Origin of the sequence: Stenotrophomonas sp. pho (genome assembly GCF_006228405.1) — a bacterium.
Taxonomy (GTDB): Bacteria; Pseudomonadota; Gammaproteobacteria; order Xanthomonadales; family Xanthomonadaceae; genus Stenotrophomonas; species Stenotrophomonas sepilia.
The window spans coordinates 4193613-4248639 of the sequence record NZ_CP029759.1 but is presented as its reverse complement, the minus strand read 5'-3'; the positions used below and the strand labels follow the sequence as shown (position 1 = coordinate 4248639).

Here is a 55027-nt window from a genome sequence, read left to right as displayed (position 1 = left end):
ACACCGGGCAGCCGGCGTCGCGGTGGGCGGCCAGCGGCGGTGCGGCGTCCCCGGCCAGCAACCAGTAGGGATCGTCTTCGATCACGGTCAGATCGTGGCGCTTGGCGACCGCCAACAGGGCCTGCCGGCGTTGTGCCGACATCGTTGCCGTGGTCGGGTTCTGGATGGTCGGTACCAGGTACAGCAGGCGCGGGCGGCGCAGCTGGCAGGCTTCTTCCAGCGCATCGGGCAGCATGCCTTCGGCGTCCATCGCCACCGGCACCACACCCCGCTGCAGCACGCGCGCGGCGGCCAGCAGGCCCGGGTAGGTCAGCTGCTCGGCGGCAATCAGCTCGCCCGGCTGGGTGCAAGCCAGGATCAGTGCACACAGCGCGGTCTGCGCACCGGGACAGATCACCACCTGGTCGGCGCCCACCGTGCCCAGCATCGGCGCCAGCCACTGCACCGCGGCGGCGCGGTCCTCGCGGGTACCGGCGCCGACGTGGTAGCTCATCAGTTCGCCCTGGCCCAGCTGCTGGCCCACGTGCTGGAAACCGGCCTCCATGCCCTGCGCGAACGGCGCACTGCCCAGCAGCGGCGGGATGTTCATGCTCAGGTCCACCGAGGTGCTGCGGTTGCCGGCCGACAGCGCGATGAAGGTGCCGCCGGCGCCCTGCGCGTCGAGCAGGCCGGCCTGGCGCAGCTCGGCGAAGGCGCGGGTGACCGTGGTCAGGTCCACGCCCACCTGCTGGGCCAGGTCGCGCTGCGGCGGCAGGCGGTCGCCCGGGCGCAGCACGCCGTCATCCACCGCCTCGCGCACCTGCTGGGCAATCTGCAGGTACAGCGGGCCGGCGCCCTCGCGGAAGGGGCGAACCCAGGTGCGATTGGGGTGTTTCAGGCGGCGGCCGGCTGCAGGTGGCGTCATCGGTCAGTTCTTTCCATACGTGCAGATGCACAAGTCCATACAATGATGTATCTTGTATGGGCTTGATTGGAGTGGTTCGCCTGCTTGTAGGCGACCTCGTACCCACAGTGTAGCCGCTCCACGCCCGGGCGCTGCGCGCAGGCGAGCCGGTCAAGCGCGCTTCTTCAACAGGGTTGACCTCCAATGAATATCTGCTGGAACCGCATCCGCCTGGCGCTGGTCGCCCTGGCCTGCGTCGGCCTGTCGGGCTGTGACTGGGTGCTGCTGGATTCGAAGGGCTTGGTCGGGCTCGCCCAGCGCGACCTGATCCTGATCTGCATCGGCCTGATGCTGATCGTGGTGATACCGGCCATCGTGCTGACCTTCGTATTCGCGTGGCGCTTCCGCGCCGGCAACACCAAAGCGAAATACACGCCGGACTGGTCGCACTCCACCAAGGTGGAGATCGTGGTCTGGGGCGTGCCGCTGATCATCATCGCGGTGCTGGCGGTGATCGTGTGGAAGTCGACCCACGAGCTGGACCCGTACAAGCCGCTGGACGTGGCCGGTGAACCGCTGCACGTGGACGTGATCGCCACCGACTGGAAATGGGTGTTCGTATACCCGGACCTGGGCATCGCCACGGTCAACCAGCTCAACTTCCCGGCCAACCGCCCGCTGGCGTTCAACATCACCTCCAACTCGACGATGAATACCTTCTTCATCCCGCAGCTGGGCGGGCAGATCTACGCGATGGCGGGCATGCGCACGCAGCTGCACCTGATCGCCAACGAGCCCGGCCAGTTCCGTGGCATGTCCGGCAACTACAGCGGGCATGGCTTCTCGAACATGAAGTTCATCGCCACCGCCAGCAGCAACGAAGAATTCGATCGCTGGGTAGCTGAGGTGCGCAGCGCGCCGGACGCGCTCAGCTTCGCACAGTTCAAGGCGCTGGCCGCGCCGTCGAAGAACGCACCGGTGCAGCACTTCTCCAGTGTTGAACCGTTGCTGTTCAAGAAGGTCATCGACCAGTTCATCGGCGTCGGTGAGAACACCGCTGCGGCTACCCCGGCGGGCGCTGCCGGCGGTGCCCAGGTTTCCCAGGAGTAACGAACATGTTGGGTAAATTGACGTGGGAGGCCGTGCCGCTGCACGAGCCGATCGTCGTGGTCACCTTGGTGGCCATGGTGCTGGGTGGCCTCGCGCTGCTTGGCGCAGTGACGTACTTCAAGCTGTGGGGCCCGCTGTGGCGTGACTGGTTCACCACCGTGGACCACAAGAAGATCGGCATCATGTACGTGGTGGTGGCGCTGGTCATGCTGGTGCGTGGCTTCGCCGACGCGCTGATGATGCGCGCGCAGCTGGCCGCGGCCGGGCCGGGCAGTGACGGCTTCCTGCCACCGGAGCACTACGACCAGATCTTCACCGCACACGGCGTGATCATGATCTTCTTCGTGGCCACCCCGTTCGTGGTCGGCCTGATGAACATCATCGTGCCGCTGCAGATCGGCGCACGCGACATGGCGTTCCCGTTCCTCAACGCCTTCAGCTTCTGGATCTTCGTGGTCGGCGCCGCGCTGATGATGATCTCGCTGGGCGTTGGCGAATTCGCCATGACCGGCTGGGTGGCTTATCCGCCGCTGTCGGGCATCGAGTTCAGTCCGGGCGTGGGCGTGGACTACTACATCTGGGCATTGCAGGCCTCGGGCATCGGCACCTTGCTGACCGGCGTCAACCTGTTCATCACCATCCTGCGCATGCGTGCGCCGGGCATGACTCTGATGAAGATGCCGGTGTTCACCTGGACCGTGCTGGTCACCAGCGTGATCATCATCGCCGCCTTCCCGATCCTGACCGTGGCGCTGGGCGCGCTCACCCTGGACCGCTACCTGGACTTCAACTTCTACACCAACACGCTGGGTGGCAACCCGATGATGTACGTGAACCTGGTGTGGGCCTGGGGCCATCCGGAGGTGTACATCCTGGTGCTGCCGGCGTTCGGCATCTTCTCTGAAGTCACCGCCACGTTCGCGCGCAAGAAGCTGTTCGGCTACAAGTCGATGGTCGGTGCAACGCTGGCGATCGGCATCCTGTCGTTCATCGTCTGGTTGCACCACTTCTTCACCATGGGTTCCGGTGCCAGCGTCAACGCCTTCTTCGGCATCATGACGATGATCATCGCCATTCCCACCGGCGTGAAGATCTTTACCTGGCTGTTCACCATGTACGGTGGCCGCGTTGAGTTCAGTGTGCCGATGCTGTGGACCATTGCCTTCCTGGTCACCTTCACCATCGGTGGCATGACCGGCGTGCTGCTGGCCATTCCGGGAGCGGACTTCCTGCTGCACAACAGCCTGTTTCTGGTTGCGCACTTCCACAACACCATCATCGGTGGCGCGTTGTTCGGCTACCTGGCCGGCTTCGCGTACTGGTTCCCGAAGGTGTTCGGCTTCACCCTCAACGAGCGCCTGGGCAAGTGGTCGTTCGCGTGCTGGGTGATCGGCTTCTACCTGGCCTTCATGCCGCTGTATATGCTGGGCTTCATGGGCATGACCCGCCGCATGAACCAGTACGACAACCCGGCGTGGACGCCGTACCTGATCGCCGCCTTCATCGGCGCGCTGTTCGTGTTCGCGGGCATCATCCTGATGCTGGTGCAGATCTACGTGAGCGTGCGCGACCGCAAGCGCAACCTGGACCTGACCGGCGACCCGTGGAACGCACGCACGCTGGAATGGGCCACGCCGTCGCCGCCGCCGTTCTACAACTTCGCCGTGGTGCCCAAGGCCGACGAGCTGGACGCCTTCCATGAAGCGAAGAAGCGCGGCCTGCCGCCGCCGCCGAAGAAGTACGCGCCGATCCACATGCCGAAGAACACCGGCGTGCCACTGATCCTCAACATCTGGATCCTGGTGCTGTGCTTCGCCCTGGTCTGGCACATCTGGTGGATGGCCGCGGTCAGCTTCATCGCGATGATCGTCACCCTGATCGTGCGGTCCTACGACGAGGACGTGGACTACTACGTCAGTTCCGAAGAGGTGGCGCGCACCGAAGCAGCCAACCTTGCCAAGCTGAAGGAGGTACGCGCATGAACCTGTTGACCCGCCCCGAGCTGGCCACCGACACGCAGGCACACGAGGACCATCACGAACACGACCACAGCCACGAGCAGGGCGGCATGAAGGTGTTCGGCATGTGGGTCTACCTCATGTCCGACCTGGTGCTGTTCGGTTCGCTGTTCGCCTCGTATGCGGTGCTCAGCACCGCCTATGCCGGCGGCCCCACCGGCAAGGAGCTGTTCTCGTTGCCGTTCGTGATGGCCGAGACCTTCCTGCTGCTGGTGTCCAGCATCACCTACGGCCAGGCCGTGCTGGCGATGCATCGCCACGATGCGTCGGCGGTGCTGCGCTGGCTGGGCGTGACCTTCGTGCTCGGTGCCTCGTTCATCGGCATGGAAATCTACGAGTTCTCGCACCTGATCCACGAAGGCGCAGGCCCGAGCACCAGTGCCTACCTGTCGGCGTTCTTTGCGCTGGTCGCCACCCACGGCCTGCACGTCGCCAGCGGCCTGATCTGGATGGCGGTGGTCATGCACCAGGTCTACCGCCGTGGCCTGACCCCGACCAACATCACCCGCGTTTCGTGCCTGAGCCTGTTCTGGCACTTCCTGGACCTGGTGTGGATCTGCGTCTTCACCTTCGTCTACCTGATCGGAGCCTTCTGACATGGCCCACGTCGAAACCTCGCGCGCCGGCAATGCGCACGGCTCCACCAAGTCCTACCTGATCGGTTTCGTGCTGTGCGCGCTGCTGACCGTGGTGCCGTTCGCGCTGGTGATGAACCCGGTGCTGTCGCGGCCGCTCACGCTGTTCCTGCTGGTCGGCTTCGCGGTGGCACAGATCCTGGTGCAGCTGGTCTATTTCCTGCACATGGACCGCAAGTCCGAAGGCGGGTGGAACCTGGCCAGCTTCGTGTTCACCATGGTGATCCTGTTCATCGTCGTCGCGCTGTCGGTCTGGATCATCTGGAGCATGCACTACCACATGATGATCAACTGAGCCTGCGAACCGTGAACGGCATTGCGTTCCCCCATCGTGGCCTGCGGCTGGCCGCAGGCCTGCTGCTCGGCCTGCTGGCCGGCTGTAGTGCGCAGTCGCGCATGGACTTCTATTCCAAGGACATTGCCTGCGAAGAACTTGGCCAACAGTGGTCGATGCCCGACAGCCACGGCACCGTGCGTGGCCCGAAGGACCTGCAGGGCCAGGTGACCTATCTGTTCTTCGGCTTCACCAGCTGCCCGGACGTGTGCCCGACCACCATGGTCGAGCTGAGCCAGGTCAAGCACCTGATGGGCAGGGATGCCGACCAGCTGCAGGTGGTGTTCGTCAGCGTCGACCCGGCGCGCGATACGCCGGAGGTTGCGCGCACCTATGTGGAAGCCTTCGATCCCAAGGCAATCGCGCTGGTCGGCAACGAAGCACAGCTGGCGGCGATGGCCAGCGACTTCAAGGCGTTCTACGAAAAGGAGCCCGGCCAGGTACCGGATACCTACACCATGAGCCACATCGCCGGTGGCTACGTGTTCGACCGCCAGGGCCGCCTGCGCCTGTTCGCGCCATACGGCATGCCGGTGGACAAGCTGTTCTCGGACGTGCAGCGCCTGCTGCTCGAACCCGGCCACCCGGCCGCCGGCAACGACGCACTGGCCAGCTGCCACCTCAAGCACAGCGGCACACTCGCCGCCCGCTGACGCCACCTCTACCGCGGTGGGTGCCGACCGTTGGTCGGCACACCCTGACATCAATCCCCCGGCCGGCCAGGAGAGCCAACCGGCCAGGGGCACCACTCAACGCCTTACTTGGTCTCTTCCCACTGCACCACGTCCGGCTCGGTCGCGCGGATACCGGCGGTGGACAGCAGCCTGGTGGTCGCATCCAGCGCCGCGTTCACCGACGGGTACTCCACGATGGCCTGGCCTGAAGCCCTGGAGACCTTCACCACGGTACCGCCAGTGGCGGCGGCTGCGCGCTGGGCCGAGGCTGCATCGGTGAAGAACACCTTGACCCGCGACGTCGCCACCACCGGCGCGCCGTCACGGGAGACCGCCGCCGCGAACTTGCCGGCACCGGCATCAGCAGGTGCCGCCGCTGCGCCATCCAGCGAACGCCTGGTACGCGAGCTGGTGGTCGCCGCCGCCTGCGGGGTGATCGTGAACTGGCCGCCGCTGGCCTGCTTCACCGTGGCCGAGGGGGACAGCTGGAAACGCGTGCCGCCTACATCGAACGCGCGGCCGGTAGCGGACGCCTTCAGTTCCTGCACATCCACGGTCGACAGGGTCCTGGCCGGAGGAGTCTGCCCCGAGCTCTGTGCCCAGGCAGGGGAGGTCATCGCCGCGAGGGCGAGCGTGCTCAACAGAATGGTGGTCTTCATCATCAGTGCCCCAGAACGCGGATCTTGAAGAATTCGAGGTTGCCGCGCGAAGCTGCGGTCGCGGCCTGCCCCATGTCGGTCACTTCCAGCGTCCAGGTGCCGCTGGCATTCTCATCCAAGAAGGCATTGCTGGACAGCAGGTCCCAGCTGGTGAAATTGCTCTGCGCGCCACCCGTGCCCGAGCCGATCGCGGTGAACGCCGGTTGCACCACGCTGCGGGTGCCGCTGGGCGACACCAGCACGAACTGCAGCTGGCGCGTGTTGCGGTGGTTGACCCGGAATCCCAGCTGCACGCTTTCGATGTTGCGCGCGCCGTTGGCCAACTGGAAGGTCAGGCGTGCGGCGGCGGCCGAGGTATTGCCGATGGCCACGGTACGCGTGGTGGTGCGCCAGCCGCTGTCGACCAGCGCACCGAGCGACTGGAAGTTCTCGGCCACCTGCACTGCACGTGCAGCGTTGACCACGCCGAAGCCATACCAGTTGCTGTAGGCACGGCCGGCGGCATTCACCGTCCAGCCCGGCACCAGCGTGCGCCCGTCGGCCAGCGTCACCGCCGGCTGGTTCGGGTGGTTGCGCGTGGCGGTGGTGGCCAGGATGTACTTCACATCGCGATAGGACAGGTTCGGATTGGCTTCCAGCACCAGTGCCGCCACGCCCGATACCATCGGCGCCGACGCCGAAGTGCCGTTCATCTTGGCGGTGTAGTTGCAGGTGCTGTCGATGGCCGACAGGTTGCTGTCCAGGGTGTTCTGGCGGTTGGTGTTCTTGTTGCTGCCCTGCGCGCACCCGGTCACGTCGGTGGTGACGATGGCCGGGTCGTACGCGCGCGCCACCAGGCCGGGCGCAAACTGTGCCTGCAGGCCGTACTCACCGCCAAAGGCCGACACCCACAGGGCCGAGCCGGTGGAGGAGTAAGACGAGCGCACGCCATCGGCGCGCACCGCGCCCACGGTGATCACGTTGAACAGGTTGTTGCGCGGATCACGGCCGGCCGGCACGCAGCCGGTGTTGCGGTTCTTGGTGTCGGTGGTGCAGACATCCTGGGTCTGGCTGATGGAGGCATTGTTGAAGTTGTTGCCGGCCGACTTCACGTAGATGCCGCCGCGGCCACCGCGCGTGCCCGACAGTGCCTGCTCGTACGAACGAATCGTGTTTTCGCTGTACGCCAGCGGCAGGTTTGGATTGCCCGGGCCGGCGCCCCAGCTGTTGTTGAACACCTGCACGTCGACCGATTCCGCGCCGTCCCACCAGGCGTATTCAATGTTGCTCTGCTGGTTGCCCAGGGCCGAGCGCGAAATCGGGTTGAAGCCCTTCAACGTCGCCGCCGGGGCCACACCGCGCACGCCCAGGTTGTTGGCGCCCACCGCGCCGGCGATGCCACCGACCATGGTGCCGTGGTTGTCGACATCCGGGTTGGTCGGGGTGGGGTTGTTCGAGCCATTGGTGAAGTTCTTGCCGGCCACCGCGGCCACGTTGGCCGCCAGGTCCGGATGCGCGATCTGCAGGCCGTCATCGACGATGGCGATGGTGACGCCCTGGCCGCGGATGCCGTTGCGGAACAGGCCATCCACGTTCAGATCGTTGCCGGCCACCGGCAGCGTGTCAGCCGGGACCGTCTGCCCGGTGTTGAGCAGGTGCCACTGTATTGCCGCCAGTGGATCGGCCTGTTGGGCCTGGGCAGTGACGGCCAGGCTGCCCAGTACCAAGGCAGTGGCGAGGGCCAGGCGCGCGGAGCGCGGTGGCGCGGTGCGTTGCGTGTGTCGCTTCATACACGAATCCTTCTGTTGTGAATCGGCATGGCAGGACGGCGGGGCGGAACTGCCCCATCGCAACGAGCCAAACGCGACATAACGAAGAACCCCCTACCTCTTCACTCCCGCAATGTGCGAATGTGCCAATTGCGTCACAAACACTTAGTACGCCAAGTTATGACGGGGCACTCGAATGCCTTCACGCCATCATCGCTCGCTTGCTTCGAGGTACGGGAAACGTGGGTAATCGCATGCAGGTGAAGTCACACATGAAGAACGCACGCCAGCGTGCCCGTGCGCGCGTGGACCAGACCCCGCTCTCGGTTGCCGCCATCCGCAAGGTGGTGCTGTCCGTGCATACGCGCAGCCACGACTATGGCGACGATGCCGATATCAGCGAGTTGCTGCCCGAGCTGGCAGCCTTCGGCATCACCACGGTGAAACCGCTGCGCCTGTTGATGAAGAAGCATCGTCGCGCGCTGCTGCAGGAGGAACGGATCGTCATGCGACGCGCAGAGACGCTGCATCTGCGCACCGAGTGGCGGCCTGGTGGCATAGACGTGCACGCCAACACCAGCCGCTACGCCATCGGCGGCCTGGTCCGCACCAGCATGGAACACGAATTCGGCTTCGAGACGATGCTGCCCTTCCACGAGGTGCGCGAGGACGAATCCACTTAGCGCGGTGCCTGCGCGGAGGGTGTGGCAGCCCCGCCGGGGCATCATCGCGCGTCCTCACATCGCGCTGTGCTACTACAGCCCGTGCACCCTTCCGCACGGAGCACGATGATGGTCAATCCGCTCGCCCAGGCCCATCGCGGCCTCGGCACCACGCTGTTCAGCCTGTTGAACCCGATACCTTTCGGCTTCTTCGTCGGCGCACTGATCTTCGACGCGATCTATCTCAACAGCGCCGAGGTGATGTGGGGCAAGGCCGCTGCCTGGCTGATCACCTTCGGCCTGCTGATCGCCATCGTGCCGCGCCTGATCAACCTCTTCGCGGTCTGGCGCCGCAACGGTACCGCCACCCGCATCGACCGCATCGACTTCTTCCTCAACCTGGTCGCGGTGGTGCTGGCCATCTGGAACGCCTTCGTGCACAGCCGCGACGCGTACGCCGTTGCGGTGCCGGGCACGATCCTGTCGGCGTTGACCGTGGCCCTGATCGCCCTGGGCCTGATACTGCTGTCACTGCAGCCGCCGGTGCTGCAGGGAGGTCGTCATGGCTAAGCACATCCTGCCCACCGTGGGCGCCCTGGCGCTGGCCGTGATGCTGTCGGCCTGCGCCGGCAAGGCTGAATACCATCCCGCCGATCAGTCGGGCCCGCAGCCGCCGCTGCCCAAGCCGGCCAACTTCCTGATGCCGCCGATGCAGGTGCCCAAGGGCGTCGGCTGGACTGATGGGCAGACCCCCACGGTGGCCGAGGGCCTGAAGATCGAGCGCATCGCCGCCAACCTGCAGCATCCGCGGCGCCTGCTGACCCTGCCCAATGGCGATGTACTGGTGGTGGAAGGCAACGGCCCCGGTGAAGAACCGGTCACCACGCCCAAGCAGTGGATTGCCGGCAAGGTCAAAGCGCGCTCGGGCAAGGCCGGCAAGGGCGGGAACCGGGTCACCCTGCTGCGCCGCACGCCGGGAACGAACACGTGGACCCAGCATGTCTACATCGAGGGCCTGCATTCGCCGTTCGGCATCCAGCTGATCGGCGACACGCTGTACGTGGCCAACACCGGCAACATCATGCAGTACCACTACGTGCCCGGCGAAACCCGCATGTCGGACAAGGGCCGCGAGTTCACCGACCTGCCCAGCACCATCAACCACCACTGGACCAAGGAACTGCTGGCCAGCCGTGATGGCCGCAAGCTGTATGTGGGCGTGGGCTCCAACAGCAACATCACCGAGAACGGCCTGGCCGTCGAATACCGCCGTGCGGTGGTGCTGGAAGTGGACGTGGCCACCCGCGGCAGCCGCATCTACGCCTCGGGCATCCGCAACCCGACCGGGCTGGACTGGGAGCCGAGTACCGGGAAGCTGTGGGCGGTAGCAAACGAACGCGACGAGATCGGTGCCGACCTGGTGCCTGACTACCTCACCTCGGTGAAGGAAGATGGCTTCTACGGCTGGCCTTACAGCTACTACGGGCAGCACGTGGACGAACGCGTGCAGCCGCAGCGGCCGGACCTGGTGGCCAAGGCAATCGTGCCGGACTACGCCATCGGCTCGCACGTGGCACCCCTGGGCCTGTTGTTCTACACCGGACAGGCACTGCCGGCGCAGTACCACGGCGGTGCCTTCATCGGCGAGCACGGCAGCTGGGACCGTTCACCGCTGAGCGGCTACGAAGTGGTGTATGTACCGTTCAAGGACGGCAAGCCGACCGGGCGCCCGCAGACCGTGGTGAGCGGCTTCGCCTCAAAGGACGAGAAGACCCTGATGGGCGCACCGGTGGGCATGGCCATGGACGCCGAGGGCGCGCTGCTGGTGGCCGACGACGTGGGCGACGTGGTGTGGCGGGTGTCGGCCAGGTAGTTCTGTAGAGCCGAGCCATGCTCGGCTTACGCGCGCAGCGCGGGGTTTCGCGTACAGGTCGAAGAGCAGCCGAGCATGGGCTCGGCTCTACAGTTCCGCAGTACTGCTGCGGAACCCGCTGAACACCGATTCCGCAGCAAACCCCACGCCGCCCAGCAGCACGCCGAAATACACCACTGTGGCCACCACGAAGCCATAACCGGCCGCCACCGCCGCGCCATCGCGCTGGATGAAACCGATGGCGAAGGACATCAGCGCCAGCGCCGGCAGCGTGTTGCTGAAGGGTATCGGCCCGGCCGGCGCCATCAACAGCAGGGTCGCGAACACCAGCATCAGGTTGTTCAGGCGCATCATCTTCTTCGAGCGCACCATCACCGCCAGCCGCATCGGCCGCGACAGCCGCTCCATGCGGTGCACCCATTTCAGCGCACGGCCGAGGTTGGCCTTCAGCTTGTCGGTGGCGATCTCGCGGCGGGCCAGCTTCTGTGGCACCCACAGCGGGCGGTTGCGCACCCGGCTCAGGCCGATCAGCAGGATCGAGGCGCCAAACACCGTACTCAGCCCGGGAATCGACACCGGAATGATGAAGATGGCCGAGAGCAGGATCACGATCAGCAGCAGGCCCTCATCGCCCAGCGCGCTGAGCAGGGTGCCGACGCTCACCTGGTCGCCGGGCAGCTCGTCGATCATCTGCTCGATCTGCTGGGCCAGGGGCGCGCTGTCATTGGTTTCAGGGGCACGGTAGGTCATGCGTCGCAAGGTTCTCCAGGGAAGGGCGGTCAACGGGCCGTCCTGCGGTGGGGGACGCACAGGCTCCCGCAGTATCCCGGCCAACGTGGGCAAAGAGGTGAACCGGGCATGAGGGGGTAAACTGGCGTGCCCCGCACGAGTTGAACGCAATGGACATGGGCCGCCGGCAATCGACCATCGAACTGGTCGCCATCGACATGGATGGCACGCTGCTGGACCCGTCGCACCAGCTCACCTCCCGCGCCAGGAAGGCCATCGCGCAGGCGCGCGCGCTGGGCGTGCACATCGTGCTGACCAGTGGCCGCCCGGTTCCGGGCCTGGCGCCGTACCTGCACGAGCTGGGCATCACCGGCAACGACGACTACTGCATCGCCTGCAATGGCGGCCTGGTGCAGCGCATCGGCACGCGCGAAACCGTGGTCGAGTATCCGCTCAGCTTCGACGACTTCCTGTTCTGCGAGCAGGTGGCCCGCGAACTCGGCGTGCACTTCCAGGCGCTGGACAGCCAGCGCATGTACACGCCCAACCAGGACATCAGCTACTACACCGTAGCCGACTCGCATCTTTCGCGGATGCCGCTGTCGTACCGCCGCGTGGAGGACATGGATCCGTCGATGTCCTTCATCAAGCTGATGATGATCGACGCGCCGGATGTGCTGGATGCCGCCATCGCGCGCCTGCCCAGCGAGCTGACCGAACGTTTCGCGGTACTGAAGAGCGCGCCGTTCTTCCTGGAAGTGTTCGACCACCGTGCAGGCAAGGGGCCGAGCCTGCAGAAGCTGGCCGAGCACCTGGGCATCGACCGCGCCAACGTGATGGCCATCGGTGACCAGGAGAACGACCTGACCATGCTGCAGTACGCCGGCACCAGCGTGGCGATGGGTAACGCCATCGACGCGGTGAAGGCGGTGGCGCGGTTCGAGACCAGCAGCAATGCTGATGACGGCGTGGCGCGCGCCATTGAGACCTACGTATTGCGTTGAGGCGCCAAGCGGCGCTCAGCGCCTCAGGCCCAGCACGCAGTGCGGAGCATCGCGCTGGCTGCGGACGATGATCTCCTGCGCTCCTACGGTGAGCGAATGGTGCTGCTCGTGGTTCCGCGCGATCAATGGCGCACCATGGCTGGGTGGATAGATGAATGGCTGCAGGGTGTAACGCTTAGCCAACCGCTCCAGTGGGAAGCATGGCGTATCCACGAACGTGACGAACAGGAGGCGGATGTCATCGTCCTTGCCGCGTATCACGCGATACTCCACATTGTCGATGGCATAGCCATCGGCGGTCAGCATCGGCTGTGACCGGTAGATGCGCGGTCCTGCATCCTTCTCAAAGGAAAACGGCGCGATGATGCCCAGCTCATGCAACTGGGCCGGGCTGATCGGCGACGGCGTGGTGACCAGCGCGTCGATCAGGGCATCCAGACGCTGTGGGGAACGCACTTCAACTCTGTCGTGCGATTGCGCAGTTTCCATGCACGAAAGCAGCGTCACGCAAACGATGGCTATTACTTTCCAGGTGGTCCAGCGGATCATCAAGGCTCCTGCCAATCCGGAATCGGGTATCTGAAGATACCGGACAGGACGATACCTGCGTATAGCCGCGCTGTACCACGGCGCAATGGCGGATGCGCCAGTGCGATGCAAGAATTTCGCACGTCGAAATCACGCCATCGAATCCTGCGGCAGATGATCGTCTTCGTCTGCTGACCGGCGCGCACCGCGCCGTCACCCTCTCAACGCAATCGCACTGCCAGCCAGGGCGCCGACACCGGCGCTGCAACGCGCTGGGCGTGCGCCTGCGCCGCTCTCTCCCTGCACCCTGGATCTGCTGCCATGAACACCCCACCCACGACACGCCTTGCCTTGGCGATCATCGCGGCCATCACCGCCCCTGCGTACGCCGCAGAAACGCACGATGCCGCGCACGACACGCCCACCACGCTCAATGCCCTGCAGGTCATCGCCGCGCCGCGTGGCGCGGCCGTGGCACCGACCCAGGTGGTTGGTCCCAACCGCTACATCATCAAGGCCGAAGACCTCGACGCGATGGTCACCGGCAACAACGGCTTGGCCATGCTCAAGCAGGTGCCGGGCGCCAGCTACACCGCCACCGACGGGCTGGGCCTGGATATCTCGGCCACCAGCCTGTTCGTGCGCGGCTTCCGCATGAATGAAATGGGCATCACCTTCGAGGGCGTGCCGCTGAACGACAACGGCTTCCTCTCGCTTACCGGCACCAGCGTGGTGAACGTGGGCGTGCCCGATGGCATCGGCGCGATCACGGTCAGCCCCGGTGGCGCACCGGTCAGCGTGTTCTCCAGCAGCGTCAACGGCGGCAGCCTGGAATACCGCCTGCGCGACCTGCAGGACACGCCCAGCCTGCGCGTGAAGCAGGGCGTGGGCAGCAACAGCACGTTGGTCACCACCGTATCCGGGCAGAGCGGCCAGCTCGGCGAGCAGGGCCCGAAAGTACTGGTCGACCTGCAGCGCGTGTCTGCCGACAAGTACCAGGGCGAGGGCACGCAGAACTTCCTGCGCGGCGACCTGAAGCTGCAGCAGGACGTCGCCTGGGGCGATGTCACCGTGTTCCTGTCCGACAGCAAGGCCAAGGTCTGGGGCTACAACAACATCTCCTTCGACATGATCCGCAAACTGGGCTGGAAGGCCGACATCTTCTATCCCGATTATGCGTGGGCGTGGTACGTGGCCTCGCCGGAGAATGCAGACAAGTCCTGCGGCGCCTACACCTGCGGCGAGCTTTCCGAACTGATTCCGTACGACACCGGCCAGATCACCCGCGACCGCGTGTCATCGATCAACCATCGCTTCCAGATCACCCCGGCGCTGAGTGGCAACGTGCAGCTGTACAACGCCAACAGCCACACCCAGGCCACGCTGACCGACCCGACCGTGCCATCGCCCAACGGTGCGCCGTTCTCCGAACAGGTGCAGACACCGCGCCTCAACCGGCTGGGTGGCATGGTCAACCTGCAGTTCGAGACCGGCGCGCACACCTTCACCGCCGGCTTCTGGCAGGAGAAGAGCAAGGCCGCCGCCAAGACCGAGTGGTACCCGCAGCCACTGCTGGGCGAGGGCCCGCCGCTGAAGGCCACCGGCCCGTTCGATGTGTATGGTCCCGCGTTCAAGACCGACAACGCATCGAGCTGGGTGACCCGCTCGCGCCAGTTCTACCTGCAGGACGACATCGTGTTGAACGACACGCTGAAGCTGGGCGTTGGTTTCAAGGCCGTGGACTTCCGCACCCGCGGCGGCGGCCTCGGCGATGCCAAGGACCGGCCGGTGAACGGCACGCTGCGCGCGAAGAGCAACTTCCTGCCGCATGTCTCGCTGTTCTGGAGCCCGACCGAATCCACCGATGCCTTCATCGACCTGGCCAATACCATGAACGGCTATCGCGTCGCTCAGCGCGGCAACATCGGTTACACCGCCTCGGCGTGGACCATCACCGACCAGGAAGAGTTCGACCGCGTAGCGGGTACCCTGCGTCCGGAAAAGAACTGGAACCTCACCGTGGGTGCATCGCATCGCTTCGACCGGCTGACGATCACCGGCGACGTGTTCTACAACGACATCCGCAACCGCCTGCTGTCGGCTGCCATCGGCACCCAGTTCGCACAGATCAACACCGTGCGGTTGATGCCGAAGATGCACGTGATCGGTGCCGACCTCGGCATCACCGCCGACCTGACCGACCACCTGCAGTTCTACCAGGGCGTGGCCGTGGCCCGTTCGTACTATGACAGCGATTTCGTGGTGGATGACACGGTGTACCCGATCAAGGGCAACGCCCAGCCGGGCTACCCGCAGATCTCGCTGGTCAGCGACCTGTCCGCCCACTTCGGTGACTGGCGCTTTGGTGCAACCAGCACCTCGTACCTGCGCCAGCCCTTCACCTACGAGAACGACATCCGCGTGCCCACGTTCTGGCAGGTCAACACCTACGCCGCTTACCGCTTCGGTGCGGACAGCGCCGTGCCCGGCCTGGAGCTGCGGCTGGACGTGAGCAACCTGTTCAACCGCCACAACATCGGCACCGCCACCATCGCCGGCTCGTCGTTCTCGGGGGATTACCAGACCCTGCAGCGCAGCGCGCCACGGCAGCTGATGTTCAGTACCTCGATGGCGTTCTGAGGCGACGAGGGCGGGGTCAGAGCCCTTTGCTGCGCAAAGGGATCCGACCCCGCAGCCATCCCGTGATCGGGGGTCAGATCCCTTTGCACGGCAAAGGGCTCTGACCCCGAAGCCCGCCCTGAAGCCCGCCTTGCGCAATCAACAGGGATATTCTGGCGGCGACGCAAGGTTCCCACAATGTTGCTGGGTCATCCTGTGCGCATGGCACAGCAGACCCCGCCAACCCGGTTGTTCGGCATCCGAGGCCCAGGACGGCCCCGGCAGGCGCCGTCCGTGGCACCTGTGATCGACCTGCAGGCCGAGTACCACTTCTGGCACGTCTACGAACGCGTGGTCCGCCCGCTACCCGGCGGTGGGCTGCCGCAGGCCTGGCTGGTGTGCCAGAAGGTATATCGCGACCGCTGGCAGCACCCGGAGGACAGCGACGCGGCGGGGCTGTCGCGGGTGCTGTTCGGCGACAACATGACGGCTGGCCGGGCGTCGGAGCTGGCGGAGCTGCACGCGCTGGTCAGCCGTCGGGTGGCGCTGCTGGCGAAGCGGGGACGGTTGCATTCGGCAGCCTGATGCCTGCCCTTGGTGGGGTCGACTGTTAGTCGACCGCTCTTCGCATCTACCTCTCAGAAGGCCGCGCTTCGCGCGAGAGTCGACCAACGGTCGACTCTACCAATAGCCAACCCGACCGTCATTTCTAAGGCTTTCCCCGATCCAACTGCCGATAGCCAATCGCCTCAGCCAGATGCGCCGTGTGGATCGTTTCACAACCCGCCAGATCCGCAATCGTGCGCGCCACGCGCAGAATCCGGTGCATCGCACGTGCGGAAAGCTGCAGACGCTCGATGGCCTGCTCCAGCATGTCCTGATCTGCCTCGCTGAGTCGGGTACAGGCTCGCAGCGCCGCTGGCGGCAGATGCGCATTGAGCCCGCCACGCGCCTGCTGCCGGGCATGGGCGGCTTCCACCCGTGCACGTACCGCAGCACTGGGCTCACCCAGTGGCGTGCTCTCCCGCAGCTCCACGGCATCCATGCGCGTCACACTGATATGCAGGTCGATGCGGTCCAGCAGCGGGCCAGAAACCCGCGCACGGTAGCGGTTGATGCGCTCATCACTGCACAGGCAGCGGTTACTGCGGTCGCCGGCCCAGCCACAGGGGCAGGGATTCATCGCCGCCACCAGCTGGAATCGCGCCGGATACTGCACGCTGCGTGCCGCGCGGGCGATGCGGATGTGGCCGGATTCCAGCGGCTCTCGCAGGGTTTCCAACGCACTGCGGTTCCACTCTGGTAGCTCATCCAGGAACAGCACGCCGTGATGGGCCAGCGAGATCTCGCCGGGGCAGGCGGATTGCCCCCACCCACCAGCGCCGCCGCACTCGCGCTGTGGTGCGGCGCCCGGAACGGACGCTGTCGCCAGCGCCGCGGATCCAGCCCCTCACCGCTCACTGAGGCAATCGCGGCCAGCTGCAACGCCTCGGCTTCCTCGGTGTCCGGCAACAGGCTGGGCAGGCGTGAGGCCAACAGTGTCTTGCCGCAGCCAGGGCTACCGATCAGCAATAGATGGTGCCCACCGGCGGCCGCCACTTCCAACGCGCGCCGCGCATGCGCTTGCCCGCGCACGTCGGCCAGATCGGGCAGTGGCAACGGTGTCGTGTCCACGCGCTCCACGGACGGCAACAGGCGCGGATTGCCCAACCCGGCGCAGCACTCCAGCAGCGTGCGCGCCACACGTACATCGGCGTGCTCGGCCAACGCGGCCTCTGCGGCATTGCCCGGCGGCACCACCAGGATGCGCCCAGCGTCAGCCGCTGCAATCGCAGCGGGCAGCGCGCCCGCCACCGGCCGCAGCTCGCCGGTCAGGCCAAGCTCACCAGGAACTCGTATTGCAGCAGCGACTGCGGATCGATCTGGCCACTGGCTGCCAGAATGCCCAACGCGATGGCCAGGTCGTAACGCCCGCCTTCCTTGGGCAGGTCAGCGGGCGCGAGGTTGAGCGTGATGCGCCGCTGCGGAAAGTCGAAGCGGGCGCAAAGAAGGGCCGCACGTACGCGCTCACGGGATTCACGCACGCTGGTCTCGGCCAGTCCGACAATCTGGGTGGCAGGCAGGCCGCCAGAGAGGTGCACTTCCACCCGCACCAGTGGGGCATCGACCCCGGCGCGGGCACGGCTGTGGACCAGCGCCAGGCTCATGTGTGGATTCCTGCAGAGGGACGCTCGATGGTGCTGCAGGTAATCTGCGTGGGACTATCGGGAATTGCTGGTGCAGATACTAGGGGGATTCCGGCCGATGGTTGGAGCGTGTCTTCTTCCTCTGCGGACACGGGTCTCTGCCATCAAGTGAAGGATCGACGCTAACGCTGTGCTACTCCAATGAGGGGCGTCGGTTTCACATGCCGCGCACTTCCTAGCGCCACGCCAATTTCACTTGGGGAATCCAGGTGCCCTACCTGCGGATGCTTCTGAAAGATCAGCGTGGCAACAACCAGCGCTTGATTCACGTCAACACGCACGGGTCTCAGTGTGGCTTCCCCAGCTATCAGGGGCTGTGATATGAAGACGGGATCTTGCTGTAGGCCCTTTCAATGGGATTGGAAGGATGGAAAAGTTCGAGGAGATCGATCACCGTGTTTTCCTCTTTCCTTGGGGCTTGGCGAAGCGCTTTCCTAAACGGGCCCCCATGGGGACCTGGCTCAGTTGCATACCACTGATGAGCTTGGCGTTGGCGCCATCGGCAAGCGCCGAGACGGTCACCTACATTCATACTGATGCGCTTGGTTCGGTGGTTGCCGAGACCGACGCCAATGGCAACGTGGTCAAGCGCTATGACTACGAACCCTATGGGGCCGTTGTTGGTGGGCAGGTTGCGGATGGACCTGGATATACGGGACACGTGAGCGACGCTGCCACTGGGCTGAGCTACATGCAGCAGCGCTACTATGATCCCCACTTGGGACTCTTCCTCTCGGTGGATCCGATCTCCACGCATTCAAGTCCGAAACACTTCAATCGCTACAGCTACGCTTACGGCAATCCCTACTCCTTCACCGATCCGGAAGGAAGGGTCCCGGTAATGCCATTCATCTACGGTGCCGTCTTGGGCGGCCTCGCAGACATCGCGGTCCAGAAAGCCATGAATCCGGATAAGCCTATCGACAAAGTGGAGGCTGGCATTGCGGCTGCGGTTGGCTCTGTCTCCGGAGGCGCCGGTGGAGTAGCCGTTGCGGCAGTCGGATCTGGCACGATTTCGGTAGGGCGTGCAGTTGCTATACAGACCGTGGTCAATGCGGTGGCAGGCGGTGCCGGCTCCGCCGCAGAGAGCGCAATCAAAGGGCAGCCCATCACGGCGGAGGGCGTCGCTTCAAACGCGATTGGCAGTGCAGCGGGTGGATTGGCAGCCTCCGGGGTTGGCGTTGCCATGGGTGATTTCGCAGGGCCAGCTGCACGGGGATCACTCCAACGGCTGAGTCAATCCCGCGGCCCAGGTGGACCGAACATGGCAACTGCCACTGCGTCAACCGGAACTGCCATTCCCAGGCAATCGGCGCTCCAGGGTGCGGCGTCCCAAGCGGGCCAGGGCCTGGCGGGAGCAGGGGCGACTATCGTACAGAAGGACTTGGAGAAGAAGAAATGAGTCCCTTGTTGAAAGGCTTCATAGGCACTCAGCTTCTCGCTGCGGTCTTTGGCGTTTCGTACTTCGCAGTTCTCACGTACCGCAATTACCCGGACGCTATGCACACGGGATTGCGTATTTGGGGCTACTTCGCGGTGATCTTTCTATTCCTTCAACTGTTTCTTGCGCTGAAGCAGTGGTGGGAAAATTCGCGTCGAAGGCGATAGGCGTGCACCGTTCCGGGATTTCGTTTGCACCAAAGAACAAGTCGGCCAATGGGCGGCTTGTGCTCTTTGCGGGGAGGTTTACCGGCGTGCAAGTGAAAGCATGCCAATCTCCACATCGGCTGCTGGAAAAACTGTGTTCACTTGAAGTCCCTCGCGGCTTGCGAGTACTGATGGCCCTCTCGCTCGCCATGGGCCTGCCGGGGTGCCGGGATGAGGTGGAGAGTTCAACGTATCCCATTGGCCAGACGGGAGAGACGTGCACCGCCTACAAGGGCTTCGACCGCCAGCCTCCTGAAGTAGTTGTGGCCGAGCTTGCCAAGCGAGGGTTGGATAGTCGCCGATTGGTGCACAGGACAGTCTGCGGCTCGATCACCAGTTGGGACATTCTCCCGCAGGGGCGTCGATCGATCGGATACCTCCGCCAGACGCATATGTAAACGTCCACCTGCTGGATGACGGCTCGGTTTCCATCAGTACAGACCGCCCCTGACGTTGGCGCCGTCCTTGATGATCGAGCATCGGGCGGCCCCTTGCGGTGCAGGCGCAGCGCAACTGTGAGCGTCTGCCTACGAAGGCACTTCAGCGCTGAAGTCGTTGGTGGGATCGGGCTGGCGGATGCCGGGCGCCCCAAGCAGACACCGCTGCCCATCCAGCACCAACCCATTGAAGCGCCCAAACCGCGCCTCAACCCACGAAGGCCCCGCACTTTCCACCAGCAACCGCCCCTGGCTCTGATGCAGATCCAGCCAGCGCTCGAAGCTGGTGCGCAGACGCTCGATGTCCGGCGCCCGCCACCGTGCATCGGCGGGCATGCGGATCAGCACGCGCGAGGGCGCATTCTCCACCTCCATCAGCAGCACGCCCTTGCATCGGATCTCGAAGGAGGTCGCCCCGGCATGGCGCGTGTGCAGTTCAAAGCCCTCGAGTGCCTTCGCGGTCACGAAGCCGAGTGCATCACTGTGCAGCAGGCGGTAATCGGCCGGCTGCAGCTTCTGGTAGGCCCACACCTGATCGCTCGCAGGCTCAGGCCACTCCACCCACATCGCGCCGATCACCGCGATGCACACCGCCGCAGCGGCAAGGCCGTGCTTCTTCATTCGTCACCCGCACACAGGCAGAAAGGTCAGCGCCATAAGCGCGCTCAGTCCTTGGGGCGCATCCGCTCGTGGATGAAGGCGGTCAGCGCCAGATCGGCCATCACCAGTCCCTCCATCACCCGGTCGCCGACGTACTGCTCCGGCTCGCCGTTCTGGCGCGTGCGCTCGGCCGCCAGCAGGATCTCCTGCACGATGCGTTGGCCGGTGAGTGCGCAGTCGGCGTCGGACAACTGCATCTGCCGGCTGCGTAGATGGTGCCGCTCGGGCCAGGGCTGGCCGTCGGCCGCAGCGCCCGCGCCGATGGCGTGCAGGATGGCGATGAGGCTGTTGGGATCCAGGGCTGGCTCGGCCGGGGGCACTTGCTGGATGTGGCGCGGGGGTGGGGAGTGCGGCGTGGTCATGGCGGGCTCCGTGCATGCAGGCGGACGCCGCCACCGATAAAGGTGGCGGGCAGAGCGTGGCTCGAAAACCGGATGTTGGGAACCGGCGGGTACAGGACCCCCACGCCCCGCCCGCCATAGCCGGCAGACGGATTGCCAGCCGGCACCACGCGCGGTGGTGCCGGCTGGCAAGCGCAAACTACTTCCCAACAAAACGGGCTTTCGAGTCCCGACCACCGATGCACGGTGGCGCAGTAACGATTACCTGCTGTTGTTCGGAATGCCAACGGGTAGGGGTCAATGCCGCCAAAACCCGAGACGTTTTTGGCATTGTCGCATAGCGAGGAAAGCGGCGAGAGCCTTGGCGTGCTTGGCGCAGCGGCACTTCTGCGACGGAGTCGTCAGAACCTTCCGCCAGAGACGCAGGGAGCGGCAAATGCGACAGCACTTGGTAGGCGAAAGCGTATTGCTGCTATTACCAACGGCGGCGCCTGGCTAGCCAGTCGAATCTGCCCGCTCGCGGAACCAAGCCCCGAGCTGGCCGTGGTGCACGAAGTGGCGCAGTTCGAACTGACGAGATTCGTGAATGACGTGCCGCCATCGGGCACAGCCGTACTTCTTGGGGGTTTGTTCCGGGTGGTGCTCTGCTACCCAGCGAACGGCTGTGTCCAGACTCACCCAGCCGTCGATCGCCCCTTCTCGGAAGGCCTGTCTCAGCGCACTGACAATACCTGTGAGCGGCCAATGGATCTGTCCATCAGGCGCGATGCCGTTGACCATAAACTCATGGAACTGGGGAGACTGAACCAGCTCCGCAAAGGCTTTCGCTCCCCGCGCAACATCTGCCGCAAGTGCACGCAGCCGTTGAAATTGGCGGTCGATCTGAGCGTAGGAACGGCTGAGTGCAGCCTGTGCCTTCAGGCATCCTTCGACAGTCTGGATATCGTATTGCTCGATGAAGTGGTGAACGAGCACGTTCCTGAGGTTCACCAGTTCGCGCAGGTCGGCTTGCAGCGTTACATGGGATTGCTCTGGAAACTCTAGCCCCATGTGCAGAGCGACGAAGCTTGAATTGCTGTCGTAACCCGATGGGCCGCCAGGGGCTTCGCTGCCCTCTTTGATCACGCATTCGGCAGTCAGGTGACCTACCAGCACCCCCATTGTCTTGCCGCTGATCTCTGCTTTGCGCTTGTCCAAAGCCATTGGGAGTGCTTCCGGCGTACCGGACAACTTCTGAAAGGCGAGCATGGACTTCATCAGTTGCTCGCACTGCTGAAGTCGCAGAATGCAACGGCCAAGAAGCCGTTGCACTTCGTGCTGTGCACCGACAATGTCATTCTGGTCGACGGCGGACATGGCAAACCTGAGCATGGGACACGTCAACTTTACAGCCAGAGATGGTGGAAGCTCAGGCTGGACCAGAATGATGAGGTTGTTGTCTGCATCGCTTGCGGGCATGAGTGACTTTCTGCCTATTGACCCCCTAGGGCGTCGTGCAGAAGATGACTACCTCTGTAGTCAGCCGGAGCCATCCTGCCCCGATCAGGAAGGTTCTGCGGTGTTTGAACGGATTCCACCCACTGGCGCAGGCCATTATAAGGATCACGTTACGTGTTGCGCCGCAACCGACTTCTTCTGTGTGCGGGTCTGGTCCCGCTTCCGTGGTTCCTGTTCTGGACCAGCGTTGCCGCCGTGGCCGCGCCGGGCTACAACACGTTTGCACAGCACGCCAGCGAGCTCCTGCAGGCGCCAGCGCTTGCAAGCTTCTGCGGCAGGATCGCGGCTATCGGCTCCGGCGTGGGCTTCGTGGCGTTCTCCATCGGGGTATGGCGGGAGTCCGGTCGCCGGATTGCAGTAGGTGCAATCTGCTGGTTGGTCTTTGGCATTTCCATGCTGACCAACGGGCTCTGGCCCATGGGCCATCCGATGCACGGCTTCTACACCATCGGCATCGCAAACATCATTGCACCGGCGATGTCGCACATCGAATTGAGCGCGTGGTCTGCCAACCGAAGGGCGTACGCCGTGACTGCTATGGTGAGTGTCGCGGGCATCGCTTATCTCTGGTTGAACGTGGTGGGAGCGGACCCGGAGGGGTTCAGGGGGCTGACACAGCGGCTGTTCTCGTCGGTCAACTCGTTGTGGCCGTTTCTGGTTGCGTTGTATCTGCTGCGCGGGGGTTCAAGCGCGCTGAAGATGCAGCTTCCGCATTGATGGGAGCGCGCGACAGGAGCACGGAAGGCCGATCAAGGACTTCTCGATTCTCCGGCCCCAGCTCAAGGTGATCTTCTCGGGATTCATGCCAGGGTGCCCACTGTTCAAGCCGTGGGCGCTCTTCAACTATCTGTTCCTTGATGCTGGCACCCCGGGTGGCAAGAGGGGAAAGGTCGTACGCGCCTTCTGCTATAAGTAGCGCAACCGCGCCCAGAGGGCCCTTTGGAAGATTGTGGACTCATGGAGTTGTACTGGCGCTTGTTCACCAATTGCACATCGCAGCAGGCAGCTCTCAAGGTGGCGGCGCGGATGTTTGAGCAAGCAGGTCTTGAAGTCAGCAATCTCCACGCCGAGCCATATCACAAGGGCGGCTTCATGGTGAGTGCCTGCTCCTATCATGCCGCGCAATCGTGGCCTGAATTTGTGGTTCTTGCCCTGGCTTCGGCTCAGTGCACTGGCCGCGGATGGCACCTGAGTGGTTCAATTGCGAAAGAGCTGGATGCTTGGTCCAGCCATTCCTTGGTTTCCGGTGTTTCGTCTATCCATATCCAGGCGGAAGGGCGGGAGTGACGAATCGCTGGAGTAGACCAAAGCCAATAGCCTGCAATCATCTTGCAGCAGCTTGGCAAGGGCCGAGCATGAAAACCGCGCGTCGCGCATCTAGCCGGCCTGATGCAGCTCAAACTCTCGCGCCGGAGTTCCGCGATAAGGAAGGCTCTTGCGATTGATGTCCGCCCTTGGTTGAAAGGAAACGTGCCTGCGCCAGACAACGCGATCAGGAATGCTAGAGGCCGCTCTCGATCCGAAGCGGACGTTCGTCCCCTTCAGCCCTGCGCGACACCTGCCGGTCCAGTGATTCGTCTACCTGAGGTTCTTGGTTCTCAATGATCGATCTGCCTTGTCCATCATGTGGCTTCCTGACCCTGGAAGACTTCTACGGGTCCTATGCCATATGTCCGATCTGCAACTGGGAGGATGACGGGGTACAACTTGCCAATCCCACATCCAACGGCGGAGCCAACGGCGAGTCTCTGGCGCAAGCGCAGCAGAATGCTCTCTCCAGTTTCCCCCTTGGCGTCCAGGTCGCAGGCGGCTTTCGCCGCGGATCTGGCTGGCGCCCTTTGTCCCGCACAGAAATTGGGCACTACGAAGCTTTAAGGGGCGGCAAACACTGGCACAGCAAGGGGGTCTCGCACGAGAGGGAGGCCTACTGGTCGAGCTTGGGCGCTCTATCGATCTGAAGCCACTTTGCGGCTCAACTCATGACGTTCACGAATTTCTACCCCTGGCCGAGAGCGGACATTGGCTCGCGCAGGGCACTTCCTGTGGATCACTGACCAGCCAGCGACCCGTAGCGGACATGGCCCAGGTGTCCTGAACGTGGAATTGGCGAGGCGTCTGATTCTATGCCTGGGTCCGGCCATGCGCTGGCTTGATGGCCGACCCCCAGCCGCACTAGGATCGCGCTGTATAAGGGGAAAGTACGCCACATGTTGCTTTGTGGGTAGGTCGTATGACCGGATCCAAGGGTCCATACATCAGGGAGTCAGGTGCCATGGGAAACATGACAGCGCTCCTACTCGTGCTTGCGCTTGCCAGTCCAGCTGCAGTTGCGGCGGATCGCCCTTCGGCACAGGCCGTGCTCAATCGCATTGCCAACGAAGGGGGGCGCAAGGTGCTTTGGGACCTGTGGCAGCACGAGCGGGAGTTTGGGCAGGTCACCTCTGGCATCGAGTCAGGTGATCCAGCATGGCTTGAGGTTGCGGCTGCGCTAAAGCCGTTTTCAGATGCGGGCGCTTCGCTATCCATCAATTACGCGGTAGCCCATGCATTGCCCAAAGCGCCTGAGCGGGTCTTGGCATTGATCGCACGGGGATTCAAGGTCGAAGATATCTGCACATCGCCTTTCATAGAGCCAGATCCGGGCGTCGCGGAGGCGTATGAACGACGTACGCTTGCGGCACTTTCACGGATGAAGGGCGCAGCGCTTGGGTCCGTTGCGGCAGAATGCGCGGCGCAGGTCCGGCTTCCGGATGGGGCTTGATGATTTGCACGGCTGGGCTTTTGGGGGACGATGCGGGGAATGAGGATATTTCGCCGGCAATTGTTCTACGTTCAAGTGCACCAGGATCACTTCATCGCCCGCTTGGTCGGTGGTGACAGAACCATTCGCCGCCAGTGCCACGCCCTTGGCAATCGCGCGGGGCCGGTCAGGGACTTCTCCACCATCCGGCCTAAGCTGAAGGAACTCTTCTCGGAACTCACGTTCGGGTTCTCACTCCTCAAGCCGTGGGCGCTCCTGCACTTTGATCCGGTCGAGTATCCGATCACGAAGGAAGAGCTCGCGGCGTTCCAGCGGGTTGCCATGCGCAGTGGGGTCAGCTTTTGCTTTCTCTCCACGTGGGAGCAGCGGCATGAAGACAAGGACCTGTTGGATATGTTCAAGTAGGGTCCGGCCAGCTCTCCGTTTGAGCGCATGCCGATTCCCGCGCGTCGGCCTATTCTGAAGCTGCTGTCATCCGGTTCCGGCCGTAATCTGACATCAACGATGCCTACGCACTGGATTCCAATGGCCGCATTCGATCATTCCCTGGTAACCCTCAGATTCTTCGGGGACGACCTCCTGCCCGAAGAAGTCAGTGCCTTGCTCGGATCCACTCCAACCGCATCGCATCACAAGGGGCAGGAACTCAGAGGCAACCCATCAGGCACCGTGCGTATCGCCAGGACTGGAAGCTGGCAACTTGATGCGGAGCGTCGTGAGCCTGAAGATCTGGAGGCTCAGATCTTCGAGATCCTCGATCAGCTCACCGGCGATCTCGCCGTATGGCAGTCATTGGCACGGTTCCGGCCTGACCTTTTCTGCGGTCTTTTCATGTGCAGCAGCAATGACGGTGTCTCGCTTTCGCCCCGCGTGCTGCTCGCTTTGGGAGAGCGCGGCATTGAGCTCGGGCTGGACATCTATGAAGCCGATGAAGAGGTGCGCAACGCCCAACGCCAGTAGGTCATCAATTGATGATCTCCCCACTCCCCGAAGCAACAAACGCCTTCAACTGCCGAACGAACTCCGCGTCGTAGAGCTCCCACTCCACAATCTCCCCCACAACCCGCAACGGCTGCGCACTCCGATACGACCGCGTCGGGTTCCCGGGAAACTTCTTGTTGGTCACATTCGGATCGTCTTCAAACGGCCCGGTCGGCTCCACCACATACACACGCGGCCGCCCCTCACCCTTGGCCATCTCCGCAGCCAGCCCGGCGCCCTTGGCAATCGTGGTGAAGTAGATGTGGTTCATCACCACACTGTCGCGATAGTTGGAGCGGAAGCCCGCACTCAGCAACTCGCCCACCGCCAGATCAGCGCGGGTGCCGTGATAGAACGGCCCGGCGACCTGGTCGCAGGTGTCATGCGAAACGGGTGTCCATTCGGTGTCCTGCGCCATCGCTGCTGCCCCTGCTTGTCCTGCCGGATCGACAGGCCGGCGAGTCTAGGGCGCCCGGTGGGCCTTGCTGCAAGGCCCCATCCGGGAAATAATCTGTAAACGGGAGGCGCGGTGCGCCTCCTTTTTTTTCATTCTGCGGCGCCGCGCCCTTCCAGCTCGCGCACGGCGGTTTCCAGCGCGTCCAGCTTCTGGCGCGTCTTCAGCAGCACGGCGCGCTGCACTTCGAACTCCTCGCGGGTGACCAGGTCGAGCTTGGCCAGGCCGGCCTGCAGCGCGCTCTTGAAGGTGGCCTGCAGTTCCTCGCGCGATTCGCGCAGACCCGGCGGCACCAGGTCGCTGAGGCGACGGGCGAGGTCATCGATTTGATTCAGGTCGATCATGGGGTGCTCCGTGGGGGTGGGCCCGTGCATCCGGCGCGGGCAGGCCATTCGGGCACAAGGATACTGCTGGCACCCACTGCCCGGACAGGCCGCAGCGGCTTCGCACGGGCAGCGTTCAGGCGCTATCCTCCACGCCGGAAGACAGGAGATAGACGATGAAGATGGTCATGGCGGTGATCAAGCCGTTCAAGCTCGACGACGTGCGCGAAGCGCTGGCCGAGCGTGGGGTTACCGGGATCACGGTGACGGAAGTGAAGGGCTTTGGTCGCCAGAAGGGCCATACCGAGCTGTACCGCGGCGCGGAGTATGTGGTCGATTTCCTGCCGAAGGTGAAGCTGGAAGTGGCGGTGACCGATGACCAGGTGGAGGCGGTGGTTGAGGCGATCGTGAAGGCCGCCGGCACCGGCAAGATCGGTGACGGCAAGGTGTTCGTGTACGACCTGGGCAGCGTGGTGCGTATTCGCACCGGTGAGCTGGACGCGGACGCGTTGTAAGCCGTTTGGCGGATGTTGTAGAGCCGAGCCGATGGTCGGCTCTACAGAAGAGCGGTCGAGCAAGCTCGACCCCTACCAAAGCAAAGCATTTACCGGCGCTTCGCCACTTGTAGAACCGCTTCCAGCCCTGGCGCACGGCGGCGACCCAGCCCGGGTCGGCCACCAGCGCGGCCTGCGCGGCACTCGGGGCCTGGCCGGTCACGCGCTGGCGGATCTTCAGCAGGTTCTTCATGTCGCTGCGGCGCATCTGCCGGCTCAGTGGATTGCGGCGCAGCCAGCGCGGGGCGCGCCAGGCGGAGGTGAAGTCCAGCAGCACCGGCACGCCGCCGCTGACCACCACGTTGGTGCCATGCAGGTCGTTGTGGGTGATGCCGGCGGCGTGCAGGCGGGTGAGCGCGTGCTGCAGCTGCTCGAACACTTCATTGCCCACGGCCTGCGCGGTGCTCAGGGTCTGGCCCGGGATGAACTCCATGCCCAGTGCCAGGCCACCGAGGGTGCCGAGCAGCGCGGGGGCATGCTTCCAGCCGCCGAGGCGCTGCAGCATGCGGGCTTCCCGACGCACCATCAGTCGCGCGATCAGCGAAACGGGAGTGCCGCGGTAGCGGGAGTAGTCCTTGATGACCGCCTCGCGCCCGTCCAGGCAGGTGCGGTAGACGTCGGGGGCCAGGAAACGTTCGCCGCGCTTGAGCAGCAGCGGGGAGGCGGCGTCATCGCCGCAGGAGGAGGGGGGCAGGGCAGGAAGATACATGTCGGGGTCTCGGACGACCCGGTGGGTGGCGCAATGCGTCAAGCGAACCGGTGTTACAGGGAGTTACTAAGTTTTCGTTAATTTTAGTACTCGTCAGTTCGCTATTCCACGGTTTGTCGGAGAAATGTCGGGGTCGTGGCTGGAACAGTTCGTCGCGCAGAATCGGACAATTCTGTCTCACTTATTCCGGTTGGCCTTTAGTATCAACCGCTTGCGCGCTCCGCCCTGCGCCTCGTTCACAACCGGCTGAACGCGGCGCACGGGCAACTTGACCCCGGCGCACGCCCTGCCGACCATAAGCTGTTAACCCGCGACATCGGCGGCCGCCCCCCTCCGGCACGTCCCCGTCCCCTGCCGCGTTCCGAACCGGTGCTGGCCGCCTGGCCGTGCATCGCCCGTTTCCCGTTCCGGCCGCGGCTGGAGGAAAGTGCTTTGATCATCAAAATCGTCATTGCAGCGCTGTTCGTCGCCTGCGTGCTGTACATCCACTTCCGTGGCAAGGTCCGCGCGCGCTGGTCGCGCCAGCTGCTGGACCACTCCAGTTTCATGGCCCCGATCAACGTGGTCATGTACATGTTCTCGAAGGTGCCGACCACGCCGTTCCTGGACCCGGGCAAGGAGTTCCCGCAGCTGGAGCCGCTGCGCCAGAACTGGCAGATGATCCGCGACGAGGCGCTGGCGCTGCGCGACGCGCAGAAGATCGCCGCCTCCAGCACGTTCAACGATGCCGGCTTCAATTCGTTCTTCCGTCGTGGCTGGAAGCGCTTCTACCTGAAGTGGTACGGCCCGTCGCACCCGTCGGCGAAGACGCTGTGCCCGAAGACCACGGCGCTGATCGAGTCGATCCCGGATGTGCGTGCGGCGATGTTCGCGCAGCTGCCGCCGGGCAGTGAGCTGCGCCCGCACCGCGACCCGTTCGCCGGCTCGCTGCGCCTGCACCTGGGCCTGAGCACGCCCAACGACGATGCCTGCTACATCGAAGTGGACGGCATCAAGAAGAGCTGGCGCGACGGCGAGTGGATGATGTTCGACGAGACCTACATCCACCATGCACACAACGAGACGCAGCAGGACCGCGTGATCCTGTTCTGCGACATCGCCCGCCCGCTGCGCTTCGGCCTGCCGGGGCTGTTCAACCGCGCGGTGGCGGCCACGCTGCTGGCCGGCGGCGCCTCGCCGAACCTGCCGGGTGACCCGACCGGTGGCGTCAACAAGGCATTCGGCAGCGTCTACAAGGTGCGCCTGAAGGCCAAGGCACTGCGCGAGCGCAGCGTGGTGGCCTACCAGCTGATCAAGTGGGGCCTGGTGGTGGCGGTGATCGCCGGTATCTGGGCGCTTTGATCGTTACATGAGGTTGCCGGCCAGCGGCCGGCACTACCGGAACATGAAAAAACCCGCGCTGTCGCCAGCGCGGGTTTTTCTTTTGCCTTGGTGGGTGCCGACCGTCGGTCGGCACGCCTTACTTCAATGCAGCCTGCACGAACGGCGGGGTCACCAGCACGCCGGTGTGCAGCGCGGCGGTGTAGTACAGGGTGTTGAAGGTCTTGGCGGCCGAGTCGGCCTGGCGGAAGTCGAAGCTGCTGTCGCCCTTGCGCGCCATGGTCACGCTCCACCAGCCGGTGGGGTAGCACGGCTGCGGGAACGGCAGGGTCTTGAACGAACCGAAGCCGGCCTTGCCCATCTCGGTGCGCATTTCGTTGATCAGCTCCAGCTGCATCAGCGGCGACTCGGACTGCTGCACCAGGATGCCGTCGTCCTTCAGGGCCTTGAAGCAGCTCTCGTAGAAGGCCTTGTTGAACAGGCCTTCACCCGGGCCGACCGGGTCGGTCGAGTCCACGATCACCACGTCCACGCTGCCGGCCGGGCAGTTGGCCATGTAGGCCACGCCGTCGTCGAACAGCAGCTCGGCGCGGGCGTCGTCGTTGGAGTCGCACAGTTCCGGGAAGTGCTTGCGCGCCATCACGGTGACCTGCTCGTCGATATCGCACTGGGTCACGCTCTCCACGCCCTTGTGCTTGAGCACTTCGCGCAGGGTGCCGCAGTCGCCGCCACCGATGATCACCACGCGCTTGGGCGCGGCGTGGGTGAACAGCACCGGGTGGCTGATCATCTCGTGGTAGAAGAAGTTGTCCTTGCTGGTCAGCATGATGGCCCCGTCGATGGTCATCAGGTTGCCCCAGTCGGTGGTCTGGAAGATCTCGATCTTCTGGAACGGCGACTGCACCTCGTCCAGCTTGCCGGTGATGCGGTAGCCGATGGCCGAGCCGGTGCGCTCGAAGTGTTCGATGTACCAGTTGTTGCTGTCAGTCATGGGAAAACAGTCCTGTTCGGAGGGGTGGAGCCGGGCTGGCGGGCGGGGCCGCGTGGCACAGATGCCACATCCGGACGGATCGGCCCGTTCAGGTTGGAACCTGTCACGGGCGCGGGCGCGCATGATAACGAACCTGTGGGCACATAGGCGTTATCATGCCCCCCTTTTATTGCCAACAAGGCCGACTGAAATGACCGATTGGTCCCTCGACCAAGCCCGCAAGACCTACTCGATCCCGCATTGGGCGGACGGTTACTTCGACGTGGATCAGGCCGGGCACATGGTGGTGAGACCGACCGGGGCGGACGGCCCGGTGGTGTCGCTGCCCAAGGTGGTCGATGCGGCGCGCGCGGCCGGCGCCAAGCTGCCGCTGCTGGTGCGCTTCCCGGACATCCTCGGCCAGCGCCTGGGCAAGCTGCAGGCGGCCTTCGCCCAGGCCCAGCAGGACTGGGAGTACAGCGGCGGCTACACCGCCGTGTACCCGATCAAGGTCAACCAGACCCGCGGCGTGGCCGGCACCCTGGCCAGCCACCACGGCGAGGGCTTCGGCCTGGAAGCGGGCAGCAAGCCCGAGCTGATGGCCGTGCTGGCGCTGTCGCGCCCGGGCGGGCTGATCGTCTGCAACGGCTACAAGGACCGCGAGTACATCCGCCTGGCCCTGATCGGCCGCAAGCTGGGCCTGCAGACCTTCATCGTCATCGAGAAGCCGTCCGAGCTGAAGCTGGTGCTGGAAGAGTCCAAGGCGCTGGACGTGAAGCCGGGCCTGGGCGTGCGCATGCGCCTGGCCTCGCTGGGCGCCGGCAAGTGGCAGAACAGCGGTGGCGACAAGGCCAAGTTCGGCCTGTCGCCGCGCCAGCTGCTGGACCTGTGGAAGTCGCTGCGTGACACCGAGTACGCCGACTGCCTGAACCTGCTGCACTTCCACATGGGCTCGCAGATCTCCAACGTGCGCGACATCGCCAACGGCATGCGCGAAGCCACCCGCTACTTCGTGGAGCTGTCGCGCCTGGGCGCGAAGATCACCCACGTCGATGTGGGCGGTGGCCTGGGCGTGGACTATGAAGGCACCCGTTCGCGCAGCTTCTGCTCGATCAACTACGGCCTGCATTCCTACGCCAGCAACATCGTGCAGCCGCTGGCCAATGCCTGCGAAGAGTTCGGCCTGACCCCACCGCGCATCGTCACCGAGTGCGGCCGCGCGATGACCGCGCACCACGCGGTGCTGATCGCCAACGTCTCGGAAGTGGAAGAGGCGCAGGAAGGCCGCGTGCCGGACCAGCACGACGACGAGCCGGCGGCGATTCGCCACCTGCGCGAGATCCATGACGAGCTGGACGTGCGCCCGGCGGTGGAACTGTTCCAGGAAGCCCAGCATTTCCATGCCGAAGGCCTGGCCAGCTACGCGCTGGGCCAGATCGACCTGCCGCAGCGTGCGCGCATCGACGATCTGTTCTACGCCATCGCCCACGGCGTGCGTGCGCGCCTGAGCTATGACGAGAAGAGCCATCGCCCGGTGCTGGACGAACTGAACGAGCGCCTGGTCGACAAGTATTTCGTCAACTTCAGCGTGTTCGAATCGATCCCGGACGTGTGGGCGATCGACCAGGTGTTCCCGATCGTGCCGATCGAGCGCCTGGATGAAACCCCGGACCGCCGCGGCATCATCGCCGACATGACCTGCGATTCGGACGGCATGGTGGAAACCTATGTCGAGAACGAGAGCCTGGACAGCTCGCTGCCGCTGCACAAGATGAAGCCGGGCGAGAGCTACCGCATCGGCTTCTTCATGGTCGGCGCCTACCAGGAAATCCTGGGCGACATCCATAACCTGTTCGGCGATACCGACGCGGTGGAAGTGCTGGCCGATGCCGATGGCTATGCCATTACCCAGCAGCGCCGTGGCGATACCACCGACGTGATGCTGGACTACGTGGGTTACCGCCTGGACGAACTGCGGGCGACCTATGCGCAGCGCGTGGCTGCAGCGCAGCTGTCGCCGGAACGCGCGCAGGAACTGTCCGAAGCGTTGGAAGCCGGCCTGACCGGTTACACCTACCTGTCTGACGAACCGCTGGTCTGATGGAGAGCGCCGGGCTTGCCCGGCGCTACCGTTGCGATGAGCGCGCGCGCGATCTTCCACCTGTTCCTGCATGCCGCCGTGCCAGCGTTGCTGGCATGGCTGTTCTGGCGCAAACGCTTCGCCTCGGCGTGGCTGCTGCTGTTGCTGGGCTGGATCATCGACCTGGACCACCTGTTGGCCGATCCGATCTACGCACCGAACCGCTGCAGCATCGGTTTCCACCCGCTGCACACCGCACCGGCCATCGCGGTCTATGCGGGCCTGTGCGTACCGAGGAAAACGCGGTTGTTCGGCATCGGTCTGATCATCCACATCGTGCTGGACGCAATTGATTGCTGGTGGATGCATCACCGTTGATGCTTGATGCACGGCGACCGGTCGGATTGGCGCTTGGTAGAGCCGGCCGCTGGCCGGCTTCCGCAGGGTGTTCCTGGTGACCACGTGGTTGCCGGCCAGCGGCCGGCACTACCCACCGTCAGGTTGGTCGTTTCACCCCACCGGCAGCCACAACGTCGCGCGCAGGCCCAGCTGTACATTCTCCAGCGCCAGGCGCCCGCCATAACTGGCGGCGATATCGCCCACGATCGCCAGCCCCAATCCACTGCTGCCCACGCGCTCATCCAGCCGCACGCCACGCTGGGTGACCCGTTGCAGGGCGTCTGCGGCCAGGCCGGGGCCGTCGTCGCGGACCTCAATGCGCAACTGGCCGTCGTCGGCTTCCGCGCTGACCTGGACCTGCCGCTGTGCCCAGCGCCCGGCATTGTCCAGCAGGTTGCCCAGCATCTCCTCCAAGTCCGCACTGGCACCGGCGAACTGCAGCGCCGGTTCGATACCGGCCGCCGTGAACGTGATGCCACGTTCGCCATGCACGCGTGCCATCAGCCGGCACATCGCCTGAGCGACGGCCGCCACGCCGGTCCGCTGGCGATGGTCGGCGGCCAGTCCTGCAGCCAGGTAACGGTCGACACTGGCCTGCATACGCGCACTCTGCTCGCGCACGGTGGCCCGCCAGTGCGCGCCATCGCCGTCGGCTTCGGTGGCCAGTACGCTCAGCGGGGTTTTCAGCGCATGCGCCAGATCCTGTGCACTGGTGCGTGCGCGCGCGACCATGCGTTGCTGGTGGTCCAGCAGCGCGTTGAGTTCTTCCCCCAGCGGTGCGACTTCCGCGCCCAGCCCTTGGGTTTCGATGCGCTGCGCATCGCCGCGCCGTACCCGTTCCAGCTGCGCACCGAGGCGATGCAGTGGGCGCAGGCCGAAGTGCACCTGGCTGGCCAGCACCGCCAGCCAGGCGGCGACCAGCACGCCCAGCGCGATGGCGGTGCGCTTGCGGAATGCAGCGACATCCGCATCCAACGCACTGCGATCAGTGGCAACCACGGCCACGAACGGTTCGCTGGCGCGCGGCAGGCGCACCTGCTGCACGCGTGCGCGCAGGGATTGCTGCAGCGGCCCGGGCAGGTTGCGGGTGGCCGGCCCGGCAACCGGCGCCGGCAGGGTTTCATCCCACAGCGAGCGTGACTGCAGCAGCACGCGGCCATCGGCACCGGCGATCTGCCAGTAGGCACCGGAGAACACGCGCTGGAAGCGTGCGTCATTGGGTTCCTGGCGCAGGCGCAGCTGTCCGTCCGCATCCACTTCGGCCTGCGCCAGCAGGGTCAGCATGTCCTGCTGCAGTTCGTGGTCGAGGCGGTCGCGCGCGCTGCGCTTGAACAGCTCGCCCAGCAACGCGCTGGCCAGCAGCGAGACCAGCAGCAGGCCGACGCCGCCGGCCAGCAGCAGGCGCCGTCGCAGCGATGGTTGCCGGCTCACGGCGCGGCCAGCCGCCAGCCCTGGCCGCGCACGGTCTGGATCAGGTCGATGCCGAGCTTGCGTCGCACGCGTCCGAGCAGCACGTCCAGTGCATTGGAGTCCGGGTCGTGGCCACCGTCGAACACCTGCTCGCCCAGCCGGTCGCGGCCGATCACCTGTCCGCTGTGATGGATGAAGTAGCTGAGCAGGCGGAACTCCTGCGGACTGAGCGGCAGCGCCTGCCCATCCAGCTCAAAGCGGCCGGCGTTGACGTCCAGCTGCAGCGGGCCGCAGTGCAGGCGCGGGCTGGCGTGGCCATGGCTGCGACGGATCAGTGCGCGCAGCCGCAGCACCAGTTCGTCGGCCTGGAACGGTTTGGTCAGGTAGTCGTCGGCGCCGGCATCGAAGCCAGCCAGCTTGTCGTGCCAGCGCGCCCGCGCGGTCAGCACCAGCACCGGAAAGCTGCGGCCATTGCCGCGCCAGCGCTCGATCATGCTCAGTCCGTCCAGCCCGGGCAGGCCCAAGTCGACGATGGCGGCCTGCAGGTCTTCGACCTGGCCGATCTCCTCGGCCTCGCGGCCGTCAGCGACCACCGCCACCACATAGCCGGCCTGTTCCAGCAGGGGCACCAGGCGCTGTGCCAGTGCGGCATCGTCTTCGGCCAACAGGATGCGCATCAGTCGTCGAGCTCCGTCTTCAGCAGCTTTCCGCTGCGCGCATCATAGTCCAGCTCCACTACTACGCCGTCGCCGCGCAGGATCTCCACTTCGTAGACGCCGTCGTCCAGCTCCACTTCCAGGAGCTGGCCCGGGTAGCGCTTGAGCGCATCGCGCACCACGCTTTCCAGCGGCACGTAGCGGCCCTGCTGCACGGCACGGCGCGCGACCTGCTGCGCCGGGTCCTGTACGGGCGCGGCGGCGATCGGGGAGCCGGCCAGGGCCAGCAGCAGGGGCAGGGTGGGAAGCATGCGGGTGCAGAAAGAAAGAAGGAGGGGTTCAGGCGCGAGTGTGCCGGGGATGACTAACAGCCGGCTAACAGCCACGGCTAAGGCGCTGTTAACCGAGGCATGCATCGTGGCGTTGCCGGGATGGTCCGGCCACGAACACGAACAGGAGAACCCCCATGTTGAAGTCGCTCACCCTCGCCACCGTTGCCCTGCTGGCCATTGCACCGGCCGCACAGGCCGCACCGCTGGGCATGGCCCAGGTCGAACAGACCCTGCGCAAGGCCGGCTACACCCAGATCCACGAGATCGAACGCGATGACGGCCTGTGGGAAGCCGACGTGAGCCGCGCCGATGGCCGCTTCAGCGAAGTCTACGTGGACCCGAAGACCGGCGAGATCTTCGATGAGCACAGCGGCCGCGCGCTGCTGACCACCGAGCAGGTGCTGGCACGGGCGCAGTCGCATGGCCTGCGCGAGATCCATTCGCTGGAACGCGATGGTGCGACCTGGTCGCTGGAAGCCCGCAATGCCCGCAACCAGAAGGTAGAGGTGCGCCTGAGCGGCTATGACGGCCGCATCCTGCACAGCGAGCGCGATGGCTGGCTGGATTGATTCGCGTGCCGGTAGGTGCCGGCCGCTGGCCGGCTCACGGGGAGAAAGCGTGTCGACCAAGGTCGACACCTACCGGGCATAGGTACCGGTAGATGCCGGCCGCTGGCCGGCACACGGGGAGAAAGCGTGCCGACCAAGGTCGACATCTACCAAGCGTACGCAGCGATAGCGGCCACCTGGGTCGGCCCGGGCCCGGCGCGGAGCTTACCAGCCGTACGGCGGCGGGTAGTCCCAATAGCCCGGGCCGCGGCCGTAATAGCCGCCATACGGACCGAAGAAGCCCGGTCCCTTGCCTTCGCTCACGTGGATGTTGACGTTGACCCCGTGGGTCTTGCCCTCATCGGTGGTGTAGTTCTTGCTCAGGTTCAGCGTGGCCGCGTTGTAGTGGCTGTTGCCACCGTTCTTGGAATAGCCGATGCCGGTGGTGAAACTGCCGGACACCTTGACCTTGTCGTCGGTGACGTCGGCGATCTTCGCGTCGTCGTGCACGCGCGGGCCGCTCTTGTCACCGTAATAGGTGCCGGGCGGGTCCTGCTGCAGGGCCGGGTCGTTGAGATAGCGCATCGGCGCCTGCGGCAGCGTCAGGTCCAGGCCGGCAGCCTGCGGCGCGGTGGCGCCGGCGGCGGACTGGGCCAGCACGGTTCCCGGCAGGGCCAGGCACAGCAGCAGGGTCAGGGGCGGATCATGACGGCGCTCCAGCGAACAGGTGGCCACGCAACACGCGGCGGTACAGGCCGACGCTAGCAGGGGTTGCTTGAATGATGCCTGTCGGCCCCGGATTGGGGTAGAGCCGGCCACGGCCGGCTGCAGGTCACAACCGCCCGAACCCGAACAGCCCTTCCAGCGCATGCCTGCGCCGCTCGATCCGGGCGCGCAGCAGTTGGGCGCCGATCATCGAATAGGTGATGCCGTTGCCGCCGTAGGCCATGGCGAAATGGACCCGCGGCCCCCACTGCGCGTGCGGGCCGAAGAAGGGCAGGCCGTCGGCGGTTTCGGCGAAGGTGCCGGCCCAGGAAAAGGCGGGCACCGGGTCCAGCCGCGGGAACCAGTGCAGCAGCTGATCCATCAGCTTTTCGGCCTTGCGCTGCACGCGCCGGTCGCGCCGCGCCGGGATATCGATGGCGTCATCCAGCCCACCCACCAGCAGGCGGCGGTCGCCGGTGGCGCGCAGGTACAGGTACGGGCGTGCGCTCTCCCACACCATCGTGCGCTGCAGCCGGCCCAGCGTGCCTGCATCGATCGGGTCGGTGATGAAGGCGTAGCTGCTGCGGTTGCGCGCGACCCGCTGTTCAAGCCAACGCTGGTTGGCGTAGCCCATGGCCAGGACCACGTGGCGGGCACGGACCGTGGCGCCGGCCTCGGTCATCGCCGTTGCGCCCTGCGCGCCAGGCTTGAGCGTGTGCAGCACGGTGCGGTCGTGCACATGGCCGCCGCGACGGCGCACGCGTTTAAGCAGGCCGTAGGTGAGGCAGTAGGGATCGACCCGCGCCGCCTGGCGGGTCAGCAGGGCGCCGCCGGCATCCACGTCGAAGCGTTCGCGCAGGGCTTCGCGGTCCAGCCAACGCGCGTCCAGTCCAATATCACGGCGTGCAGCTCCTTCGGCCATCAGGCGCGGCACGTCGCGCCGCCGGCTGGCCAGGTACAGGCTGTCCATCTGCCGGAAGTCCACCTCCTTCAGCCCGCGTGCCACTTCAGCCAGCGCCGGGATCGCGTCGGCACAGGCAAGGTAGGCCAGGGCGGCGGCATCCTTGCCATAGCGCTCGGCCAGTTCCAGCAGATGGGTATCGATCTCATACTGCAACAGCGCGGTGCTGGCCGCCGTGCTGCCCCAGCCGATGTCGCGCTGCTCGATCACCGCCACCTCGTGGCCGTGGGCGGACAGTTCGTCGGCGATCAGCGCACCGGTGATGCCGCCACCGACCACCAGCACGTCGCAGCGCAGATCCTGCTCCAGCGGGGGAAAGGCCTGCAGCAGTCCGTTGCGCACTGCCCACCAGGGGTAGCCACTTTTCAGGTCCATGCGTGGTCGTGCTCAGGCGGTGGGGTGGCCGGTATGCGGGGTCTGGATCAGTTCGGACAGATCGAAGCCCTGCAGGCGGGCCGCGGCCAGATAATGGTCCTGCACGGTCGCGTCCAGGCGTGGCTCGCGCGCCAGCAGCCACAGGTACTTGCGATCCGGGCTGCCGACCAGCGAGACGCTGTAGTCCGGGGCGACCTGGATCACCCAATAGTCGCCCTTGGCGAACGGCAGCCAGCGCAGGCCCTTGGGCAGGAAACTGACCTCCAGGCGCGCGCTGTCGTTGTCGACGGCGCAGGCCTCGCCGGTGGCCTCTTCGATCTCGCCGTCCATGCGGCAGCGGTTGGTGACGCCGACATTGCCGTTGTCGAGCAGGGTGTAGTGCGCCGACACATCGGTGCAGCCTTCCGGCTCGTGGCGCATCGGTAGGCGCGCGATCTCGTACCAGGTGCCCAGGTAGCGCGGCAGCTTGAGGTCGGCGACGGTCTTCAGCGGCGGGTGCTCGGTCATCGGTCATCGTGGCAGGGGCGGGCCTCCACGATGCCGATGGGCTCGCCATGGGCGGGTGAAGCCGGGGCGATGGCCGTGTCCAGAACGATCCGTCGCCGCTGCGACGTGCCTGTTGTCACCGGCATGGCGGTATCCTGCCGCCAGCGCCGTGTTTTCCTGATCCAACCAAGGTGGAGGTGCCGATGTACCAGGTGATCCTGTTGAAGAGTGAATCCGCGTTCGCACGCGAACAGTGGCCGCAGGTCGATGATCTGGTCGACTACGAGGGCGTCAGCTACAGCCTGCGAGCCGGCCCGCGCCAGCCACTGCCGACCGACCACGAGTGGCACCCGGTGGCGGTATATGCGCCCGATGAGATCACCGAGGAAGAGTTCCAGGACTGGTACGCGCTGCAGCAGCCGACCGTGGAAGAGCTGCGCCTCAAGTACTGATACTGCTGCGCGTCCCCCATCCGTCCTTTACCGCCTCTGCCGTATAGTCGCGCGCAGGCGCGGTGGTCCGCGCGAACCGGTGTGGCTGCGTGTCTTCTTTCCTGCGATCGATCCGTGCACGAGGGCCCTGGTGGGCCCTGCTGCTGTGCACTGCCTTCCTGCTGTCCGCGCCGGTGCTGGCGCAGGAGGAGGACCCCACGCCCAAGCAACAGCTGGCGGACATCGATTCGCGGTTGAAGGATGTCGAGCGCAAACGTGGCGATGCGGAAGCCACCGAGACGCTGGCGATGCTGTCCGAGAATGCCTCGCAGGCACGGCGTGACGCCGAGGCACTGGAAAAGGCACTGCAGCCCCAGCTGGATCGCATCAACGAGCAGCTGGCGCAGCTGGGGACGCCTGCCGAGGGCACCACGGAGCCGCCGGAGCTGGCAGCGCAGCGACGGGCCATAACCAGGCAGCGCGACGCCCTGGCCGCGTCGGTGGCCCAGGCCAAGGCCAGTGCCGTGCGTGCACAGCAGCTGGCGGCGGACATCGAGCAGCAGCGCACCGCACAACGTACGGAAGAACTGGGCCAGAAGGTCGCCTCGCCGCTGTCGCCTGCGTTGTGGAGCAAGGTGGCCGAGCGCCTGCCGATCGATATCGCGCGCGTTGCGCCGTTGGCCGAGCAGGGGCGTGACGCGCTGGTGGCCGGCATCCGCACCCATGGCTGGGGCACGCCGTTGCTGGGCCTGCTGGCCGCGCTGGTGATGATGTTCCCGCTGCGGTTGTGGCTGCGCAGGCTGGGGCGGCAGTTCGCCGCGTCCGAGCGCGCGCCTGATGGACGACTGCGCCGGTCTGGCCTGGCGATGTGGCTGCTGCTGGTGGGCACGCTGCTGCCCGGTTATGCCGTGGTGGTACTGATGGCGGCGCTGGATGCGATCGATGCCATCGCGCCGCGCTTGCAGGTCGTGGCCGACGGCCTGGAGACCGCCACCTTCCGTGCGGCGTTCATTGCCGCGCTCAGCGCCTGCCTGCTGGTGCCCAAGCGCCCGTCATGGCGGCTGTTGAACCTGGACGACACCGCCGCGCTGAAGCTGCGCAAATATGCCTGGGGTGCGGCGGCGCTGGCCTGGCTGAGCACGGTGCTGGTGGCCCTCGACCAGGCTACGCGCACCAGCGACGTCACCACGGTGGCGTTGGACGGCCTGATTGCCCTGACCTACCTCGGCCTGATCATGGCCATGCTGGTGACCCTGGCGCGCCTGCATCGCCGGCAGACCGCCGAGGCCGAGGCCAAGCTGGAAGCACAGGCCGATGGCGTGGGGGCAACCACGCCCGTGCGCCGCAGCAGCTGGCTGGTGCTGGCCCGGGTAGCGGGCAATATCGCGGTGGTGGCGGCCATCGTTGCCACGTTGCTGGGCTACCTGAATTTCGCCAAGTTCGTGAACCAGCAGCTGATCGGCGGCAGCATCGTCGTGCTGGCCGCAACCCTGCTGTTCAAGTTCGTCGATGACCTGAGCACCTGGATGCTCAACGCCGACAGCAAGGTCGGCCAGACCATCCTGCTCAGCACCGGCCTGAGCGTATCGCGGCTGGAACAGGCGGGCGTGCTGCTGTCGGCGGCGTTGCGCACCATCGTCGTACTGATCGCGCTGCTGGCGCTGGTGGCACCGTTCGGCAACATCGGCGCGGTGGTGGAGCGCTTCTCTTCGCTGTTCACCTCTGGATTCGACATTGGCGGAACCAAGCTGGAGCCGGTGCGCATCGTGCTGGCGGTGCTGGTGCTGCTGGCTGGCCTGGCCGTTACCCAGCTGGTACAGCGCTGGCTGACCGACACCTACCTGCCCAAGACCGAGCTGGATCTGGGCGCGCGCAATTCGGTGAGTACCGTTGCCCGCTATGTGGGCATCATCATCGCGGTGATCTGGGCGCTGTCGGCGATGGGCCTGCAGCTGAGCAAGCTGGCATTGCTGGTCAGCGCGCTGTCGGTGGGTATCGGTTTCGGCCTGCAGGTGATCACCCAGAACTTTGTTTCCGGCCTGATCCTGCTGGCCGAGCGGCCGGTGAAGATCGGCGACTGGGTGAAGCTGGGCGACCAGGAGGGCGACATCCGCCGCATCAGCCTGCGATCGACCGAGATCCAGGTGGGCGACAAGTCGACGTTGATCGTGCCCAACTCCGAGCTGGTCACCAAGACCGTGCGCAACATGACGATGGGCAACAACCAGGGCCGCATCCAGATCCAGTTCGCGGTGCCGCCCAGCACGGATGTCGGCAATCTGCGGCAGGCGCTGCTGGATGCGTACACCGCGCACACCAACGTGCTGAAACAGCCGGCACCGACGGTCTACATCGACAGCATTGCCGGTGGCCAGATCACCATCAACAGCTTCGCTTACGTGGCCAGCCCGCGGCAGGTGTACGCCACCCGCAGCGACCTGTACTTCAGCCTGTTGCAGATCCTGGCCGAGCGGAACATTCCGCTGTCGACCCCGACCGACATCCACATCATCCGCGATCCGCAGGAGTAGGGGTTTCTTTGCAGGGCTGCGCCCTGCACCCGCTACAAGCCGGAGCTACGGCAACGGCAACGACAAAAGCTGGTTTCCTGTGGGATGGCGGGGTGGGTCCGGTTGCGGGGGCCGCTGCAGGTACCCCTCCGGGGCCCGGCCCAGCCGCTGGCGGCTGCGCGTTCGGGCGGTTGCGAAGCAGTGCTTCGCAAGCGAAGCGCCCTCACCCATGTAAGCTCGGTCGCCGCATCCATGCGGCTCACGCCCCCGCAACCGGACCCACCCCGCCTTCGACAGTTTTCCGCGATCTTTTGGAATTGCTTTTGGGGTCAGATCCGTTTTCCTCCGGAAAACGGATCTGACCCCAGATTGATTTCGATATCTCACAAAAGTGTCGACCAAGGTCTGCACCTACCGACAGCCGCAGGACTCTGTCAGAGGTGGGGCGGTGTCGGAGTGCGGGGTGTCAGCCGCATGGATGCGGCTGCCAACCTCCAGGGACGGATTTACGGCGTCCCCGCACTCCGACACCGCCCCGCCCAACCACGGAATGCACGCTGTTGCTGTTGCCGTTGCTCCGGTTTGTAGCGGGTGCAGGGCGCAGCCCTGCAAATAGCCCTACCCCGCGGTCGGCTGCGCGAGGGCACCAGTGCGAACGTATCCACCGCCAGCTTCTCGGCGTGGTTCAACCACGCGCGGATCTCCAGATCGTCCACTTCGTGATCCAACCCGAACGACACGTTGATCTTGCCGTTGGCATCGGGCTGTACCCACTGCTGGGCCAGTACCACCTTGCGCTGCGAGGACACCGCTTCGATCCAGAAACCGCGGTCCGGGCGCGTGCTCGCCACCAGTTGCAGCATGTACTGGCCGGCACGCGTACGGCGTCCCTTCTGGGTGATCATGTGTGCCTGGCGCACGCTCGGGCGCGGGCCCTGGAGCGTATCCAGCGGTGCATCCACCGCGATGCCACCGCGCAGGTCGTTGTCGCGGTACAGCTTGAAGCCGTTGTCGCGGTTGACGAGCAGGGCGCACCAGTCACCATCGGCCGAGCCGTCCTCGAACGCGGTGCAACGGTCGACGTAGGCCAGGGTGTTGTCCGGGTTGGCATCATCGAACTGGCGCGAGGTGTTTTCCAGGTACACCGACTTCAAGCCCCACTCCTTGTCGTACTCCAGCAGCACCGGCGGCTGCACGTGCTGCAGGCCAACGACCACCTGGTCATCGCCATCGATCTTCAGTTCGCGGGTCGGCTGGCCCAGCCACAGCGAACGGGCGAAGGCCAGGTACTGCGGGTAGTCGCGGCCATCATCGCGCCGCGCGGCCACGCTGGCACTGGGCGCGCGCTGCGGGTCGATCAGCGAGCGGCCAAAGCCCATCGTCTTCAGGTTCGGGTCCAGCAGGCTGAGCAGGGTCGCACCGGAATCCAGGGTGGTGCCAGCGTCGGCACTGAGCTGCTGCGGGGCAATGCCGTCGCCGAGGAACAGCAGCAGGTTCTCGCGCTTCTGCTTGGCCAGCACGTGGCTGAGGTCGTTGGGCATCGCCAGGTGGTCGGAGGCGATCACGATCAGCGTGTCCTTCCCATACGGGCTGGCCTGGATACGCTCGACCAGCTGTGAGATCAGGCGGTCGGTGCACTTGAGTGCATTGAGCAGGCCGATGTTGCCGTACCCGCTCCGGTAGCGCTCGCCCTTGCACGACACCGGCAGGTGGCCCGCCGGGTGGTGGGTGTCCATGGTCAGCGTGGTCAGCATGAACGGTGAACCGGCGCGTGAGAGCTGCTCGAAGCGCTGGTAGGCGGTGTCCAGCAGCACGTCGTCGTGCACGCCCCAGGCCGAGTAGTGGATGCGGCCGATCTTCTTCTGCTGCTTGAACCATGCCAGGTCATGCACTTCGTCAAAGCCATGGCTGGCCAGGAACTGGCCCTTGCCGGCGAACTGGCCGTTGGCGCCGCCCAGGTAATGGTTGGTGTAGCCCTGCTGCTTCAGGTAGTCGCCCAGGCACACCGCCTTGGGCAGGAAACTGCCCATGCGGTCCATGCTGTTCTCGTCGCCCTGCGAGGTGGTCAGCGGCACGCCACACATTGACGACACCAGGCCGGCGATGGTCCAACCGCTGCCTTCGGCCGAGGCCAGGCCACGTACGTCCAGCGACTCGGATGCCAGGCGGTTGAGGTTGGGCATCAGGCCGGGAAACACGGCCTCGTCCAGATAGGTGCGTTCCAGGCTCTCGCCGTAGATCCATACGATGTTGCGCGGGCGCTGCAACGGCTGCGTCGGCACTTGGTACTCGGGGGCGATGCGGGCGAAATCGACCGGGCGCAGCTGCTGGTAGAGGCGTTGGCCGTCACGGGCCAGCGGACTGATCAGGATCGTGGCCACCCACACGGTCGCGAAACCGGCGAACAGCGCACCACCGTGGCCGGGCCGGCGCCAGCGCTTCACCCGCGTGGCAAACAGCGGCAGCAGCGAGACCAGCGCCAGCACGATGAAGCCGGCGATGTAGCCCTTGAAGTCGGAGACACCAGCGCCTTCCATGTCGGCGCCGAGGTGATAAAGCGTGGCGGCGTTGAGCCCATCCCCGGACAGCTTGTCGATCAGCCACCACGCGCTGAGCATCAGCAGTAGCAGCGAGAATGCACCGGCCTTCCACCACACCCACTTGTCGGACGCGAGGAACAGCCAGCACAGCAGCAACAACGACAGCAGCAGTATCCAGAGCATAGGCAGCTTCGGCAGTGACGGGGTGGTGGTGATGGACGTCGTACCGACGCGTGTCCATCCGACCGGCGCTGCTGCAAGCACATCCACATGACAGGCCGATGACCCGATAGTGCATGCACGAACCTGACTGAAATGTTTGTTGGAATGACGCGCGCGCGATCACGCCGCGAAGGTAAAACGAGCGTGAAAGGCTTCGTTGGATTGCATTAAAAACCGCATGAATACGCGGCTTTTTCGCCAATGCATCAGCGGTGCCCGCGTTCCTCGCGTGCCCGCGCGCGGCGATCGAACAGCAATGCACTGGTGACGATGCCCAGTCCCAGCACCACGCCGATCAGCAGCAGTATCAGTGCGATCAGGGGATAGCCGAACAGGTGCCAGCCGGTGTCGATCTTCATCATCATTGCCGCAGCCATGATCAACGCGGCGCTGATGATGCCGGCCGCCACGCGGTTGGCGATCTTCTGCAGGTTCTCCATCAACCGCGATTCTTCCAGCCCGGTCACCTTCATCTGCAGGCGGTTCTCGGCCAGCAGCGCCATGATGTCCGACAGCTTGCGCGGCCCATCGCGCAGCAGCTGCTGCAGCTCCATCGCCTCGCTGGCGATGTTGGCCGCCGACAGGGATTTCTTCAGGCGCGCGCGCATCACGTGCTGCAGCTGGCGCTCGACGATGCGGCGCGTGTCCAGCTCCGGTGCCAGCAGCCGGCACACGGTTTCCAGGTTGAGCAGGGCCTTGCCCAGCAGGCTCAGTTCCGGCGGCGTGCGCAGGCCGCAGGCGGTGGCGATGCGCACCATGTCCAGCACCACGCGGCCTTCCGAGAAGCTGCCACTGGCGGCGTAGCGCGCGATCAGCTGGCCGGTCTCACGCAGGTAGCGCTCTTCGTCGAAGGCCTCCAGCCGCGTGCTGATGCTGATCAGATCGTCGGCCACCTCTTCGCCGCGGCCATCGACGGCGGCGAACAGGATCTTCAGCAGCCGCTCGCGCAGGCGCGGCGGCATGTGCGCGACCATGCCCAGGTCGAAGATCGCCAGCCGGCCATCGGGCATCACCCGCAGGTTGCCCGGGTGCGGGTCGGCATGGATCTCGCCATGCACGAAGATCTGGTCCAGATAGCCGCGGATGAGCGCCGCTGCCAGCGGATCCATGTCCTGCTCGGTGCGGCGCACGCCAGAGATCGCATCCACGCGCACGCCGGTGGCGAGCTCCATGGTCAGCACGCGCTGGCTGCTGTAGTCCCAGATCGGCTGCGGCACCCACAGGCGGCGGAAGGGCCGCAGATGCCGTCCGAAGCGGGCCAGATTCTCGGCCTCGGCGTGGTAGTCCAGCTCCTGCATCAGGGTCTTGGCGAACTCGTTGAGCCAATCGCGCAGGCGCACGCGGCGGCCCACCTGGGTCAGGTGATCGGCGGCCAGCGCAAAGCTGCGCAGCGCTTCCAGGTCCGAGCGCAGCTGCGCGGCCACCTCAGGCTTCTGCACTTTCACCGCCACCTGGCGGCCATCATGCAGCACCGCGCGATGCACCTGCGCGATCGACGCACAGCCCAACGGCTCGGGATCGAACGAGGCAAACAGCTTGCTAACCCCCACGCCCAGCTCCTGCTCGATGATGGCGTGGATGCGCTCGACCGGGATCGGCGCCACCTTTTCCTGCATGCGTTCCAGGGCGGTGGCGAACTCCACCGGTACCATGTCCGGGCGGGTGGACAGCATCTGGCCCAGCTTGACGAAGGTCGGCCCCAAGGCCTCCAGGTCACTGACGAACTGCTCCGGGTTGCCATCGGCGGGCACGTCGGCCTGGTTGCTGGCGACGTCCAGGTTCATGCCCGAGAAAACGCCCGAATGGCGGTAGCGCATCAGCAGGCGCAGGATCTGGCTGCGCCGGTTCATGCCTTTGACCAGCGGGGGATTGCCATTGGCGGTGGGCGGATTGCTCAAGCGGAACTCCCATGCGGCAAGGACGGTAGTGCCGGCCGCTGGCCGGCAATGTCCGGATTCGGCAGTGTCGCCGGGGGAAGGTGGGCATGCGGTGAACCCCGCGGCTATCGCAGAGACCGGCGGATCGGTCAGAATCGGCGCATTCCCTCTCTTGGACGCCCCATGGCCGGTGCCAGCCTGTTCGCCCTGCTCGACGATATCGCCTCCCTGCTCGACGATGTCTCGGTGCTCACCAAGGTCGCCGCGAAGAAGACCGCCGGTGTGCTGGGCGACGACCTGGCGCTGAACGCGCAGCAGGTGACCGGGGTCAACGCCAACCGCGAGCTGCCAGTGGTGTGGGCGGTGGCCAAGGGCTCGCTGGTCAACAAGGTGATCCTGGTGCCGGCGGCCCTGGCGATCAGTGCGTTGGAAGCCTGGCTGCGCAGCCGCGGCTGGAACGTGCCGCTGATCGTGCCGCTGATGATGATCGGCGGTGCCTTCCTGTGCTTCGAAGGCGTGGAGAAGCTGGCGCACCGCTTCCTGCATTCCTCCGACGACGATGCCGAACGCCAGGCCGAACGCCGCAAGGCGCTGGCTGACGCGCAGGTGGACATGGTCGCGTGGGAGAAGGACAAGGTGAAGGGCGCGATCCGCACCGACTTCATCCTTTCGGCCGAGATCATCGTGCTCACCCTGGGCGTGGTCGCCACTGCGTCGTTCACCAACCAGATCCTCACGCTGAGCGTGGTCGCACTGGCGATGACCGTGTTCGTCTACGGACTGGTGGCGGGCATCGTCAAGCTCGATGACGCTGGGCTGTACCTGTCGCGCAAGGGCGGTGCCATTGCCGCCTTCGGTCGCGGGCTGGTGGCGTCGGCGCCGTGGCTGATGAAGTTCCTGTCGGTGGCCGGCACCATCGCCATGTTCCTGGTCGGCGGCGGCATCCTCGTGCACAACGTGCCGGCCCTGCACCACGCGGTGCAGGCGCTGGGCGGCGAAGGGCAGTGGGGCTGGCTGGTGAGCGCGGTGGGCAACATGGTGGTCGGCATCATCGCCGGCGCCATCGTGCTGGCAGCGGTGACCGGGTTCCAGAAGCTGCGCGGTAAATAAGCCCGTAGACCCTCGGGGTCAGATCCCTTTTCCCGTTGGAAAAGGGATCTGACCCCATTCCACGATCACCCCGCCTGCACCCGGTTCTTGCCCTGCCGCTTGGCCGCATACAGCGCGTCATCGGCACGCCGCAGCAGGGTTTCGGTATCGTCACCGGGCTGCCACTGCGCCAGCCCGGCGCTGAAATGCACCGGCACGCGCTGGTCCTGCACGGTCAGCACGCGATGGGCCAGCGAGCGCTGCAGGCGCTGCACGGTGGCCATGCTGTCGGCGCCCTGGGTTTCCGGCAGCACCAGCACGAACTCGTCGCCGCCCAGCCGTGCGATGCCGTCGGTGGCGCGCAGCAGCAGCTTGCACACGGCCACCAGGTGCTGCAGCAGCGCATCGCCACCGGCATGCCCATGCGCGTCATTGGTCTGGTGGAAATCATCCAGGTCGATCACCGCTACGCCCAGCGGTGAGTTGTTGCGTGCGGCGCGGGCCAGCTCGCGCTCCAGCAGTTCGTCCAGGCCACGGCGGTTCAGCGCCTGGGTCAGTGGATCGATGCGTGCCAGGTCACCAGCGGCGCGCAGTTCCTGCTCCAGCTCGGCAATGCGCTGCTCTGCGCGCTCCACTTCCTGCCGCGCATTGGCCAGGTGATCGCGGGCCTGTGCGGCCTGCTGCTGCACTTTGCCTGTATCGCGCATCACCTCCTGCAGCAGCTGGTTGAGATCGGCGATGCTGCGCGCCTCGCGCAGCTGCAACGCGTAGCTGCCGATGCGGTCGTGGTATTCGCCGGTGCTGGTGGCCATGCCATCCATGCGCTCGATGAACTCGCCCATCAACCCGCGCATCGCCGCCTTCGAATCGTCGATGCCCTGGCGCAGCAGCCCCTGCTTGTAGATCACTTCGCGCAGTTCGGCCCGGGTGCGCTCGACCGCTTCCGCTTCCAACGGACCGTCCAGCAACTGGCGTACCGCCGCGATCTGGCCCTGCAGCCAGCTGCGGTCATCCAGCAGTTCGCTGACGTTCTCCAGCAGCAGCGCGAACAGCTCCAGCAGCAGCGCCTGCTGCTCCTGCCAGCTTTCGGCACGCACGCCGACCTGGTGGCCAAGTTCGCGCACGCCCTGTTCGATGGGTTCCAGGGCCGTGCCCGGCTGCCATTGGCGCAGGCGCAGGGCCAGCGCCTGCGCTTGCTCGCGCAGGTCCGGGTCGTGCTGCAGCAGGGCCACCACCGCACCGCCCAGCAGCAGCCGCAGCTGCTCGGACAGGCGCAGGCTTTCCGGCTGCCCGTCCGGCGAATGCTGCTCGATGGTGCGGATGTACTTGTCGATCAGCTGCCGCATCGCGCGCCCATAGCGCGGCCAATCGGCGCTGGCCTGTGCGGACTGCAGGCGGTCGCCCATGTCGCCCAGTTCGCCGGGCAGGGTGGCCATGCCGTTGGCGAACGCCGCCAGCAGCGGTTCCGGCGCATCGGCGCCTGCGAACAGCTGCTGCAGCGCCACGCCACCGCCGCCCTGCAGCACTACGCGGTCACCCCGCCCATCGTCCACCACCGCGCGCACGCGTGCCGGCGGCCCAAGGGCGGTACCGGGGGCAGGGCGGTGGTCGGGCTGGTCCGTCATGGAGCGAATCCTGGGGCTGGCAGGGACTGGTTCCAGCATATCGGCGCGGCCGCCGAGGGCTTGAACGGCTAGGATGGGCGACAGGATGCCGCAGTGGAGGTGGTGATGCGCGTGATGTTGCTGGGGGCGACCGGCCTGGTCGGCGGGCTGACCCTGCGCAGGCTGCTGGACGACCCGCGCTGCAGCGCCGTGGTTGCCCCGACCCGCCGCCCCCTGGCGTTGACTCACGGGAAGCTGGAGAACCCGGTGCTGGCATTCGACGCGTTGCCCACTTCGCCAGAATGGGCGCGCGTTGACGCGGTCATCTGCGCGCTGGGCAGCACCATCGCCCAGGCCGGCAGCCGCGATGCCTTCCACCGTATCGACCACGACTATCCGCTGGCGTTCGCCCGCCTGGCGCAGGCGCAGGGTGCGCAGGCCTTTGTGCTGAACTCCGCAGCCGGCGCCAATCCACAGTCGTCGATCTTCTACAGCCGGGTGAAGGGCGAGCTGGAGCGTGACCTGCGCGCGCTGGGATTCAACTCGTTGACCCTGGTCCGCCCAGGGCTGATCGGGGGCGAGCGCAACGAGGTGCGTCGCGGCGAACGCCTGGCACTGACGGTGCTGGGTGCTTTGGGGCCGGTGTTGCCGCGTGCGTGGCGGATCAATCCGGCCACCGAGATTGCCAGGGCGCTGGTCGAGGCTGCGTTGGCCCCGCAGCCGGGCGAGCACGTGGTGGCGTCGAGCACGCTGGTCGGCTGATGTCGCGAGCGCTGCGCCTGACCCAGCTGCTGCAGCTGCTGCGCCGTCATCGACGGCCGGTGGCCGGGCAGGCGCTGGCCGAAGCGCTGGGCATCAGCCTGCGCACGCTGTACCGCGATATCGAGACCCTGCGCGAGCAGGGCGCCGACCTGCGTGGCGAGGCCGGCGTCGGCTACCAGCTGGCACCCAGCGATACCTTGCCTCCCATGACCCTGCCACCGGCCGAGATCGACGCGCTGGTGCTGGGCCTGCGCTGGGTCGCCGCGCGCACCGAGCCGGCGCTGGCCGAGGCCGCACGTGATGCCCTGGCGCGTATCGCCCATGTGTTGCCCGCGGCACGCCGCGAGGCATTGCGTGACAGTGGCCTGCGCGTTGGCCCTTCGCGCGCGGGGAGCAAGGTTCCCCCGCGCGTCTGCAGGCCGTGCGCGAAGCCGTGGGATCGCAGCAGCGCCTGAAGTTCGCTTACGAGGATGCGCACGGCCAGCGCAGCGCGCGCGTCGTCTGGCCGTTCGCGCTGGGCTACTTCGATGAGGTGCCGATGCTGGCGGCGTGGTGCGAGCACCGCGAGGATTTCCGCCATTTCCGGCTGGATCGCATCCGCCAGGTGCGTGTGCTGGAGGACTGCTACCGCGTGCCGCGCGCCACCCTGCTGCGGCGCTGGCAGAAGGCCCAGGGCATTGCACCCGACTGGCTGGATCGCTCATAGCCACAGCAACAGCGGGGAGCGGGGGGAGAGTCGACTGTTAGTCGACTATCGCGCGCAGCGCGGGGTTTCAAGCAGGCTGAAGGAAGAGCAGTCGACTAACAGTCGACTCTACCGACAGACAAATCTGCTGACAGAATCTGTCAGCAGGCCCGTACCACCATGAACGCTCCCAACAACGGAGCTTCCCCATGTTCACACCCAGCACCCTGCTGCAGTACGTGCACGACGTCGCCACCAGCGCAACCTTCTACAGTGGCATCCTCGGCAAACCACCGGTTGAACAGTCGCCCGGCTTTGCGCTGTTCCTGCTCGGTGATGGTGCCGCACTCGGCCTGTGGCAGCGCGATGACGTGCAGCCTCCGGTGTCCGCGCAGGCCGGTGCCGCCGAACTGGCGATGGTGGTCGCCAACCCCGACGCCGTGCAGCAGATGCACGATGCGTGGCGCGCCCTCGGCGTGCAGATCCTGCAGGCGCCGGTGACGCTGGAATTCGGCCACACCTTCGTCGGCGCCGACCCGGATGGCCATCGCCTGCGTGTGTACAGCCGTGCCGAGGGAATGGTCGCGCGCGATTGATCGCAGGCGATCTGTGGAGCCGAGCCCATGCTCGGCTTGCTTCTTGCCTTCATCCACGCATGACGTGGATATATTGCAAGGCAGCCGAGCAGGGCTCGGCTCTACAATAGAGCGGCACAAAAAAACGCCGGGCATTGCCCGGCGTTTCCTGTGTTTCAGAGGGGGCCGATCAGCTGGCCAGCGCCAGGTCGTCCATCATCGCGCGCAGGAAGCGGGCGGCTTCACCACCCGTAGCCGCGCGGTGGTCGAAGGTGACCGACAGCGGGATTACCTTGTGCGCTTCCACGCCGCCCATCACCGGGTCATCTGGTGGCGGGCACGGCCGGCACCGACGATGGCCACGCACGGCGGCACCACGACCGGGGTCGCGTAGCGGCCGGCGAACATGCCGAAGTTGGACAGCGAGATGGTGTAGCCGCTCAGTTCCGAGGCGGCGATCGAACGCGATTCCACCTGCTCACGCAGGCGGTTGACGCCTTCGCGGATGCCGCGTGCATCGAGCATGTCGGCATTGCGCAGGGCCGGCACGAACAGGCCGTCGTCGGTGTCCACGGCGATGCCGATGTCCACCTGGGCGTGCAGGGTGCGGGTCAGCGCTTCACCGTCGAACCAGGCGTTCATGGCCGGCACCTTCTGTGCGGCAATGACGATGGCGCGAACCAGGCGGGCGGTGACGTCGTTGCCCGGCAGCCAGGCGTGGATGTCGGCGTCGTCGTTCAGCGTGGTCGGCACGACCTTGCTGTGCGCATCGGCCATGACGCGGGCCATGTTGCGGCGCACGCCCTTCAGCGGTTCCGGCTGGCCCTTGGCGACCACGCCCGGCGGCTGGGTGCGCATCGGCTTGCCGGCCGCAGACAGCGGGGTGCGGGCTTCGCTCTGCACCGGGGCAGACACCTGCGCCGGGGTGGGGGCGGCATACGCGGCGGCAACCGGTGCCGGGGCGGCGCCGAGTTTGGCGGTGCCGTTGGCGGCGGCCTGCTTGACGTCGGCCATGGTCACCGCACCATCGGTGCCGGTAGCGGCCACGCGGCTCAGGTCCACGCCCAGCTTGCGCGCCATCGCACGCACGGCCGGCACGGCCTTGACGCCACCGACGGCCAGCGCCTGCTCGGCGTGCACGGCATTGGAGCTCTGCATCGCGCCGACCACGGTACCGGCGTCGTCACGCTCGGCCGCGGCGGGCTTGGCGTCCTCGGCGGCAACCGGAGCGGCCGCAGCCGGCAGCGGCGGCGGGGTCGGTGCGGCAGCCGGCGCCGCCGGTGCGGCGTGACCATGGCTGTGGCCGGTGTCCTGGCCATCGGCGCGCTGCGGCAGGTTCGGGTCCAGTTCGAAGCTGGCCAGCACCGAACCGGTCGGGATGATGTCGCCGGCAGCGCCGGACAGCTTCAGCACCTTGCCGGAGAACGGCGAGGGCACTTCCACCACGGCCTTGGCGGTCTCCATCGACACCAGCGGCTCGTCCAGCTTGATCACATCGCCTTCCTTGACGAACCACTCGACGATGGTCGCGTCCGGCAGGCCTTCGCCCAGGTCGGGCAGGTTGAAGTTCTTGGTCTGGCTCATTTGCAGTTCTCTTCCAGCAGTTCCAGTTCGCGGGCCGGCAGCCAACCCGTCGCGCCATTGGCGCGCTCGGACCACCACCACCCGCCGTGTTCGTGATGAAGCTTCACCATCTCGCCGCTTTCCACATCCAGCTCGCGGGCGTCGTAGTCGCACAGGGCTTCGGCGCGACCCTCGTCCAGCAGCTGCAACCAGGCGATGGGCGCCCATCCAGCGCGCCCATCGTTGGTGCGTACCCAGGCAAACGCCGGCCATTCCTCGTCACGTACACCTACTTCGACGATCTGGCCGGTGTGGAACCGGAGCGGGTTGGGATACTGGCTGCGGTAAGCCCCCAGAAGGCGGGCCCGCATGTCAGCCGGCCGCCACCGCGCGCTTGGCCGCCGCCACGATCCGCTCAACGCTCGGCAGGTACTTCATTTCCAGGCGGAACAGCGGAATGTGGGTGTCGTAGCCAGTGACGCGCTCGACCGGGGCCAGCAGGTCGTAGATCGATTCCTCGGCCAGGCGCGCGGCGATCTCGGCGCCGAAGCCCGCGGTCTTCGGGGCCTCCTGCACGATCACGCAGCGGCCGGTCTTGGCCACCGATTCGGCGATGGTGGCGAAGTCCAGCGGGCGCAGCGTGGCCACGTCGATGACTTCGGCACTGATGCCTTCCCCGGCCAGCTTGTCGGCCGCTTCCAGGGCTTCCTTCACCTGCGCGCCCCAAGTCACCAGGGTCACGTCGGTGCCGTCGCGCAGCACGAAGCAGACGTCCAGCGGCAAGGCTTCGCCGTCGTTGACGACCACTTCCTTGTACTGGCGGTAGATGCGCTTGGGCTCCATGTAGATCACCGGATCCGGCTCGCGGATCGCGGCCAGCAGCAGGCCGTAGGCACGCTGCGGCGACGACGGCAGCACCACGCGCAGGCCCGGCACGTTGGTGAAGATCGCCTCGTTGGCTTCGCTGTGGTGTTCCGGCGCGCGGATGCCACCGCCCCACGGCACGCGCAGCACCATCGGGCAGTGCAGGCGGCCACGCGTGCGGTAACGCAGGCGTGCGGCGTGGCAGACGATATGGTCGACCATCGGGTACATGAAGCCATCGAACTGGGCTTCGGCCACCGGCTTCATGCCTTGTGCGGCCAGGCCGATGGTCAGGCCGGCGATGGTGGTTTCGTCCAGCGGGGTGTCGAGGATGCGGTCCGAGCCGAAGCGCTGCTGCAGGCCGGCAGTGGCGCGGAACACGCCGCCGTTGACGCCCACGTCCTCGCCCAGCACCAGCACCGACGGATCGTGTTCCAGCTCCCAGGCCAGCGCCTGGGTGATGGCTTCGATGAGGGTGATCGGGGTGGTGGTCATGCTGTCATCTCCGCGCGCGACTGCAGCGCTGTCGGCGGCGTTGGTGTGCGCGCCGGGCGCGCCGTTCTTGATCTCATCCATGGCGCTTCTCCAGGGCGATCGCCTGGGCACGCTGGGCCAGCAGGTCCGGCGGCGGATCGGCATACAGGAAGTCGAACATCGCCTCGACCGGCTGCACCGGCGTGTTGAGGTACAGGTTCACTTCCTCGTCCACGCGCGCGCCGCACTCGGCGGTCCAGGCGGCTTCTTCTTCCTCGCTCCACACCCCGGCGTTGATCAGGTACTTGCGCAGGCGCAGCATCGGCTCGCGCTGCCAGGCATCCTTCACTTCGGCATCGTCGCGGTAGCGGCGCGCGTCATCAGCGGTGGTGTGGTCGGACAGGCGGTAGGTCATCAGTTCCAGCACGGTGCCACCGTCGCCGGCCAGCGCACGTTCGCGCGCCTGTTCCATTGCCGCCAGCACCGCGATCAGGTCGTTGCCGTCCACCTGCAGGCAGTGCAGGCCGCCCGCCAGGCCCTTCTGCGCCAGCGTTTCGGCACCGGTCTGGGCCGAACGCGGCACCGAGATGGCCCAGCCGTTGTTGACGATGCACAGGATCAGCGGCAGCTTGTAGGCGCCGGCCGAGTTCAGTGCCGCGTAGAAGTCGGTCTTGGAGCTGCCACCGTCGCCGCACACGGCCACGGCGATCTGCGGTTCCTTGTTGAGCTTGAACTTCAGCGCGGCACCTGCCGCATGCAGGCACTGGGTGGAAATCGGCACGCAGAACGGGAAGTCCCTGGTCGCGTTGCCGCCGTAATCGTTGCCGCGTTCGTCGCCGCCCCAGTACATCAGCACGTCGTGCGGGCGCACGCCACGCATGAACATCGCGCCATACTCGCGGTACGAAGGCGCGAACACGTCGTCCTTCTGCATCGCCGCGCCGATACCCACGTGCGCGGCTTCATGGCCCAGGCAGGCGGCATAGGTGCCGAGCTTGCCGGTGCGCTGCAGCGCGATGGATTTGCTGTCGAACGTGCGTACGAACAGCATCTGCTTGAACAGCGGTACCAGGACCTTGGGGTCGCGCAGCGACACGGGCAGGTCGTCACGGACGAGCGTGCCGTCCGTGTCCAGGTACTGCAGGTATTCGATCTTGAATTCAGCGGCAACCGTCATTGCGTACTGCACCTTCGACAGAGAAGTTACAAATGATATGAATCGCCATGTTAAGGAACGCGTACGGAATAGCCTTCCTGCGCCGCAACACGGAGATTCCCCGTTTTACCCCTGCCGGCGGGTGGGGGCCAATAACAACAACGTATTCAGTCGTTGCTGCAAAGCATCAGAATACGCCTCTGGCTGACTGCCGGTACAACGGCGCGGACGGTTCCACGCGCAGGCCGGTGGTCGGCCGATGCTCCACGGCCAGCCGCACGCCCCGGTATGGACCGGGCGGCTGCCAGCGCGGCGGCAACGCGCTACCCTTGCCGCCCCCGATCTGG

The 55027-nt window shown here is 65.7% G+C and carries 52 protein-coding genes and 5 pseudogenes (1 of these 57 running past the window's edge); 29 read left to right on the top strand and 28 right to left on the bottom strand.

Annotated elements, in window-relative coordinates:
• Positions 1–904, bottom strand: partial view of an aminotransferase-like domain-containing protein gene (locus tag DL544_RS19860; protein WP_065179383.1) — the 5' portion only. Its footprint begins 512 nt before the window's first position; the window shows 904 of its 1416 coding nt (coding positions 1–904); the start codon lies at positions 902–904; its stop codon lies off the left edge, out of view.
• A 183-nt stretch (positions 905–1087) separates the two neighbouring features.
• Between DL544_RS19860 and cyoA the strand changes: the two genes are divergently transcribed.
• From cyoA to DL544_RS19835, 5 genes are read left to right on the top strand one after another with little or no spacing between them, the layout of a single operon-like run.
• Positions 1088–1993, top strand: a complete 906-nt coding sequence (cyoA, locus tag DL544_RS19855) for a ubiquinol oxidase subunit II (protein WP_065186572.1) — start codon at positions 1088–1090, stop codon at positions 1991–1993.
• Positions 1994–1998: 5 nt separating this feature from the next.
• Complete coding sequence (gene cyoB, locus DL544_RS19850; protein WP_065186571.1) at positions 1999–3975, top strand: cytochrome o ubiquinol oxidase subunit I; 1977 nt, start codon at positions 1999–2001, stop codon at positions 3973–3975.
• Positions 3972–4607: a cytochrome o ubiquinol oxidase subunit III gene (gene cyoC, locus DL544_RS19845; RefSeq protein WP_081280497.1), complete on the top strand. Its 636-nt coding sequence runs from the start codon at positions 3972–3974 to the stop codon at positions 4605–4607. Before cyoB ends, cyoC begins: the two co-directional genes overlap by 4 nt.
• 1 nt (position 4608) lies before the next feature.
• Entirely contained in the window at positions 4609–4941 is a 333-nt protein-coding gene (gene cyoD, locus DL544_RS19840; RefSeq protein WP_139727891.1) for a cytochrome o ubiquinol oxidase subunit IV, read from the top strand.
• Between the two features lie 11 nt (positions 4942–4952).
• Complete coding sequence (locus DL544_RS19835; RefSeq protein ID WP_065179386.1) at positions 4953–5633, top strand: SCO family protein; 681 nt, start codon at positions 4953–4955, stop codon at positions 5631–5633.
• 104 nt (positions 5634–5737) lie between these two features.
• On the opposite strand, the gene DL544_RS19830 is transcribed toward DL544_RS19835, so the two are convergent.
• Together DL544_RS19830 and DL544_RS19825 are read right to left on the bottom strand one after the other, a co-directional pair.
• The gene (locus tag DL544_RS19830) at positions 5738–6316 is read right to left on the bottom strand and encodes a DNA breaking-rejoining protein (RefSeq protein WP_065186570.1); all 579 of its coding nucleotides are present in this window, start codon (positions 6314–6316) and stop codon (positions 5738–5740) included.
• Positions 6316–8082 (bottom strand): S8 family serine peptidase, encoded by a 1767-nt coding sequence (locus tag DL544_RS19825; protein ID WP_065186569.1) that lies wholly within the window; start codon positions 8080–8082, stop codon positions 6316–6318. The genes DL544_RS19830 and DL544_RS19825 overlap by 1 nt, the downstream gene beginning before the upstream one ends.
• Before the next feature lie 251 nt (positions 8083–8333).
• On the opposite strand from DL544_RS19825, the gene DL544_RS19820 reads away from it, so the two are divergent.
• From DL544_RS19820 to DL544_RS19810, 3 genes are all read left to right on the top strand, one after another.
• A complete protein-coding gene (locus tag DL544_RS19820; RefSeq protein ID WP_235646038.1) occupies positions 8334–8744 on the top strand; it encodes a hypothetical protein in 411 nt (136 codons plus the stop codon).
• A gap of 108 nt (positions 8745–8852) precedes the next feature.
• The gene (locus DL544_RS19815) at positions 8853–9293 is read left to right on the top strand and encodes a DUF2231 domain-containing protein (protein WP_041863928.1); all 441 of its coding nucleotides are present in this window, start codon (positions 8853–8855) and stop codon (positions 9291–9293) included.
• Complete coding sequence (locus DL544_RS19810) at positions 9286–10596, top strand: PQQ-dependent sugar dehydrogenase (RefSeq protein WP_065186567.1); 1311 nt, start codon at positions 9286–9288, stop codon at positions 10594–10596. The genes DL544_RS19815 and DL544_RS19810 overlap by 8 nt, the downstream gene beginning before the upstream one ends.
• 87 nt (positions 10597–10683) lie before the next feature.
• On the opposite strand, the gene DL544_RS19805 is transcribed toward DL544_RS19810, so the two are convergent.
• Positions 10684–11346: an exopolysaccharide biosynthesis protein gene (locus DL544_RS19805; protein WP_049444347.1), complete on the bottom strand. Its 663-nt coding sequence runs from the start codon at positions 11344–11346 to the stop codon at positions 10684–10686.
• Positions 11347–11495: 149 nt separating this feature from the next.
• Here DL544_RS19805 and yidA point away from each other — a divergent pair, with 149 nt between their 5' ends.
• Positions 11496–12329, top strand: coding sequence for a sugar-phosphatase (gene yidA / locus DL544_RS19800; RefSeq protein ID WP_139727888.1), 834 nt, complete (start codon positions 11496–11498; stop codon positions 12327–12329).
• A gap of 15 nt (positions 12330–12344) precedes the next feature.
• On the opposite strand, the gene DL544_RS19795 is transcribed toward yidA, so the two are convergent.
• On the bottom strand, positions 12345–12878 hold the full coding sequence (locus DL544_RS19795) for a hypothetical protein (RefSeq protein WP_235646039.1): 534 nt from the start codon (positions 12876–12878) through the stop codon (positions 12345–12347).
• A 300-nt stretch (positions 12879–13178) separates the two neighbouring features.
• Between DL544_RS19795 and DL544_RS19790 the strand changes: the two genes are divergently transcribed.
• Complete coding sequence (locus tag DL544_RS19790; protein WP_139727885.1) at positions 13179–15497, top strand: TonB-dependent receptor; 2319 nt, start codon at positions 13179–13181, stop codon at positions 15495–15497.
• 177 nt (positions 15498–15674) lie between these two features.
• Complete coding sequence (locus tag DL544_RS19785; RefSeq protein ID WP_065179393.1) at positions 15675–16061, top strand: hypothetical protein; 387 nt, start codon at positions 15675–15677, stop codon at positions 16059–16061.
• 124 nt (positions 16062–16185) lie between these two features.
• Here the strand turns inward: DL544_RS19785 and DL544_RS22645 are convergent.
• Together DL544_RS22645 and DL544_RS22135 are read right to left on the bottom strand one after the other, a co-directional pair.
• Positions 16186–17075: pseudogene (locus DL544_RS22645) on the bottom strand (YifB family Mg chelatase-like AAA ATPase).
• 272 nt (positions 17076–17347) lie between these two features.
• Positions 17348–17683, bottom strand: coding sequence for a magnesium chelatase domain-containing protein (locus tag DL544_RS22135; RefSeq protein WP_255313003.1), 336 nt, complete (start codon positions 17681–17683; stop codon positions 17348–17350).
• A 406-nt stretch (positions 17684–18089) separates the two neighbouring features.
• Here DL544_RS22135 and DL544_RS19775 point away from each other — a divergent pair, with 406 nt between their 5' ends.
• A complete protein-coding gene (locus DL544_RS19775; protein ID WP_139727883.1) occupies positions 18090–19124 on the top strand; it encodes an RHS repeat domain-containing protein in 1035 nt (344 codons plus the stop codon).
• A 772-nt stretch (positions 19125–19896) separates the two neighbouring features.
• On the opposite strand, the gene DL544_RS19765 is transcribed toward DL544_RS19775, so the two are convergent.
• The 3 genes from DL544_RS19765 to DL544_RS19755 all read right to left on the bottom strand — a co-directional run bounded on the left by DL544_RS19765 (position 19897) and on the right by DL544_RS19755 (position 22163).
• Positions 19897–20427: a cold-shock protein gene (locus DL544_RS19765; RefSeq protein WP_139727881.1), complete on the bottom strand. Its 531-nt coding sequence runs from the start codon at positions 20425–20427 to the stop codon at positions 19897–19899.
• A 44-nt stretch (positions 20428–20471) separates the two neighbouring features.
• Positions 20472–20828: a hypothetical protein gene (locus DL544_RS19760; protein WP_049404444.1), complete on the bottom strand. Its 357-nt coding sequence runs from the start codon at positions 20826–20828 to the stop codon at positions 20472–20474.
• Between the two features lie 474 nt (positions 20829–21302).
• On the bottom strand, positions 21303–22163 hold the full coding sequence (locus DL544_RS19755; protein WP_235646041.1) for an OST-HTH/LOTUS domain-containing protein: 861 nt from the start codon (positions 22161–22163) through the stop codon (positions 21303–21305).
• Positions 22164–22418: 255 nt separating this feature from the next.
• Between DL544_RS19755 and DL544_RS19750 the strand changes: the two genes are divergently transcribed.
• The 6 genes from DL544_RS19750 (at position 22419) to DL544_RS19725 (ending at position 26025) form a co-directional block, all read left to right on the top strand.
• Positions 22419–23021 carry a DUF998 domain-containing protein gene (locus tag DL544_RS19750; RefSeq protein WP_005419996.1) on the top strand — a complete coding sequence of 201 codons (603 nt, stop codon included), beginning with the start codon at positions 22419–22421 and terminating at the stop codon, positions 23019–23021.
• A 240-nt stretch (positions 23022–23261) separates the two neighbouring features.
• The gene (locus tag DL544_RS19745; RefSeq protein WP_005419993.1) at positions 23262–23591 is read left to right on the top strand and encodes a hypothetical protein; all 330 of its coding nucleotides are present in this window, start codon (positions 23262–23264) and stop codon (positions 23589–23591) included.
• Positions 23592–23905: 314 nt separating this feature from the next.
• A complete protein-coding gene (locus tag DL544_RS19740; protein ID WP_005419991.1) occupies positions 23906–24262 on the top strand; it encodes a CPCC family cysteine-rich protein in 357 nt (118 codons plus the stop codon).
• A gap of 398 nt (positions 24263–24660) precedes the next feature.
• The gene (locus tag DL544_RS19735; RefSeq protein WP_255313002.1) at positions 24661–25065 is read left to right on the top strand and encodes a hypothetical protein; all 405 of its coding nucleotides are present in this window, start codon (positions 24661–24663) and stop codon (positions 25063–25065) included.
• Between the two features lie 39 nt (positions 25066–25104).
• Positions 25105–25470 (top strand): hypothetical protein, encoded by a 366-nt coding sequence (locus tag DL544_RS19730; protein WP_049402756.1) that lies wholly within the window; start codon positions 25105–25107, stop codon positions 25468–25470.
• Between the two features lie 120 nt (positions 25471–25590).
• Positions 25591–26025 (top strand): DUF4279 domain-containing protein, encoded by a 435-nt coding sequence (locus tag DL544_RS19725; protein ID WP_049402754.1) that lies wholly within the window; start codon positions 25591–25593, stop codon positions 26023–26025.
• Positions 26026–26029: 4 nt separating this feature from the next.
• On the opposite strand, the gene arr is transcribed toward DL544_RS19725, so the two are convergent.
• Positions 26030–26464, bottom strand: coding sequence for an NAD(+)--rifampin ADP-ribosyltransferase (gene arr / locus DL544_RS19720; protein ID WP_049421111.1), 435 nt, complete (start codon positions 26462–26464; stop codon positions 26030–26032).
• 128 nt (positions 26465–26592) lie between these two features.
• Positions 26593–26844, bottom strand: coding sequence for a ubiquinone biosynthesis accessory factor UbiK (gene ubiK, locus DL544_RS19715; protein WP_005419983.1), 252 nt, complete (start codon positions 26842–26844; stop codon positions 26593–26595).
• A 155-nt stretch (positions 26845–26999) separates the two neighbouring features.
• Here ubiK and DL544_RS19710 point away from each other — a divergent pair, with 155 nt between their 5' ends.
• Entirely contained in the window at positions 27000–27338 is a 339-nt protein-coding gene (locus DL544_RS19710) for a P-II family nitrogen regulator (RefSeq protein ID WP_005411374.1), read from the top strand.
• 106 nt (positions 27339–27444) lie between these two features.
• Here the strand turns inward: DL544_RS19710 and DL544_RS19705 are convergent.
• Positions 27445–28086 (bottom strand): annotated as a pseudogene (locus DL544_RS19705) (RIO1 family regulatory kinase/ATPase domain-containing protein); the annotation flags it as partial.
• Positions 28087–28521: 435 nt separating this feature from the next.
• Here DL544_RS19705 and DL544_RS19700 point away from each other — a divergent pair.
• Positions 28522–29427, top strand: a complete 906-nt coding sequence (locus DL544_RS19700) for an aspartyl/asparaginyl beta-hydroxylase domain-containing protein (protein ID WP_032954620.1) — start codon at positions 28522–28524, stop codon at positions 29425–29427.
• A gap of 118 nt (positions 29428–29545) precedes the next feature.
• On the opposite strand, the gene speE is transcribed toward DL544_RS19700, so the two are convergent.
• Positions 29546–30397, bottom strand: a complete 852-nt coding sequence (gene speE / locus DL544_RS19695; protein WP_049480036.1) for a polyamine aminopropyltransferase — start codon at positions 30395–30397, stop codon at positions 29546–29548.
• A 190-nt stretch (positions 30398–30587) separates the two neighbouring features.
• On the opposite strand from speE, the gene speA reads away from it, so the two are divergent.
• Both speA and DL544_RS19685 read left to right on the top strand, forming a co-directional pair.
• Positions 30588–32477, top strand: coding sequence for an arginine decarboxylase (gene speA / locus DL544_RS19690; RefSeq protein WP_049417051.1), 1890 nt, complete (start codon positions 30588–30590; stop codon positions 32475–32477).
• 36 nt (positions 32478–32513) lie between these two features.
• Positions 32514–32834: a DUF6122 family protein gene (locus DL544_RS19685; RefSeq protein WP_072167935.1), complete on the top strand. Its 321-nt coding sequence runs from the start codon at positions 32514–32516 to the stop codon at positions 32832–32834.
• A 132-nt stretch (positions 32835–32966) separates the two neighbouring features.
• Here the strand turns inward: DL544_RS19685 and DL544_RS19680 are convergent, their stop codons facing one another.
• The 3 genes from DL544_RS19680 to DL544_RS19670 are packed head-to-tail and all read right to left on the bottom strand — an operon-like array spanning position 32967 to position 35232.
• The gene (locus tag DL544_RS19680) at positions 32967–34286 is read right to left on the bottom strand and encodes a sensor histidine kinase (RefSeq protein ID WP_139727879.1); all 1320 of its coding nucleotides are present in this window, start codon (positions 34284–34286) and stop codon (positions 32967–32969) included.
• Positions 34283–34942: a response regulator transcription factor gene (locus DL544_RS19675; RefSeq protein WP_139727877.1), complete on the bottom strand. Its 660-nt coding sequence runs from the start codon at positions 34940–34942 to the stop codon at positions 34283–34285. The genes DL544_RS19680 and DL544_RS19675 overlap by 4 nt, the downstream gene beginning before the upstream one ends.
• The gene (locus tag DL544_RS19670; RefSeq protein WP_072167931.1) at positions 34942–35232 is read right to left on the bottom strand and encodes a PepSY domain-containing protein; all 291 of its coding nucleotides are present in this window, start codon (positions 35230–35232) and stop codon (positions 34942–34944) included. The genes DL544_RS19675 and DL544_RS19670 overlap by 1 nt, the downstream gene beginning before the upstream one ends.
• 155 nt (positions 35233–35387) lie before the next feature.
• Here DL544_RS19670 and DL544_RS19665 point away from each other — a divergent pair, with 155 nt between their 5' ends.
• A complete protein-coding gene (locus tag DL544_RS19665) occupies positions 35388–35822 on the top strand; it encodes a PepSY domain-containing protein (protein WP_072167930.1) in 435 nt (144 codons plus the stop codon).
• Positions 35823–36026: 204 nt separating this feature from the next.
• On the opposite strand, the gene DL544_RS19660 is transcribed toward DL544_RS19665, so the two are convergent.
• The 3 genes from DL544_RS19660 to DL544_RS19650 all read right to left on the bottom strand — a co-directional run bounded on the left by DL544_RS19660 (position 36027) and on the right by DL544_RS19650 (position 38349).
• Complete coding sequence (locus DL544_RS19660; RefSeq protein WP_255313001.1) at positions 36027–36536, bottom strand: hypothetical protein; 510 nt, start codon at positions 36534–36536, stop codon at positions 36027–36029.
• A 97-nt stretch (positions 36537–36633) separates the two neighbouring features.
• On the bottom strand, positions 36634–37842 hold the full coding sequence (locus DL544_RS19655; RefSeq protein ID WP_139727875.1) for an NAD(P)/FAD-dependent oxidoreductase: 1209 nt from the start codon (positions 37840–37842) through the stop codon (positions 36634–36636).
• 12 nt (positions 37843–37854) lie between these two features.
• A complete protein-coding gene (locus DL544_RS19650) occupies positions 37855–38349 on the bottom strand; it encodes a lipocalin family protein (protein ID WP_005419954.1) in 495 nt (164 codons plus the stop codon).
• A gap of 182 nt (positions 38350–38531) precedes the next feature.
• Here DL544_RS19650 and DL544_RS19645 point away from each other — a divergent pair, with 182 nt between their 5' ends.
• On the top strand, positions 38532–38780 hold the full coding sequence (locus DL544_RS19645; RefSeq protein WP_005419952.1) for a hypothetical protein: 249 nt from the start codon (positions 38532–38534) through the stop codon (positions 38778–38780).
• Positions 38781–38869: 89 nt separating this feature from the next.
• The gene (locus DL544_RS19640; protein WP_065186534.1) at positions 38870–41290 is read left to right on the top strand and encodes a DUF3772 domain-containing protein; all 2421 of its coding nucleotides are present in this window, start codon (positions 38870–38872) and stop codon (positions 41288–41290) included.
• Positions 41291–41889: 599 nt separating this feature from the next.
• On the opposite strand, the pseudogene DL544_RS19635 reads toward DL544_RS19640, so the two are convergent.
• A pseudogene (locus tag DL544_RS19635) lies at positions 41890–43992 on the bottom strand (phosphoglycerol transferase I); the annotation flags it as partial.
• 245 nt (positions 43993–44237) lie between these two features.
• Positions 44238–45884: pseudogene (locus tag DL544_RS19630) on the bottom strand (ABC1 kinase family protein); the annotation flags it as partial.
• Between the two features lie 207 nt (positions 45885–46091).
• Here DL544_RS19630 and DL544_RS19625 point away from each other — a divergent pair.
• Complete coding sequence (locus DL544_RS19625; RefSeq protein WP_065186531.1) at positions 46092–47018, top strand: DUF808 domain-containing protein; 927 nt, start codon at positions 46092–46094, stop codon at positions 47016–47018.
• A 65-nt stretch (positions 47019–47083) separates the two neighbouring features.
• Here DL544_RS19625 and DL544_RS19620 read toward each other — a convergent pair whose 3' ends face one another.
• A complete protein-coding gene (locus DL544_RS19620) occupies positions 47084–48622 on the bottom strand; it encodes a GGDEF domain-containing protein (protein ID WP_005419936.1) in 1539 nt (512 codons plus the stop codon).
• 105 nt (positions 48623–48727) lie between these two features.
• Here DL544_RS19620 and DL544_RS19615 point away from each other — a divergent pair, with 105 nt between their 5' ends.
• From DL544_RS19615 to DL544_RS19605, 3 genes and pseudogenes are all read left to right on the top strand, one after another.
• Positions 48728–49363 carry a Rossmann-fold NAD(P)-binding domain-containing protein gene (locus tag DL544_RS19615; RefSeq protein WP_139727873.1) on the top strand — a complete coding sequence of 212 codons (636 nt, stop codon included), beginning with the start codon at positions 48728–48730 and terminating at the stop codon, positions 49361–49363.
• A pseudogene (locus tag DL544_RS19610) lies at positions 49363–50069 on the top strand (helix-turn-helix transcriptional regulator). The gene DL544_RS19615 and the pseudogene DL544_RS19610 overlap by 1 nt, the downstream one beginning before the upstream one ends.
• 188 nt (positions 50070–50257) lie before the next feature.
• Positions 50258–50644: a VOC family protein gene (locus DL544_RS19605; protein ID WP_065197052.1), complete on the top strand. Its 387-nt coding sequence runs from the start codon at positions 50258–50260 to the stop codon at positions 50642–50644.
• A 169-nt stretch (positions 50645–50813) separates the two neighbouring features.
• On the opposite strand, the gene DL544_RS22640 is transcribed toward DL544_RS19605, so the two are convergent.
• The 5 genes from DL544_RS22640 to pdhA are packed head-to-tail and all read right to left on the bottom strand — an operon-like array spanning position 50814 to position 54701.
• Positions 50814–50939 (bottom strand): 2-oxo acid dehydrogenase subunit E2, encoded by a 126-nt coding sequence (locus tag DL544_RS22640; protein WP_479692426.1) that lies wholly within the window; start codon positions 50937–50939, stop codon positions 50814–50816.
• On the bottom strand, positions 50939–52207 hold the full coding sequence (locus DL544_RS19600; protein WP_479692425.1) for a dihydrolipoamide acetyltransferase family protein: 1269 nt from the start codon (positions 52205–52207) through the stop codon (positions 50939–50941). Before DL544_RS19600 ends, DL544_RS22640 begins: the two co-directional genes overlap by 1 nt.
• Entirely contained in the window at positions 52204–52557 is a 354-nt protein-coding gene (locus DL544_RS19595) for an SH3 domain-containing protein (RefSeq protein ID WP_005411349.1), read from the bottom strand. The genes DL544_RS19600 and DL544_RS19595 overlap by 4 nt, the downstream gene beginning before the upstream one ends.
• A gap of 1 nt (position 52558) precedes the next feature.
• Entirely contained in the window at positions 52559–53626 is a 1068-nt protein-coding gene (locus DL544_RS19590; protein WP_005419896.1) for an alpha-ketoacid dehydrogenase subunit beta, read from the bottom strand.
• The gene (gene pdhA / locus DL544_RS19585; RefSeq protein ID WP_139727871.1) at positions 53619–54701 is read right to left on the bottom strand and encodes a pyruvate dehydrogenase (acetyl-transferring) E1 component subunit alpha; all 1083 of its coding nucleotides are present in this window, start codon (positions 54699–54701) and stop codon (positions 53619–53621) included. The genes DL544_RS19590 and pdhA overlap by 8 nt, the downstream gene beginning before the upstream one ends.
• Positions 54702–55027 lie beyond the last annotated feature (326 nt).

What these genes read in the sequence shown, in the direction of transcription:
- DL544_RS19590 (WP_005419896.1), bottom strand. Translation starts at nt 53,626, where the DNA reads ATGGATGAGATCAAGAACGGCGCGCCCGGCGCGCACACCAACGCCGCC.
- DL544_RS19825 (WP_065186569.1), bottom strand. Translation starts at nt 8,082, where the DNA reads ATGAAGCGACACACGCAACGCACCGCGCCACCGCGCTCCGCGCGCCTG.
- DL544_RS19730 (WP_049402756.1), top strand. Translation starts at nt 25,105, where the DNA reads ATGAGGATATTTCGCCGGCAATTGTTCTACGTTCAAGTGCACCAGGAT.
- ubiK (WP_005419983.1), bottom strand. Translation starts at nt 26,844, where the DNA reads ATGATCGACCTGAATCAAATCGATGACCTCGCCCGTCGCCTCAGCGAC.
- DL544_RS19785 (WP_065179393.1), top strand. Translation starts at nt 15,675, where the DNA reads ATGTTGCTGGGTCATCCTGTGCGCATGGCACAGCAGACCCCGCCAACC.
- DL544_RS19605 (WP_065197052.1), top strand. Translation starts at nt 50,258, where the DNA reads ATGTTCACACCCAGCACCCTGCTGCAGTACGTGCACGACGTCGCCACC.
- DL544_RS19815 (WP_041863928.1), top strand. Translation starts at nt 8,853, where the DNA reads ATGGTCAATCCGCTCGCCCAGGCCCATCGCGGCCTCGGCACCACGCTG.
- DL544_RS19670 (WP_072167931.1), bottom strand. Translation starts at nt 35,232, where the DNA reads ATGCTTCCCACCCTGCCCCTGCTGCTGGCCCTGGCCGGCTCCCCGATC.
- DL544_RS19650 (WP_005419954.1), bottom strand. Translation starts at nt 38,349, where the DNA reads ATGACCGAGCACCCGCCGCTGAAGACCGTCGCCGACCTCAAGCTGCCG.
- cyoD (WP_139727891.1), top strand. Translation starts at nt 4,609, where the DNA reads ATGGCCCACGTCGAAACCTCGCGCGCCGGCAATGCGCACGGCTCCACC.
- pdhA (WP_139727871.1), bottom strand. Translation starts at nt 54,701, where the DNA reads ATGACGGTTGCCGCTGAATTCAAGATCGAATACCTGCAGTACCTGGAC.
- yidA (WP_139727888.1), top strand. Translation starts at nt 11,496, where the DNA reads ATGGACATGGGCCGCCGGCAATCGACCATCGAACTGGTCGCCATCGAC.
- DL544_RS19645 (WP_005419952.1), top strand. Translation starts at nt 38,532, where the DNA reads ATGTACCAGGTGATCCTGTTGAAGAGTGAATCCGCGTTCGCACGCGAA.
- DL544_RS22135 (WP_255313003.1), bottom strand. Translation starts at nt 17,683, where the DNA reads ATGAGCCTGGCGCTGGTCCACAGCCGTGCCCGCGCCGGGGTCGATGCC.
- DL544_RS19685 (WP_072167935.1), top strand. Translation starts at nt 32,514, where the DNA reads ATGAGCGCGCGCGCGATCTTCCACCTGTTCCTGCATGCCGCCGTGCCA.
- speE (WP_049480036.1), bottom strand. Translation starts at nt 30,397, where the DNA reads ATGACTGACAGCAACAACTGGTACATCGAACACTTCGAGCGCACCGGC.
- DL544_RS22640 (WP_479692426.1), bottom strand. Translation starts at nt 50,939, where the DNA reads ATGGGCGGCGTGGAAGCGCACAAGGTAATCCCGCTGTCGGTCACCTTC.
- DL544_RS19625 (WP_065186531.1), top strand. Translation starts at nt 46,092, where the DNA reads ATGGCCGGTGCCAGCCTGTTCGCCCTGCTCGACGATATCGCCTCCCTG.
- DL544_RS19620 (WP_005419936.1), bottom strand. Translation starts at nt 48,622, where the DNA reads ATGACGGACCAGCCCGACCACCGCCCTGCCCCCGGTACCGCCCTTGGG.
- DL544_RS19760 (WP_049404444.1), bottom strand. Translation starts at nt 20,828, where the DNA reads ATGACCACGCCGCACTCCCCACCCCCGCGCCACATCCAGCAAGTGCCC.
- DL544_RS19795 (WP_235646039.1), bottom strand. Translation starts at nt 12,878, where the DNA reads ATGATCCGCTGGACCACCTGGAAAGTAATAGCCATCGTTTGCGTGACG.
- DL544_RS19820 (WP_235646038.1), top strand. Translation starts at nt 8,334, where the DNA reads ATGAAGAACGCACGCCAGCGTGCCCGTGCGCGCGTGGACCAGACCCCG.
- DL544_RS19745 (WP_005419993.1), top strand. Translation starts at nt 23,262, where the DNA reads ATGGAGTTGTACTGGCGCTTGTTCACCAATTGCACATCGCAGCAGGCA.
- DL544_RS19675 (WP_139727877.1), bottom strand. Translation starts at nt 34,942, where the DNA reads ATGCGCATCCTGTTGGCCGAAGACGATGCCGCACTGGCACAGCGCCTG.
- DL544_RS19790 (WP_139727885.1), top strand. Translation starts at nt 13,179, where the DNA reads ATGAACACCCCACCCACGACACGCCTTGCCTTGGCGATCATCGCGGCC.
- DL544_RS19595 (WP_005411349.1), bottom strand. Translation starts at nt 52,557, where the DNA reads ATGCGGGCCCGCCTTCTGGGGGCTTACCGCAGCCAGTATCCCAACCCG.
- DL544_RS19665 (WP_072167930.1), top strand. Translation starts at nt 35,388, where the DNA reads ATGTTGAAGTCGCTCACCCTCGCCACCGTTGCCCTGCTGGCCATTGCA.
- DL544_RS19740 (WP_005419991.1), top strand. Translation starts at nt 23,906, where the DNA reads ATGATCGATCTGCCTTGTCCATCATGTGGCTTCCTGACCCTGGAAGAC.
- DL544_RS19725 (WP_049402754.1), top strand. Translation starts at nt 25,591, where the DNA reads ATGGCCGCATTCGATCATTCCCTGGTAACCCTCAGATTCTTCGGGGAC.
- DL544_RS19830 (WP_065186570.1), bottom strand. Translation starts at nt 6,316, where the DNA reads ATGATGAAGACCACCATTCTGTTGAGCACGCTCGCCCTCGCGGCGATG.
- speA (WP_049417051.1), top strand. Translation starts at nt 30,588, where the DNA reads ATGACCGATTGGTCCCTCGACCAAGCCCGCAAGACCTACTCGATCCCG.
- DL544_RS19600 (WP_479692425.1), bottom strand. Translation starts at nt 52,207, where the DNA reads ATGAGCCAGACCAAGAACTTCAACCTGCCCGACCTGGGCGAAGGCCTG.
- DL544_RS19755 (WP_235646041.1), bottom strand. Translation starts at nt 22,163, where the DNA reads ATGTCCGCCGTCGACCAGAATGACATTGTCGGTGCACAGCACGAAGTG.
- cyoC (WP_081280497.1), top strand. Translation starts at nt 3,972, where the DNA reads ATGAACCTGTTGACCCGCCCCGAGCTGGCCACCGACACGCAGGCACAC.
- cyoB (WP_065186571.1), top strand. Translation starts at nt 1,999, where the DNA reads ATGTTGGGTAAATTGACGTGGGAGGCCGTGCCGCTGCACGAGCCGATC.
- DL544_RS19765 (WP_139727881.1), bottom strand. Translation starts at nt 20,427, where the DNA reads ATGAAGAAGCACGGCCTTGCCGCTGCGGCGGTGTGCATCGCGGTGATC.
- arr (WP_049421111.1), bottom strand. Translation starts at nt 26,464, where the DNA reads ATGGCGCAGGACACCGAATGGACACCCGTTTCGCATGACACCTGCGAC.
- DL544_RS19710 (WP_005411374.1), top strand. Translation starts at nt 27,000, where the DNA reads ATGAAGATGGTCATGGCGGTGATCAAGCCGTTCAAGCTCGACGACGTG.
- DL544_RS19775 (WP_139727883.1), top strand. Translation starts at nt 18,090, where the DNA reads ATGGAAAAGTTCGAGGAGATCGATCACCGTGTTTTCCTCTTTCCTTGG.
- cyoA (WP_065186572.1), top strand. Translation starts at nt 1,088, where the DNA reads ATGAATATCTGCTGGAACCGCATCCGCCTGGCGCTGGTCGCCCTGGCC.
- DL544_RS19615 (WP_139727873.1), top strand. Translation starts at nt 48,728, where the DNA reads ATGCGCGTGATGTTGCTGGGGGCGACCGGCCTGGTCGGCGGGCTGACC.
- DL544_RS19655 (WP_139727875.1), bottom strand. Translation starts at nt 37,842, where the DNA reads ATGGACCTGAAAAGTGGCTACCCCTGGTGGGCAGTGCGCAACGGACTG.
- DL544_RS19810 (WP_065186567.1), top strand. Translation starts at nt 9,286, where the DNA reads ATGGCTAAGCACATCCTGCCCACCGTGGGCGCCCTGGCGCTGGCCGTG.
- DL544_RS19805 (WP_049444347.1), bottom strand. Translation starts at nt 11,346, where the DNA reads ATGACCTACCGTGCCCCTGAAACCAATGACAGCGCGCCCCTGGCCCAG.